A 50,614-nucleotide genomic window follows, 5' to 3' on the forward strand; every position below is an offset into this window, starting at 1 on the left:
GCGTCGTTGATGGCGTCGCGGCGGCGGCGAAGGGTGAGCAAAACGTTGGGGTCTGACATCAGAAAACACTACCCCAACGACTCTCGTTGAGCTAAGTTGATTTAGGTGAGCTTGCTACCTAATGCCGGACATTCGGACGGCGCGAAACGCAGAAAAAGCCCGCCAGCCCGATGAGGGGCCGGCGGGCTAAGTTGGTCTCAGGGGATCGTCCCGAGCGGCTAAAGAGCCACTCACATCCGACGGCAGGTGCCGGCGAAATTCCGTCAGGGCGATGGTGCGCCCGGATTATTGGAAGGCCAGCCCGGAGGAGACGGCGGCGGCGGGCCATCGCGCCAGCGGCGTGCCCAGCGGATCATCGCATCGCAGATCGTCATGCCGACAAGCCCCAGGCAGAACCCGACGCTGCCCTCGATGTCCCCGGTCGGGTAGGACCAGAGGTCGAGCCACTTGCGGATGATCGGCATTGCGGCCGGGGTGGCATAGCCTGCGGTCAGGCCGCCGACGATCGCAGAGGTGACGCGCTGTGTCAGGGTGAAGCCCGGCGCGATCATGCCGCGGACCAAGCCGCCGGCAACGCCAGAGACCACGTTCACGATTTTCACGCCGACGAGGTGGTGAAGCCAATCGGGGGGCGGCATATCGGACATCAACGCTTCACCGCCTTCGTTCCGACCGTGTCGATCGCCTTGCCGATGATCTGTCCTGCGGTCGGCGCCGTCGCATTCGTCACGATCTGCCGCATGGCATCGCCGCTGCGCTTGGAACCCGACGAAGAGCCCAGCCAGAAATTGTTGCTCATGGTGTAGGCGCCGATGCCGAAGCCGACGATGATGCCGTCCTCACGAAGCCAGTCCATGGCGACGCCCAGGATGACACCGACCGCCATCAGCCAGTTGAACACCGTCTGCGCCGTCGGCATCGCTGCGGTCCATGATCCGGCATCGACGGCATGGTTCTGCATCTCGCGCGCATCCTGCACATCGGCAAGGCGCGCGTTCAGGTCGGCGAGATCGTCCGCCGCCTTGGACGATTCCACCGCCTGGATTTTCGCGGCGGCATCGGGATCGGCGGCGATAGCAGCGCTCACGGCTTCCGGCGTCGGGTCGGTGCCAAACTGCTTCGCGAGCTCGCCCAGGATGGTGCCCGCGACCGCGCCGCCCGCCGGTCCGCCCAGCGCCGTGCCAATGACCGTGCCGCCGAACTTCAGCAGCGTGCCGGAGAGTGAGGTGAGGTCCATGTCAGGGCTCCTTATCGGCCGTGCAGCGTGATTTGTGGAGACGGATTTCAACCTCCGTCATCGGCACGATGAGGTCATGGCGCTCAATTGAGCGGACACCATCGTCGGATGGGTGCGGGTCGAAGACCATGACGCCGTTTTTGCAAACGACGGCGTGCCAGAAATCACCGCGCGGGCTCGGGCCGCATCCGCTCGAATAAGCGCCCTTGAGCCGATCATCCCCCGGCTGTGCTTGAACGATCTTGAGGCCCCGGTCAGCCAGCCAGAGGCCGATCGCTTTCCAAAACCCCTGCTTCCGCACTTCGTCACCGGCAGTGTCAATGACCTGATCAAGAGGCAGATCAAGGAGCGAGGCCAGCACAGCGGATTGGCAGTTGCCTCGCCCGTCCGGGTTGTCGGCGACGAATATCGTCTGTCGTGTCGGAGTCACGGTCAGGGCTCCTTGGAGAACAGGCGGGAGAGGACGCCGCCCCACCACGACCGCTCGCTTGCCGGCGCCTCGACCTTGCCGTCATGGCGGGCGGGCTCTGGCGCGGGCACTGGCGGCTTCGCGGAGGTCGGCGCGGCGATGACGGGCGCGGGGGTAGGAACGGGCTTGGCGGGCTCTGTAGGGGCCTTGCCATAGCCGGCGCCGACGAGAGCCGCCTGAAACTCCTTGGCGTAGGTGGCGATCATGCTCGCCTTGTCCGTGCCGTTGATGATGCGCCGGGCGTTGACGTAGTCAGGCGGGCTCTTGGCGAGATAGTCGCGGCAGGATTTCCCCGTGTAAGCGCCGGTCGACATCCCCCAGATCAGCACCTTGGCGGCGATCGTCGGCTCCTCGACCTTGCCAGGCTCTTTCAGCAGATCGAGCCCAAGAGCCTTCCCGGCCTTCACATAGTTGGATCGGCCGGTGAGCTGAACGTAACCGCGCCCGGCAAACTTCACGCCGTCGCCGGCCTCGACATTGCCGAGCGTCGCGGCCACCTTCGGGCGGGCGCCAGCCTTGTCATACATGCGCTTGAAATAGGCTTCGCCGCCGAGCTCTTTCATGTGCGACCAGTTGGCTGTCTCATGGTGCGCCGTCGCGAGGGCATAGGAGGTGAACGCCAGAGGCCAATCAGCGGCTAAGCAGGCGTCAAGCAGCACCTCAACGCGGTAGACCTGCTGCGGGGTCAGCGCGCCATCGAACAGCTCGCGCCGGATCGACCCGAAGAACTTCGGCTTGTCCATGGTGGTGTCTCCGATGTCGGAAGGGTCAGCCGTTCAGGGGCACGAAGAAGCAGCGGAGCACGCCCGCCATGATGCATGCCGCTGCCCTGCCCTGCGGGTCCAAGGACGCCTGCGCTTGGTCAGCCGGGATGCTGTAGATCACGCCGTCCTTGCGGACCTTGTATTCGGCGCCATCGCGCCACCAGTCGGCTTCATCGACGGCCTGACAGTCGCCAGACGGCCCGCCATAGCAGCACGACCACAGCGTCTTTGGGTTCTGCGTCCCGGTGAACCATTCGTGCGCCCATGCCGGATCAGCCCCCGGCCCGAGAATGAGCAGCAGCGACAGCCAGGCGAGGATCTTCATGATGCGCTCCAGCATGAAAAAGCCCGCCGGGATGGCGGGCTCAGATGGGGCGGCAGGACTGACCTGCCTTGTAGATGGGTGGTGAGGGTCAGGCCGCCGCCAGGAAGGCGTCATCGCCCGCATAGACGTTGCCGAACTTGGTGGCGCCGCCGCCATCGACGTTCTGGAAGCCGTGCTCCCAGATCGCGATGTTGCCGACATTCGGAGCCCAGTTGGCATTGGTCACGGCCTGTTCCGTGCCATCGGGCATCAGGACGTAAAGCGTGTTGCCGACGAGCCGCCAGCCGACGAGCTTCTTGACGCCCGCCGTGGTCGCAACCGGATAGGTGTAGCTGAGCACCGTCTGAGACGTGCCACCGGGGTTCGTCGTCCCGTTCCACAGGGCCGGGTCGAAATACTGCACGAAGCACTTCGATCGATAGAACAGGACGTGGACAGATCCCTTGACGATATCGAGCACTTCCGGCGCCGCGCCGCGCTGCGGGCATGAGATCAGCGCCGCGAGCGGAGCGCCAGCAGTGTCATCGGCGCCGACCTCGAACCCGACCTCGGAATAGACCGACGTCACCGGCTGGTTGTGGACGATGGCGTTGTAGCAGACGGTCGATGGCGGCGAGCTGTCCACCTTTGATGTCAGAGACCCGCTCGCGATGACGCCATTCACGCCCGAGCCAGACGAGCCGACGAGGTTTTGCCAGACCTGTCCGCTCTTGGCGGCGCGTCCGGGGAGATCGCCGTCTGCCTGCACCGCAAAGTTGTCATAGATCGGCGGCGCGCGGCGGCGAAGATCCTGCGCCTTTTTCAGCGTCCCGCCCAAGAGGTCATTCGCCCCGAGTGCATAGGTGCCGGATTTGTTGAAGGCGGCCCGATAGGCGCCGTTGGCAAAGGTGAGCATGACATCGATCGGCGTCGCCGGCAGCAGCAGCGAGGCCGCATCCGCCGACTGTGTCTTGGCCGTCCCCGTCGTGATGATCGGGATCGGCGTCGCGGGAGAGCCCTTGACGTGCGACGGCGCGACGAGGTCGAGAGCGAAGTCGACCGCGACACCGCTCGTGAACGAAATCGACAAGCTCGATGTCGTCTTGGTCGAAGTCGCATTCGTCACGACGCGGGCGTTGGACTTGTAGCGGAGGGTGGCGTCCAGCCCGGTGACAGCTGAGTTCGCCCCGGCTCCCTGGTTGGTATTCGAGACGTTGCGTTCGTTGATGTTGAGCGCGATCGTCGGCTGCGTGCCGGAGGCCAGCGCCATCAGCAGCCCGGCCTCCGCGCGGTCGCCAACGCCGGACACCGAAGGCCCATCGGCATTCCCGACGATGTCGATAAACGCGGCCGTGGTGCTCGCTGGGGTTCCGGAAATGGCCACACGCAGAGACGGCAGGCCGTTGACCGTCCCAAGCGAGATTGTGCGGGTCACCCCGCCAGGCAGGGCGCTCATCGGCATCTTGGTCGGCATCGTGCCGGGCGTGCCAGCCACAGCCCCGGCGAAGTCGGCTCCCAGCGCATAGTTCGTGACGTCAGCAGAGCCGAGCGAAACGCCCTTGTCGGTACGCGCCGCGACATTGATGGCGAACTCGGCCCATGTGCCGGCGACGTTGTCGGCCCATTTTGTGCTGGCCCGCGTCAGCGCGAAGACGTCAGTCAGCGCGGCCGTCTGCTGGTCTTTCTGGTACACGTTGGCAGCGAAGTCGGCATAGAACATGCCACGGGCATCCGCGCCAAGGGCCATCCCCAGCCCGAGCGGCCGCAACCCCAGCCGAGGAAGCCGCAGCAGCGCGCTCATGCGAGAATCCAGGCGAAGGACGCGCCCTTCGGGATCAGGAAATCCTCGCGCGGATTGTTGGCCGGGTCGTAATAGGCGCGGGGGCCGTTCGTCGGGTCCGGCGACGTGCCATAGGCGTAGTAGATCGCAGCCGAGGCATTGATCGAGGCCAGGCAGGCGCTGGGCGCCACGACGCTCGAGGTCGTGCCCGTCGCCATGGTCTGAGACGCCAGCAGATCAGCCGGCAGGGAATCCGAGCTCGCCGGCCCGACAGTGCGCAGGGTGTAGTGGACGCCAGAAAGGGCCATGGTCGGCGCTCCTTGTGTGGTTCAGGGCAAAGAAAAAGCCGCCCAGGGTGGCGGCGCAGGGCAATGGTGGATGAGGGCCGCGTCAGGCGGCCGGCGCGAGGCCCTTGAGCACCCTCGTGCGGCGCGCGGAGGTCAGCAGCCCGGCCGCGACCATGGCCTGCAGCCCGTCCGTCAACCTGGCATCGGCAAGGTCGATGAACTGGGCGCCAACCGCGCGATCGTACCAGAGCTTGGTCGCCACATTGGTCATCGCGGCGCCCGCGATGGCCAGTTGCTCGGCCTCGGTGAACAGGTCCATGAACTCGAGGAACGAGAGGCGCGGTGCAGGTGTGGCCGGCGTGGCGCTCGGATCGTGCGCCGCCACGACAGCCTCGATGGCGGCACGCTGGTCGGCGGTCAGCCGGTCGTCATAGGTCACGCCGTCAGCCGACCAGGCGAAGGGCTGGCCGAGCAGTCCCGCGGCCTCGATTTCTGCGCCGAAAGTCGGCCCGATGATGGTGGCAGTCATGATCAACCCCGAATGTTCGCAAACGCCTGAACCGTGAAGGTGCCGGTGCCCGCGTTGCCGACCGCGCCCATGGGCGTGATGGTGTGAGGGCCTTCGCTGAGCGCGCCCCGGAATGTGCCGCCGGTATAAGCCGCGGCGCCTGCCGACACAGATGCCGACGTGCCGCCGATGCCGACCGCAACGACGTCGATCCCGACTGCGGCGCCGGAACTGCTGCCGGCGGTCCCGTGCGCCGACTGCCCGACGACCTGAGCATCAACCGTTTCATCACCCCATGTGATGAATGTGCCGCGGGCGGCCGTGGTCAGCTCGACATAGGTCAGCAGCGACGTGGTCGTTACCCCTGCAGTCGAGGCGCCAACGACCGATAATTGGCGCCGATTGTGCCAAGAGATGACGCCGATATTGCTCGCCGATACCACGAACTGGCTGCTGCCGTTCGTATAGACCATGCCGACCAGCGTCTTGTCTGCATGGCCTGTGATGACCTCGACGCCGACATTGCCAGCCGTCGTATCCGGACCGTGCCCCGTCGCCAGGGTCCAGAACTCGAGCCCGCCCGATGCGTTCAGGGCGACGAGATAGGCGGTAGATGAGGCAAGGTTCCCCGATGCCCCGTTGATCAGAACCGAGGTGTTCGCAGCCGAAATGCCACCACTCGGGATCGCGATGATCTTGCCAGCAACCTTCACGAGGTTCCCGCCATAGGGGAACAGCTTGATCGACGTCGCCGAGACGTATCGAATCTGGCACTGCCCCATCGGCCCGGCTGCTGCCTGCATGGCGGCGGTGAAGTTGGCCTGGAATGTAGCGACGTCGCCGTCGTCTAGGGTGTCTTCCCCGCTCTGGTCGGCGGTGAACTGGCCGATCATAGCGGCAGCGAAGGCCGACTGACGCCAGACCTTATTGACTTCGGCGGGTTCGGCAATGCCATCCACAAAGCCGGCCAGGCGCGCGGCAAGCGCGGCATAGTCCGACTGCGACATGACTCCAGCGCCGCCCGCCGTTGCGAACGGCAGCAGTTCATTGGTCGGCATTGCGATGTCTCCGGGGGGTCAGGAAGTGAAGTATTCGGGCGCCGCGCCCCATGCGCCGCGGCCGAAGCCGCCGATCGTGTCGTTGTCGACGCCGAACCCGAAGATCGGGCCGCTGACGGTCGTGATGCGGTATTTGGCGCGCACGCCCTCTGGCTTCAGCGGGATGTAGCCGCCCGACAGAAGCGCAATGAACAGCGCCGACGGGATCACGCCGGCCACGCCGAAGGTGATGGTCATGTCCTGGTTGTCGATCAGGACCAGCGCCGTCTCGCCATTGGGAAAGATGATGTCGAGCGCGCGCTTGGCGTCGGGCAGCGTGCCGTCCCAGTTGTTGGCCGCGATCTTCGCGCGCAGCAGCGTGCGATAGGTGGTGTCGTCGAGGCGGGTGATGCCGTCGACCGAGTCGTATGGCCGCTTCCACAGGCCGCGCCCGAACCCGCGCGTCGCATCGCCGAAGCGAAACCAGACGTTCGCGATCGGGATATTGATGAACCGGGTCCGCCCAACCCATTTGCCGACCACGTCGAGCTGGGCGCCGATTGCCTCATCGAGATCGAAGTCGACCGGCAGATGCTCGATGAACGACTGCTGCGAAACCACGGGCTCGACCAGCGCGCGGATCATGGCCGAGAATTTCGGCTTGCCGCGATGCGACGGCGTGATCAGCGCCAGGTAATCGTCAGCCGTGGGCATCAGGTCACCGTCGTCGTGATGTCGGCGAGAACCGCCATCGGTGCCTCATTGAAGGCGATGACCAGATCCGAGGAGCCCGGCGTGCCGGCGTTCTTCGCGATCGTCAGGCCGGTGATCTTGTATGTGCGGCGGTCGGGCAGGCCGTTCAGGTTGGCCGGGACGTACATTTCGGCGAACTCGACGTCCTCGCCGATGTCCAGCCCATTGATCCAGTCGACACAGGCCTGCTTGATCGCCGCCTCGATCGCGGTGGTGAACCCGGCCTGAGCCGTGATCGCGATGGCAACCTTGATGGTCGCATTGGTCGGCCGATAGAACTTTATCGCTCGCGTGACGCCGAACTCGTCGGTGATGTCGACCGATGTCGTGCCATAGGTCGCGGCGCCCGGCCCCTTCTTGTCTGCGATGGCCTGCGCGATGGCCGTGGCGTCGCCGCCCAGCACGACGAGCGAGATCGAATGCGCCGGCAGGCCGTTGGCATCGGTCGAGCCCGTGTCGTTCTCGTAGCCTTTCCAGCGCGTGACGCCGGAGATCGAGGCGACGGCGCCGATGGTGCCCTCGAAGACCGTGCGCGAGGGCAGAGCGGTTGAGACGGTCTGCCGGCGGCGCAGCGTGGCGTCGAGCTCCACCGGAGCGCCAGCGGACGCCGCAGAGGGGTTCGTAACGGCTTGCCATCCCCGCGTCGGCGTCCCGATCGCCGTGATGCTGTCGGGGACGGCCTCGATGGCCCCTATATCCTTGGCCGTCGCCGTGACGGTGATGTCGCCATCGTCGGGGATCGTGACCGTCGCAGGCAGCAGCCATTGCTTGCCGTCGGCACCCTGCGCGATGCCGCCGCTGATCGTCGTGCCGGCCTGCCCGGTAATGAGCAGGTCCACCGTCGAATTGCTGGCAACCAGGCGTTTGATGCCGTTGATCTTGACGACAGACGACAGCCCCACGCCTCGGGCGGCCGATGGCGAGAACGAATTGTAGATGGTGACGCACTGCGCGTTGCCGTCATTGATCGCGGACGAAAGGATCGCGATCTGCTGCCCATCCATAGAATCGGGGTCGACGTCGATATCCTCGCCGAAGATCCCCTTGAAAGCCGTCTCGAAATACACCCGCACGGCCTCATAATCCGGCTTGAACACGCCGTTTTCGTCGATCGTGCAAACCGGGAGGGCCATCAGAAGTTCACTCCGGTGACCGTCGCCGGCCCGTATATGGTGTCGATCGTCAGCCCGACGCCGAAGGCTCGGCTATCCCGATCAAGATTGCTGGAATAGGCCGTGATCTTCTTCACGCCTGTCGTCGCCAGCACATGCGCTCGGATCGAAGGGTCACGCGTGTCTGCAGTGCGGTTGCCGAGCACGCGGGTCTGCCACGGCATCCCCTCGCCGCTGTCGAGGTACCACTGCCCCCGCCAAAGCTGAAGCCGCTGCCCGACCTTCTGGGCAACACCGTCGGGCTGGTCTTTCCAAAACTGGGACGCGCCCTGCCCGAAGCGATAATCCGCGTTGTCGTCGAATTTCCTGAGGCGCATCAGTTCGTCGGCCCCGTGCTGGTCCCGCCACCCGGCACGACGCCGGTGTGCTTGTGATCCTTCAGGCTGATGCCGTTGAGGACGATATCGCCGGTGACATTCATCGTCCCTGTGAAGGTCATCCCGCCAGCCCCGCCCGTCATCGAAACCCCGGCCGCCGCGGCGATCGAGACAGCCTTATCGGTTGCGACACTGACGCCCCCGGCCGCTGACATTCCGATCTTGGTGTTCCCATCCTCGGATCGGATCTCAGTCGATGTCGTGCTGGGGTCTGTGACCTTCGCGGCGTTCGGGTTCGACCGGAACCCCAGCATAGCGAAGGCATTGCTGAGATTGTTCATGCCGGAATCGATCGGCGCCTGATCTCCTCCGCTCTGCTGCCACGAGTCCTGAGACCGGGAGCCGAAGCAGAGCATGCACTCGTCCCCGGCCTTGACCGGGAAGGTCATCAGCATGCCGCCCCCGCCTGGGAACTGCACAGGGATATCGGGGATGACGGGGTAGTTTTCGGCCTTCGTCGAACCGTCCTTCTGCAGGACATACGCCTTGACGGTCGGCTGGGCTGTGACGGTCTGCTTGGCAGCATCGTAAGAGATGATGCGAGCCGGCATCGAGGTGAAGTTGCGCGACTGGAAATCGTCGAGCGCAGCCCGGATCGTCTCCTCCCCGCTCTCGGTCCTGTCTCTCAGATCGCTTGTCATCAGACGTCCGTTGGAATGCCTTGCTTGGCGAAATTGGAGAGGACCAAGCCTTGCTCGCTCACGGCGACGCAGGCGCAGTCGGTGTACCAGGCGGTGCCGCGGCTATCCCCAGAATGCTCGACATAGAGCACCTTGTAGAAGCCATCGGCAGCGACACTTGGCAGCTGAAAATTCTGTTGGATCGCTCCGGACGTGAAGCCGGGATCGAGGGCGGCCTGCTGGATCGACTTCTGGTCGATCTTCAAGCGGGTGCCTGGGCGCACCTTCGAATTGAGCAGCATGCGGACCTGGATGCCGCCGATCGTCTGGACCGGCATTCCGACCATGCCGGTCTGCGAGTTGATGACGAAGGCCTGTCCGTCCATGGCCTTGTCGTTCTTGACGATCTCGAGCTTCTGGTCACGAATGGTCCATGCGGAGTTCGTCGACTGCCCCACCGTCCGCAGGAGATCTCGAGTCATCCCGAAAAGCGCGCGGCCGCGTGGCATCTTCTGTGAGCCGAGATCCGCGATAAAGCCTGCGGTCACGCCGTAAGGCTTCAAGGCCGCTAGAGCGACATCGACCTGGTCTCGGAAGGTGTGGCCGGCCGCCAAAGTCTTGTTGACGGTCGAAAACGAATAGGCGGTGTCGCCCGATCGCGATGTGAGCTTCAGATATTTGTCGACTGGTGTCTCGCGGGCGTTGCCCCGCTTCTGGAATATCTCGCCCTTGTGGATCAGCCCGAACCCATCCTCATACCCAGCCTCAAGAGAGACCATCTTGCCTTCGCGGTTGATCGTATTCGCCGTGTCATCGGACAGGTTCGAAATCGTGATGTCTGCGATGGCCAGTCGCTGGCGCTGAAGCTCTTGCTGCACAGTGAAGCGGATGCGGAGTTCGGACACGTCGATCTGCTTCCCCGATCCCTCGATCGTGAGCTTGATCTTGCGCAGCCACTGTCTGGTCATGGGGAAATGAACAGCACCTTGCCGTTGCTTCCGAGGTTGGAATAGCTCGGCTCGACGAGATCGTTTCCGTCCGTCTGGACGCGGATTTCGCCGGGGATGCCCAAATAGTCGAACTGCTGCAGCACGTTCTCGCCGGCCGTCAGCGGCAAGCCTCGCAGGAGCGGAGCGCCGTCATAGGCCGATATATCGATGAACCAGCCGCCATCCGTGGTATCGGCCCAGCCGAACCGAACGACGTATTCCACCGCGCCGAGCTCAACCGTCATCGTCTGCGCCTCGGGGCGCAGTGGAAATTCGCTGGTTGTCGCCATCACGCCCTCTGCGCCGGCGACGCGAAGCCAGTGGTAGGCTTCAACTGTTGTGAACCGACGTTCGTGGTCGATCCCGTTTTCGCCGGGTTGGCCTGGTTGGCCTTCGCCGCGCTCGTCGTCTGAGTGCTGACCACAAGGATCTGGCGAAGGCGAAGGGCGCAGACCAGAACGTTCGACGTCTTCTCGTCGCGGGTCTCTTGGATACCGACTGGCAACATGTTCTCGTAGTTGCGTCGCCCGGTACTGACCGAGATCAATTCGCGCTTCGACTGCAGGTCCAGAAGCTCCTCATAGGCCTCATCGCTGTAACCAACGAAGCCACCGGTAGAGTCCGACCAGCCGATGATCATCTCGATCTCGGCAGGCAGCTTGAACGCGTGATCCGAGATGGCTGCGCCCGTTTCGACCGGGTGATCAGTCGTGATCAACGTGTCGCGTGCGGCCTCGCGCACCAGCACGTCGGGCATCAACGAGCCGATCGTGACGCTGGGGCGCCTGATCAAGGCAAATGCGTCGTCGAGCAAGCTCATGATGCGCCTATGAAAAATCCGCCACCCCGAAGGATGGCGGCTCTGGTGCCGACAATAGTTCTTTGGCCCGAAGGCTCATCTGGATTGGTCGTCACAAGCTCGCGGGCGGCATTTGCCGTTTGGGTTATAAGTGCTCTTTGGCCGCCCGCCTCCATCGCGACCAGAGATCGCGCAGGAACCTCTTCTCGACGTAGCGCTGCGCCCGGTTGTGGGCGTGCATCTTCGTCTCAACCCGATCGGCCTCGTAGACCTTGCGGGCATCGTAGATTTCTTTCAGCGGGCCGCCCGCCTTCACGATGCAGGCGCCGAGATTCCAGACGACCGAGCGCCGCGCCGGGCTGTAGCCGTGGTCTAGCGCTTCGACGCCGGCGATCCTCCGCTGGCGAGTGCCGTCGCCCATCACGGCCAGGCCCATTCGCTTCCACAGCTTGGCGGGGTTCGAATAGGCGGATAGATCGCCCGCCTCCCCGACGATAGCAGCAAGAGATGCCAGTCCGACGCCACGCACGCTCTCGACCCACGCCGCGACCGGCAACTGTTTGGCCAGTTTCGCCAAGCGCTTTTCGACGAGCTTGCGATGGCGCTCGACGCCGTCTCGCGCCTCCGTCAGCGGGAACATCGCTGCGAAAGCGATTTCCGCCATTGGATGTTCTCCGGTGCCGAGCGCCGCCTTGTAGATGACGTCGGCTTCCTTCTTGTCGCCGCCTTCCGCCAGTCGTCGGCAGAGTGCCTTGGACTGCAGGGTCAGCGACTTCTCTGCGCGGTGCCAGGATTGTCGGCGGCGCCACTGCTCCCGAATTTCCGCGATGATAGGTGCGAGGTCGACGGTAGTGGACTGGGTAACACAGCGTTCGTGGTCGACCTCGCATTCGCCGTCTCCGGCGAACTGAATGGGTGCGGCGGGCGGCAGAACTTCATGGGGTTCCACAAGCAGGATGGCCGCCCGGCCGCTTTCGGCATCGCTGCCGATCTCGAAATTGCTATCCACGGCGTGCCTCCTCCTGGAGTTCGCGCAGCCGCTTGTCGGTCATGACATCGCCGACCGTCTTGTCACCCTCGAGATGCTGGCTCACCAAGCGCAGCCACCGGCTCTTGTGCGCCATGTCGGCGGACTGGCTCTCGTAGAATGATGCCGCCGTGGTGATATCCTCCCGCGTGGCCTGGCCTAGCGGCTTGCCGCCGGGTAACGGGAACATCAGGAGCGTGCCGGCCGCCAACTGCACGACCCGGAACGATCCCGTAACTCCCGACTTGCTCGGCACGAGCTTCTCGACCGGCGCCTTCCATGCGGCCCGACGATCAACATGAACTTGGGCTCGCACCGCGTCGTAGCACGCATTGGCGATCAGCGGATCGGTAAGCAGATCCCGCAGCTTCCGGCTCTGCTTCACCGCCTCCTGCATCATCCTCGTCGCTTCGCGGGTATCGCCCTTGGCATCGTCCAATGCTCGGCGAGCGGCCTCGGCCACGAAATCGACTTCCTTCGTCTTCGCTTGCGCTGCCATGATGTATCTCCATCAGCGCCCGGCCTGGCAGGCCCGAGACGCAAGGGTTCGCTTTCGCGAAACCGAGCGCCGATGAAGCTCTCGAATTTCGCGTCTCAACCGCCCTGCCAGGAGCGGATTCAGATGTTCAGTGTTGGTGTCGGTCGGGGACCGCGAGCGCGGCGGCTGTCGCGGCGACCTCGGGGATGTTGTCGGCGTAGATCGCGTTGTGCTGGATCAGGATGCGGGCTCGCTTCTCGATTTCGAATGAGCCGCAGCCTTTGACGCTCCGAAGAGCCTCGACGACAGCCTCTACATTCATCCCGAGATCATCGTGGATATCGTCGAGGAACGCTCCGGCGTCGTTCATCAAATTTGAGCGTCCGATGAAGGTCGGGCGATTGGTCAGCGCCGCCGCCACGTCTTTCAGCGTCACCAGCGTCTCGTAGAGCGCCACCAGATGCGTCACGCTCATCAACCGCATGCGATCAAGCGACGGCTTCATCCTCTGTTCGAAGGTCTGATCAAGCATCGACCAGAACCTTCGCAGCACCACCCTTGACGGGCGCCGGCCTCGGCGCCGGGACTGCGAAGGCCGCGCCATTGTCGCCCTCGCCAGCTTCGAAAAACCGGCGAAGAGCGGGGTCGCGGACGAGAGCGGAGAGCGGTATGCTGTTCGGAGCCATGGGACGATCCTCCAGATCGGTCTCTCGGTTAGGGCTGCCTTGGTGTCTCACCACCTTGGCGGCCCGATTTGTTTGTGGTACCACTGTTTCTATGGCACGTCAATCTCTGGTACCAAAGAAAAAGCGCGGCCCTTCGCCAACTGGGAAGGGGACGCAGATACAGGTTCGACTGCAGCCTGATCTCCTATCCGTGCTCGACCGCTTCATTGCGGAGCAACAACCCGACATGAGCCGGCCCGAAGCGTTGCGTCTCGCGTTCAAGGACTGGGCGACCGGCCAAGGCCTCCTGCCCCACAGCGAAGACCCGGAAGGCGCGAACTAGGCCCTCGACTCAATGCCCCCCAGTGGCGCAAGATTTCGGCATGAGTTGGTGGCGGGCGCTCTTCAAGAAAACGAACCGGAACCCCTTCGCGCTTCCGCCCGAGGGGTTCCCGCCTGAAATGCTTCGGCGGGTGCAGCCGCCATCTCGGTCGAGAAAGCTGACTGAGGAGGAAAAAGCGGCTGATCTTGAACGCTATCGTCGTGAACGGCGACAAAGTAGTTCAGTGGCCTGGGAGCACCACCGAAAGCAGGCTGAGAAGGCCGGATGCGCGCGGTACATTTGGCGGTCGGCCAACGATTCTGATGTGTGCTCCATATGCCGGGGAAACAACGGCAAGCGCTTCGCCTACGCCAAGGCTCCTAAGGGCGGTCACCCTGGCGACGGACACGATTGCGCAACAGAACCATGCCGGTGCTATGCTGAGGCGATCATACCTGACTGAGGCTGATGATGCGGGCGCTACTGGTCGGACTGGCAATACTGACGAGCGGGGTAGTGAACGCGGCCGAGCCGTGGGATGCCGCAGTCCGTCGCTTATGCACCTCGCTTGATCAGCAGGACTGTTGGGTGAAGTCCGGGGCCGCGCTCTGCGACCGTGAACAGATTTCTTGCAAGAACCTCCCCGACCACGCCCCTGCGGTCATCATTGGCCGATCCGGCAAACGCTGGAATGTCCGGACCGAATACGGCTCAGGCTGGGTGAGTGAGCGCCTCATGATGCTCGACAGTACCAGGATGCGCTAGCGCACTGCCCCCCGAACGTCCCGGAGTAGGACGCCGCCCAAATCCTTCTGCGCCGCGCCTACTTGATTGGCAGTCATCGTCGGGTCTCCGCTTCCGACCACCTCGATCTTGTTGTGCTGCGTCAGCGTCACCGTCGTGTCGCCGCGGCTGTTGGTGCTCGGCGTCAGTGTCGTGCCAGGTGCCGCCCCTGATCCCCCGCCCAGCTTGGCCGCATTGTCTACCGCTAAGCCCAGCGCGGCGGGGTTCATTCGAGCCAGAGGCGGCAAGTTGGGGCCGCCCTCTGCCTGTTCGGCAAGACGCAGCACCTTGGCGAGACCGTTTGCGATACCAGCGCGCTTTTCTGCCTCGGCTGCCTTTGCCTGTGGACGCTCGTACTGGAGACTGATGACCGCTGCAGCTTCGCCTGCGGTTTCAGCGCGCTTGAGTGCCTCCCATGCGGCCCGTTCTTTACCCTTTGTCATTTCCCAATGAGCGCCCTCGCGCTGTTGGGCGGCCGTCGCCGTGGACATGTCGATGCCAGCGCCGGCTAGGATATTGGCCCGGCGATCGGGCCAATGCTGGTAAAGGCCGTGGGCTTTTCCGCCATCACCGCGAGCGTTCGGGTTATGGTTCGATTCCGCCTGCTCGTTGGCGACAACCCCTGTCGCCTGTTCGTGTGTGAGGCCCTTGGACCGCCAGAACGCGTACGCCTCCTGTGCCGCGGCCCGCCGTGACCCATTCGACGAGGGCGCCGTCGCCGCGCCGTTTGCCGGATCACCTCCACCGCGCCACCAACGCTTCGCCTTACCCCACAGGGTGTTGTCCTGCCCGCCGCTCGGCGTGCCGCTTCCGTTCTCAGTAGGGGTCTTGCCCCACGAACCATCTGCCTTGCGCCGCGCGATCTCGGCGTCCTCGCCGCCATTGGCTGTGCTAGGCGTCATGCCCAGGAGGAAGGCCCCGGGACCAGCCAGCAGGGCAAAGAACCTGCCCAGCGAGCCGCCGATTAGCGCGCCAGCCGCCGCTGTGCCGACGCCCGTGATGGCTGCCGCTACGCCCAGGAGCCACTGCGCGAGCTTCAGCCCGATCAGCACCTCGATCGCGGTCGTCAATCCGTTCTGCCCCGTCAGCTCCTTGGACAGGTCGTTAAACCCTTCCCATAGGGGCTTGAGGACCGCGATGACCTTGCCGACGAATGTCGCGAGCTCGTCAAGCGTCTGGCCGAGCGACCTGAAAAACTCGACAGTCTCCTTACCGTTTTCGCGGGTCCATTTTTCGAAGGCGTCTACGAACTTTTGGAGCGGCTCGGCGAGCTCCGTCATCAGGCGCTGGCCGACGACCTCGAGCGTCGCATTGAGCGACTTCATCGACTGCATGAATTCGGCGCCTTTTTTGGCCGCCTCCTCCGAGTTCAGGCCCTGCGCTTTGACCTTCTCGTTATATTCCTCCATTCGCTGGGAGAACTTCCCAGATTGAATGGCTTCAAGCGTTGCCAGGTCAGTCCCGGCCACCTCAGCAAGGCCCATCTGCTCGGCCTTCGGCCGGCTCTTGATGGCATTGCCGAAATCAATGAGCAGTTTCGTAGAATCGCGGAGCTTACCGTTCTCGCGTGTGACGACACCGATCTGCTTCAGGAACCCTTCGAAGCCAGGGTTCCACTTCAGCTGCTTGCCGAAGTTCTCGATCGAGGCGCCTGCGTTCTCCGCCGATGACCCGAGCTGGCTTGCGGCATACCCGATCGCGCGGATACCCTGAACGGTGGCTTGCGTCCGCTGCGCCTGCCAGTAGACGTCCTCAAAGGATTTGGAGATCCTCTGTACGCCTTCGAACACCTTCTCCGCTGTGGCAGCGATGGCCCGGCCGAGCAGTTCCGACTGCAGGGTTGCGGACCTGACCGATGACTCGAACCGCTTTTCCGAACTGGCATCGACCTTGTAACCGATGCCGACCAGGAACTCGCGGATCACATCAGCCATTTTCGGCAGCCTTCTGGGCTCGGTAGGCGTTCTCGTCGCGGATATCGATCGCGTCGTTCAGCAAAGCGATGTCCGCAAGAGACAGGGTGCCGTCGATGGTGGATTCGTACCGGCAGAGCCCTTCCATGACCGGGCGAAGCACGAAGTCCTCGCCGTCGTCGAAGGTGACAGCCTCGAAGCTCAGGCCCGGACGGCGGCGGTCAAACTGGACGCCAGGCCTGCGTAAAAAGGGCCGACCTCAGCCATGATGACGTTCGCCGTGATCGAGAGGAGCTCGAACCCCGTGATGTCGTCGAAGAGAGGCTTCTGCGCGGGTCCGTTCCACACCTTGGCCCATCCGGTGTCTCCGGCCTTCTGCCGCTGGATCGATGCCATGCAAGAGTTGATGACGTAGGCGACGACCTCGTCCGGCATCTCACTGAGGGCGTTGACGGCAGGATCGATCGCCAAAGCCGGCTCACCCTTCTCCGCCGCCGCGCGAAGCGCGTTGAGGATGGGGGCCAGCCGGCGCATGAGATGCACCTGGCCCATCGCGTCGATTGGTGACGAGCGGTAGAGATACGGCCCGACGTTGAACTCGACAGGTTCACGCATCACGCGGCCGCCGGGGTGCCCGTGCCAAGGATCGCAGAGATGGCGAGCGAGAAGAACGCCCATTCCATCATCGTCCCATCCTTGCCATAGGCAACGTCTGGCATCTTGCGGAATGCGCAATCGGCGGCCGTGATGGAATCGCCGCTCACCGGATTGCGGATCGAGATCGTGTTCTGCCCCGCATTGGCCGAGGAAGCCGTGTCTGCAGAATACATGTCCTGCAGCAAAGAATTCACCGGCGACGTTTTGAGCAGTCGCACCGTGACTGACCCGTTCGCAGCAGCATGGAGCGAATACATGCCGCTGCCATCGGCGCCCATCAGCACCGACATCTTATCGTCAGCCATGCTGACAGTGATGCCCTCTTCGGACACCCCAGCTCCGTTGCCAAGGGAGAAAGAACCGTTGGGGCCACGGATGGCGGCTTGAACATCCAAAAACGAATACGTCTTGCTTGCCATGATGTTAGCCCTACCTGTTCACATTCAAAATCACGTCGACGAAGTGAATCGCACCCGCCATTTTCACAGCGATCTGGATCACGATGCTCTTGCGGGCTTCGCGATCGGCTTGGCTCTGCGATGCGACGGGCGGCGCGTAGACGTAGAAGCCCTTCGACAGGAAATCGCCCTGCTTGAGCTGGCCGAACCCACCGGCATTCCAGACGCCGGGCGCGACGAGGCCGTTGGTGACCGCCTGCAGCAGAATGCCCTCGATCGTCGTGACGATCAGATGGGTACCGGCATCCGTTTGGGGGATTTTCGTCGAGCTAGTGTACAGGAGGTTCCAGACGGCGGTCTGGACCGCGTTTTCCATCCAGTCGATGCCGTGGCGCTCGTCGAAGAACGTGCCATCGGCCATCACACCCTCTTGGATGATGGCGGTGTCGTTGTCGTAGTTGACGAAGACGTTGCAGTGCTTCGCCTTGAGGGCAGCGGCCTGGTTCGAGGTGATCGTCTCGGCGCGGACGCCCGGCTCCTGCTTAAATTTCATCGTCAGGGTCGTGTTGGACCCTTCGAAGTTCACGGTCGCGGCGCGGCCGAAGAACGAGGCGATGACCTGCGGCTCATACTGCGAATACTGCGCGAAGGTCCGGCCGAGGTTGTTGGCGTCGAGCAGATAGGCCAGATCGGTCGTGCTGGTCGGGTCGATCGCCGTGGTGTCGGTGATGGTGACGCCGAAGACGCGCTTCTTGTCCTGCGCCTCGATGACGTTGGCCGCGGCGATGATGGACGCGCTGTCGACGCCTTCCTCGACGAGTTCGCCTGCATACCAGTCGCCGGATGCCGCGATCAGGGCGGTGACGGCCGCAGCCAGGGTCTCGGCGGCGATGCCGTTGGCCGGCAGGCTGGCCTGCGTCGACTTGCCCTTGATCAGTGACGCGATGGACGTGCCGGAGCCGCCAGCGAGCGTCGAGCCCGACAGGGTCGGGTTCGTGCCGCTCTTCGCCAGCGTGTAGGCGTTGCCGCCCGTGCCGGAGGCCTTGGCGATGACATAGACCACAGCACCGACCACCAGATAGGTCATCAGCGACAGGTTGGCGTCGGCTGAGGTGTTGAGGAAGGCGCCCAGCGCCGTCGCCATCGCCGCATTGGAGCCGGCGATATCGACCTGGTTCCCCGTCGCGCCTGATGTCTTGAAGGTGATCGCGGTTCCCTGAATCGTCAGGGTGTCGTTGTTGGCCGGCAGTCCAGCGAATGTGATCGAGCCGAAGGCCGTGGGGTCAGCCAGGAAGCCGAGCGTCGAGGTCGCGCCCGTGGTCCCAGACTTGATGACGAAATAGCCGTTGTCCGCATCCCAGACAACGGTGGAGCTCGCAACCAGGGCGGCGACGGCCGTCTGGATCACAGATGCGACGCCGTTCAGATTGGTCTCGGCAGAGAAGTTGAGGCCCGACACATAGCGAGGGATTCCGTCGAGCACGAAGTAGAACGCGCCGGCCGTCACCGCGGTGAAGTTCGCCAGCGCCTGTTCGGCCGTGGTCAGCACGCCGCCGCGCAGGGTGGCATGCGTCGCGACGCGCGCCCATCGCCCGATGTACAGGATCGAGGGCTGCGGCACCTGCGCGAAGTGCTTCACGGCGCCCTTGTATTCGACGTCCGTGGTCGAGAAATCCTGTGCGACACCCGAGAGGTTCGAATAGAGGCGAAGGCGTTCGCCGACGTCGATGACATCGGTGGCGCCGATGAGCAGTCCGGCGCCAAAATTACGCGTCGGCGCCGCGACCGGCGAGATAACGACGTCGACATTGACGACGTCTGAAACGGGAAGGCCCTGGGCCATGGTTTAGGTCTCCGTGACGGTGAAGGGCTGGACTGTGCCGCTGTCGAGCACGAAGGCGCCCTGTGCGGAGAGGAGGTTGAGAACCGGGTAGACGCGGACGACCGCGCGCCGGAGCAGGATGTCGAGATCGACGCGGCGGACGAACCGCTCGTTGATCAGATCAGAGGCCGTGCGGATGCGGTCGCACTCCAAAAGCGCGATGCCAGCCATGCGGACGGCTTCGAAGTTCTGAGGCACCCACAGCCCGTCGCGGACCTGGGCGGCGAGGCCATAGGCCGAGGGGCCATAGAAGCTGGCGAGAATGCGCACGGTGTCGTGGCGGACGACCTCGTCGGTGCCCTCCCCGTCCGGGATATGCGTCGTGGCCGCGCTCCAGTCGGCATCGATTTCGGTGATGCCGAAGGCGCACCAGTTCGTGGTGATGGTCGGCATGGCCGGCGGTGTCGGTTGCCAGCGAGGGCGCACCATGCCGCGCGCCAGACCGGAGATGCCGGCGATGAGACCGCCCAGCAGATCCTCGAAAGGGTCATTCTCGGCAGGCGTCGTCGATGACGGCTGGAGATAGCCGCCCGTCGCCGATGTGTTGACCATCGCCGCCTACCGGAGATCGAGCAGGCGGCAGGTCGCGACTGTGAAGCCGGCGCCGTAACGGGAATAGTCATCGACCGTGACGACGGTCCAGTCGCGGCCGTTCCACCGCACGATGTCGGCGTCGAGCCCGGCGTCGGCGTTGCCCTCGACGAATGTGACGGTGGAATGGAACGTGACAGTGCCCTCAGATATGGCAGCCTCGGGGTTACGGCGCAGATTCTGACCCTTGTCCGATGTCTGCACGACCGAGATGGCCGTTTCGACCGGCGCGTTGACGGTGCGGCCCGTTACCGGATCGACGGTCACAGTGGTTCGGATCAGAACCGCGCTGTCGGCGAAGTCGGGGTCGCTCAAAATGTCGGATACGTCGAGCAAGGGCATCAGTTCTGCTCGCCGGTCTGAACTTTTACGACAGGGCGGGTTATGCCCATCGTGCCCCGGCCGCTATCTTGGAAATGGTAAAGAACTACCTGCGTCTGAGCGTCCCGACGCCTCAAGATTTCAGGAAAGGCGTCGTGGAAAATGAGGCTCAGAACGGTCCTTTGTTCGACCTGAGACATCCGACCTTGTTTGACGAGGTCTGATGTCATCTGTAGTGCGTCGCCTGCGGGCGAGCCGTCTTCGACGCACTTCATGGTCAGTCGCCCTTCTTCCGTACGACGTGGGTGATCGCTCGCCGATATTGGCCCGTGTCGATCAAAGGCTTTTCGCCCGTGCGGCCGCGAGCTCGACGCTTGGCGAGCGTCTTCGGCGAAAGCGGCGTGAACGGCCCGTCAGTGATCTTGGCTTTGACGGCGTTCTCTGCCGTGATCCCGACGGCTGTCAGGGTGGCGTCGACATCCGAGGCCTTGCCTGACAACGCAGCTTGAGCGCCGGCTTTCAGGCGTTTTTCGATTTTCTCGCGAGCGCTTTCGACGCCTGGCACGAGATGGGGCCGCTCCGGAATGTTCTGTGCCGGCGACCCGGTCTCCATCAGGTAGCCGATCTCGGCATTGCTGATGGCGCCTTCATCCCGACCGGCGTCGGTATCGGGGATGCCGACCAGGACTTCCTTCGACGTCAGATCCTTGATCGCCCGAAGGATATCCGGCACGCGATCCTTGGTGATCTTAATGGTCATGGCTGATCAGATCGCGGGGGCGTCGGGGATGAAATAGACCGGGCCGGCGCCGCACGCCCGCAGCAGGGTGTAGAGCCGCTGGCCATACGAGGTCGCGTTCCATGCACCTGCTCGCCCGATCGCGGTGGCGCCGGTGTCATAGCTCACCGACACCTTGTCGACGGACTTGGACGATACCGGGCCTTGTGCCTGCCCCGGCACACCAGCTCCCGCGGCAGACGCCACGGAACGCGCCGACAAGACGATGTTGTGCGCGATGAAGAGCATCACGGCGAGGTCGTATGACTTGCCGAGCCGGCTGGCGCTCAACTGGTTCGGCGCTTGGTCGAGCCAGGCATTGATCTGAGCATCGGGGAATTTGGCCGTGTCCGTGAACTCCGGGAACATCGTCCGGAAGGATGCAGAGGTCACGGCCACGGCGTCATCTCCTGGTCAGGTCAGCGCGCAGATCAGGCGACGTCGGCCTTCGTCAACGGCGACAGGTTGGGACTACCGCGCGGGATGCGGGCGTCCTTGTCGGGGTTGATCGGCTGGAGACCGGAGAGGATGCTGGCCCCGTCCTCGGCACGCTTGATCGTGGTTTCAGCCTTCTCGCTGGCGAAGACGAGGCGGTTGCGCACCGCGTCGAGATCGGCGTTCTGCTCAAGCCACTTGTCGAAGAACTCCTTGTCGATGCCAGGGGTCAGCGCGTAGCCGCCCGCATGGTGGAAGTCCGGCACCTTTCCGAAGGGCACGGCCGGGCCGTTGACCTTGATCTGGGCGCCCTTCTGGACGGCGCGCTTCACGGTCTGCGTCCCGCCACCCATCACGGGCTCGGAATGCTCGGCGAAGTCGAACACCCTCAGGAAGAGGCCATTGGGGATCTTGCACGCAACGGTGACGGTGGGACCGGCCATCAGGAATTTCCTTCGGAGAGAACGGAGACGAGGCCGTTTTTCACGACGTCGGAATCGGCGTTCTGGTTGAGCCATGCCGCGATGAACGCAGCGTCGAGATCGGGATTGGAGCCATAGGCGAGCGTCAAGACGCCCGTCGCAATGGCGCGGGGCTCGCCGCCGTCGCCATCGTCATGCATCGTGAAGCTGCGGAGCATGAGGCCGCCTTCGACGCCGCAATGCACCGTCACTGTCTTGGGAACGGCTATCTCAGCCGCAGTGGTCTTCTTGGGCTTGCGGGCCATCGCCGGCCTCCTGTGGTCGCCCAGCCGCTCGACGCGGCCGGGTCAGATGCGGGAAGCTGTGCGGATCAGACGCCGACCATGCTGGCGATAGCCATCGGCATGCGGATGACCGCCCCCCAGGTGCCGGCGGTGATCTTCTGCTTCACAGAGGACGATCCGCGCACGATGGGGTGCGTGCGCATCTTCTCGTTGAAGGCGCAGTAGCCGGTGTCCTGGCCCTCGACCGACTCGGCGATGAGCTGCACGAAGTTGCCGGCAGCGACGCCCTGCGGGTTAGACGCCGAGGTGACGCCGTACTGGACGGCGGTCTCGATGCGCAGGTTCGGGAAGTTCTTCTTGAGCAGGTCGGAGACATTGACGTTGAACGAGTTCGTCGCGGTCAGGGCGACGCTCGACCCCGGCGACATCGCCAGCACCATCTTGGTGTTCTGGTCGACGAGGCCACCTGTCTGCGTGACCAACTGCAGGAAGATCGCCTGGATATCGGCATAGATCTCGTTGGCGGTCGCGACGATCGCGCCGGCATTGATCCACTTCACGCCGCCTGCGGTTTTGGTCGCAGGGGTCAGCGCAGCCGACAGGTTCGGGTCGTTGAGCAGGCCGTAGTTCTGCAACCCGGCCACTCCGAAGAAATAGGTCAGGTTGGAGAACTTGTTGAGCACGGTCGCCGCGGCGACGTCGATCTCGGACACCCAGTTGATCTTGGAGAGGCCGGCGCGCTCGAGCTCGCGGTCGCCGTACTCCTTCATCGTCTGGAAGAGATACGACTGGCGCTGAGGCCAGTTGGTGTTGGCGCCGGCGCGGCCGTTCTCGTTGAAGTCGCCATAGCTGGAGACCTCGCCGGTATGCTCGACCACCGGGAACATGGCGGTCTCGTCGAGCCAGGTGCCCTTGCGGTTCTCGCCGAAGATCACCGCGGCATTGTTCGGCGAGAACAGCACCTTGAAGACCTGCGGGTCGATCATGGTGGTGAGGAACGCCGGAACCGCCGAGTTCGGGTCTGTCACGAGCGTCGGCTGCGCATCCATCGCGAGACCGAAGTCATGCTTGAACTCGTCGGGAACGTAGGACTTCACTCCGGGCAGGATGGCGCCGAGCTGTTCGAACTGCGCGGCATCGGCTTTCCATGCGGAGGCCGCTTCTTGAAGGTTCATGACGTGGTCTCCGCTTGTTGGCGCGATGCCGCCGAGAGATTGAGGGAGGGATCAGCCGAGCAGGTGCGAGGTGATCTTGACGAGTTCGCCGGGGAGGCCTGCCGACATCGCGACGAACTTGGTCTCGACGTTGGTGGTGCCGGAGATGGTCGTCGAGGACGCGGTCTGCGTGGTGTCGACGATGTAGGTGCCGAGGCCGCCGGTGCCGGTGCCCAGAGCGGTGATCGTGGTGCCGGCGGTCACGCCGGAGCCCGACAGGACTGACCCGACCTGGAACAGGCCCGACAGCGCCGACGCTGCGGTGAAGACACCGTAGGTCTGCGTGATCGTGGTGGAGGCCGCAGCCTGGTTCGCGATCGAGACGGTATAGATGCCGATGCCGCCTGCGGTGCCGCTGTCCTGGGCGACGACACGGGTTCCGGTGGCGACGCCCGTACCGGACAGCAGGCCGCCGATGACCAGAGCACCGGAACCCACCGCCGTGACGGTGAGCTTGTTGCCGGAGATCGAGCCGGTGACGGACGTGGACGTGCCCGCCGCGATCGAGCCGGTGGCGGAAGCGGTCAGCGCAGCGCCGGTGGCGGCAAAGCTCGCCTTGCCATCGGAGAAGTTGGCGTAGGCCTTCTGCCCGACGACAGCGTTGGTGAGACCATCGTTCTTCACCCAGAAGCCGCCCGCGCTGTGAAGCGTGATCGGGAAGCCCTTCGGGATCAGCATGCCGGCCCCGGCGAGATAATCCGTGATCAGGCCCTGTTGGGCGCGATGCACGAAGCCGGTGACGGGACCGGCGCCGAAGCTGTCCACGATGGCGGGGGCACCGTTCGGATCGATGGGGTTCGGCTTCCACCATGCGAAGCGGCCGACGGTGACGCCGGCAGCGCCAGCGACAAGGCCGCCGGGGCCAGCCTCAACCGAAACGCGGGGGTTGTGATCGGCGAAATCGCCAGCGACGGCGGGAGCCGGCTGGACGTTCACCGCGGTCTGGAATCCAGCCATGGTCTAGTCTCCTGGGGTGTCGGCAGCGCCGAAGGGTTCGGAAGTGAGATCGGGAGGCTCAGGCGCGGCCGATGGCGGCCGTGCCGGGGAAGCGTTCGTGGAAGGACTTGGTCGCGGCCGAGTCCATGGCGACGCGATTGACGACGGCCGTCTTGGCACCGGGCAGAGGCTGGGCAGCGAGGATGGCCGGCAGCGCGGAGGGGTGGATGCCCTCGACCGGGATACCCAGCGAGGTCAGCGCGGTGGCATAGACCGCCTCGGCGCTGTCATGGGCCATGGCGAGGTCGCCGACATAGGGGCGCACGGCGCGCTCGGCATCGCGGATCGCGACCTGACGCTTGGCCGAACGGTCCTCGGCCGCCTTGACCGCGGCGGCGATTGCGGCATCCATCGCCGGCTTCTTGATCATGTCCTTGATGCCATCATCCCTGTCGTCATCGTCCGCGTCCATGGCGGCAGGCGCATCGATCATCGCGCAGACCTTGGCGATGTCTTCGTCGCTGAGCTTGCCGGCGAGGAACGCCTTGATCGCCTCGACACCGGAGTCCTTGGACAGGTCATCGGGCTTCATCGCCGGGGCCGGCAGACCGGAGCTCGGGTCGATGTCGGCGCCCTCGACGATGTCGATGCCGTCCAGCGTGTCGAGCAGCGCGGCGACGTCCTCGATCGAGGCGTCCTGAGCGAGCTTGCCCTTGGTCGCGCCCTTGATGCCGGCGAGGATGTCGGCGGACTTGGCCTTGAAGTTCTTCGCGGTGATACCGGCGAAGACGGGGGTCAGGTCGATCTTGGCGTCCTGAGCGAGCTTGGGGCCGATCGCGGCGAGCAAAGCGCCCTGTGCGAAGATAGCCTTGCGGGTGAGAACAGTCTTCATTGTGGCGTGCCCTTTCATGGCGTCTGCCGCGAACCGCGGAATGGCTTGGTCTCGCGCTTCCCGATGGCCCTTGGATGTCCCTCGATCGGCGCGGGAATCCAGTTCCTTCTCGATGTACTTCTTGACTTCCGGTTCGACATTCTTGTTGGACAAAGCAGCCGTCAGCTTTTCGTGCGACATGCCTTCAAGCTTCTCTTTGAGGGCAGCGCGCGAAACCTTGCTCTTTTCCGCAGCGGCCCCGCCCCCCCCGCCGCCGCCTGACCCGGTGGACTGACCGTTGCCGGGGTCATGCTGGGCTTCGTCCGAAGCGAGCGTGATCGTGTCGAGGCTCATATTGACGATCTCCATGGAATCGCCGACGACGACATCTGGCCCAGCCCTCCCTTCGGTCACGAGGCTGACGTGGTTCCCGACGATGTCGCGCATGACGCCGTCGTAGGCCGCGCCCTCGTAGGTTCCTGGCGTCATGTCGGCGCGGTACCGGTAGGCGGACGACAGTTCCTGCTTGCTGCGGTCCTCGACGCCTGCGATGGCGTGGCGAGCCCAGATCACCAGGCTGTTGCGCAGATAGGGCGCGTCGAACTCGGCTTCCGACCCGGTCGAGCCGACGACGAGATCGGGCTGATGGTCGTCGGCTGAGACCGGCACATGCCGCGAGAGCAGCGGCAGATTGTTGAAGGTGGACGCTGCCTTCGCCAGTTCCTCCGGATCGCGGAAGAGCCGATACGTCCGGTCGGGGTTCAGCCCGTGCGCCTCGAAATCGGGGATCTCCCGGCCGAGGTAGGGGTTGATCGCCGCCTTGCTGATGTTGGTCGTGGCGACGTGCAGGCGCCCGTCGCGGTCGAAGCTGCGGACGGTGTTGCGATCGAAGGCGAGTGCAGCATCCGAGGCCACAGCGGGGGCGCTGTCCTCGTCGATTTCCTCAAACCGCTCCGGCCCGAGTTCGAGCATGCCCGCATAGGGCTCGACCTTCGTCAGATCGACGTCGCCCGGTTCGTAGGTGATCGTGATGTGAGGCTTGTAGCCCTCGAAATCCCATGACGCCCCAGCATCGCGGAACGCCTGCCACCGGCTTTCCAGATCAGGGGATTCGAAGCGCAGCACCACCGCGCCCTTGTCGCCAAGCGCCTCAACCGAACGCTCGCCGTCCTTCTGGTCAACGGCGGCAGGGATGCGGATGTCGTCGAAATGGTCAGGCGCCGCGAACCAGTCGACCTTGGTCTTGCTGTAGGCGATCGTGACGTGCAGATCGTCGGCCGCCAGCGGCTTGCTGAAGCCCTGCGCCTTCGCCCAGGTGATGATGTCGTCGGCGTTCTTGACTCCCCGGCTCACATAGAGCGAACGAAGGTCCGGCTTCACGCGCGGCGCCATCGCCTTGTCGAGCGCGATCAGCATCATCAGGGCGCATCTCTCGTTTGAAGGTTCGACCGCGCTCCGCTACGGTGCCTGTCGCATGAAACTCACGATCGCCGAAATCCTCAGCGAACTCCGGGACGCCGCCCGCGAGGACGCGTCTGAAATCGACCCCCGCGTCATGACCGAGGTCGACTTCCTCGAATGGGAAGCCGCAGACCTCATCGAGGAACTGATGGCAGCCTTGGGCAGGATCAGGGACGGCGCCGACAACCCAAGCCAGATCGCCCGCGATGTCCTCGACGAGAAGGCGCGCAGGATACGCAGCCTCCAGCGCGTCGTCTGATCAGTCGTCGTCGCCGGGCAGAACCGGCCTGCAAAAGCACCTGCAGTTTGGCAACGCACCGGCGTGTCCCTGCATTCCGTCGAGCGTCGGCGGATCGTTCCAAGCGACGAACTTGCCCGACATCGCCTTGTGAGACGGCCGCACGTCGGAATCGCCTGCCGTCACCCACACATATCCGACCGAGCCGACATGCTCGGCCCGCGCCTGAGTGAGGGCAGCCGATGTCCGGCCGACCTCGGTCCGCGCGATCAGATCGGCGCGGGACTTCGTGACCTCGCCTGTCCGCATGATCTCGGCGGAAATCTCTGAGGCCCGCAGGCCCTTCGTGATCCCTTCCAATGTCAGCTTGTGGACCCGCTCGGCTGCCTCGGTCGGCAGGCTCTTGATGAGCCGGACCTGTTCCTCGAGCAGTTCGCGCATCCGGGCGCCGGTAGGCGCATCAGCGATCTCACTCTTCAGCGACATGCCCATCTGGCGTGCCGCCTGCATCCATGCCTTTTCGTCGCGCGCCGCGACCTCTGCGATCATCCGACCGGAGACGGCGCGTGCCCATGGCTCAAGGATCTGGGCATAGCGGTCCAGAGCATGGCTCAGGGCATCGACATCGATGAACTCCCCAGCGAAGCCGGAGACCAGATCGCCGATGTGCCTGGCGACCTTGCGGAGCTGCGTGACGAACCGCCGTTCGACGCGGCGGGCGGCGCTGAAATCAGCCCGCGGCGTCTTGGCCTTGTCGAATGCGAACTGCACCGCGCCGTTCTTGCTGACGCGGGAGATCATGCGGCTTCCGCCTGTTCCACCTCCAAGGGGGGAGATGTTGGTTCTGGTGCCGGCGGTTCGGCTTCCGCCTCTGCGATGTCGCCAGCGGTGATGGTCGACCACAGGCCGGTGGCAGGCGCGAGTTTGGCGAGCTCGCGCAGCGCGATTGGCTCGGAAACCACACCGTCCGACGCCGCGCCGACAATGGCCGCGGTGAGCGTGGCCGCGATGTTGGCCTTGTCCGCATCCGTGACGCCAGCAACCGGCACTGCGTTCTCGTCGAGCGAGGCGTAAAGCGTATCCGGATCGTTGCCGATCCGCTGGCGCTCCTCGGCAGGCGTGATGACCTTGCTGGCGATCAGCACGGCGCCGGTATCGGCTTCGACCTTACGGACCTCGGCCATGGCCTTTTCGTCGAGCGACCACAGCGGCTCGTATTTGAAGGTGATCGAGGGGTCGACCTCGCCGAACTCGCTCAACTGGACGAAGCCCAGGACGCGGGTCAGGTTTTCGGTGAAGAGCAGTTCCTGATAGGCGGCGATCCAGTCGTAGAAGACGCGGATCTCGCCGTCAGACGATGCATTGAGCCCCGATGGGGTGATGCCAGTGAACTTGACCAGCGGAATGCTGGCGACAGAGCAAATCTGCTCCTGCGCCTGCGCCTGGAGCTTGTCGAGCGTCCCGAGCGGGGTCGAGACGTTGAAGAACTCCTCGGCCGGGTCCGTGCCGCCATCGCCCTTGTCGAGGACCATGACGCCCTTGTTGTCGCGCATGTTCGTGAAGAACTTGACGCGCTTGAAGAGCTCGGCGCCTTCATCGACGTTCATCTGGTCGACGAGATTGACCTTGATCCCGTTGGTCGAGAACGAATGCAGCAGATCGGATACGCTCTGGCGGGTGCGAATCCAATTGTCGACGTAGGGCTTCGCCATCTGCGATAGCGACAGGCCGCCGAACGCATAGGCCGGCTTCAACAGGTCGGGCACAGACCGACCGACGAAGGTCAGCAGGCGGGACGCATGGATCTCCTTGCCCTGCACATACCAGGCGGAGGGCCGATAGAAGTCCGGCGCCAGCGGGTCCATGGCGTTGTAGTTCGATGTCGAGCACCAGACGGCCTCGACATTGCGGAGGCGCTTCAGTCCACCCGTGCCGACCTTGTTCTTGCTGATGGCGTTGTGGCCGTCCCCAATCGGGGTGATCAGTTCTTCGCGCTGGTCGCTTGTGCCGAGGTCGAGATAGACATGCGAGCGGCCGAAGAACCCGTCCTGCAGTGCAGCCTCGCGAAACACCTCCTGCACGTTGAGGCGCTTGAAGGCTTCCGTGATCTTCGCGACCTTGTCGGTCTTGTCCTCATCGCCCGACGCTTGGATGACGATCCACTTCCGGGTCATCTCCGTGGCGATCGTCTCGGAAATCTTGCGATATTCCGGGCGCTGCGCGAGTTGGGCGAGCGCCGGATAGCCGAGGAAGGCCAGCCCCTCCGAATACTGCTCCGCAGCGAGCGCGGCCCACTGCTGCGCCTGCCCTGCGGCATCGTCCATCGCCATCTGCGTACGGCCCGGCACGACGCCCGGCGGATGATGCGGGATGACGAACGGGTTGACATTCTCCTCAGCGGGCGGCTGCGCGGAGCGCGCCATCATCGTGTCACTGATGATCTTCCGGCGCTTTGCCGCGGGCTTGGCCTCAGGCACCGCCGCAACCGTCCCCTGCCCCCAGCCGAACCAGCGAGAGACGGCGGACAGAAGCTTCATGGAGCAGATTACCTCATGCCCGAACGGGCGAGCATTTCATCGGTGATGACCATCGAGCCCCGCGCCTTCATGGGCCAGAAGGCCATGACGATCGCATCCGCCATGTTCGGCGATTTGGTGCCTTCCGGAGACTTGTTGACGATGAGCTTCAGCGATCCGTTCTTACCCACGGTCGCTTGGCTCAGTTCTTTCTCAACCTGCCGCAGCGCCGGCAAATCGACCGGGAGGCTGATCATGTCGTCAGGCTTGAATGCGACGCCTTCGGTGACCGCGCGATGCGTCCGCTCAAATCTGCGCCGAAGTTGCCACCAGGCTTGCGCCTTGACGTTGGCGTAGAAGTCCTTGTTTTTTGGCGAAGCCTTGTCGCCCTCGATCACATGCCCATCCGGGTCCAGAGGCGTCGCCCCTGCGTTCCACGGCACCAATCGAAGCGTCTTCGGCATCAGGTTTTCCGCGACAAGGCGGTTTGTCTCCGCCTTCACGCCTGCGCCGATTCCAACGCTGTCGTATTGCAGATCCATCGCCCCGAGATCGGCGCATGCCGTCACAGCGCGGCGAGCGGTGGCGCCGGTGTCGGCTTCACCCCATTCCTCGACGGACTTCAGAACCGATCCCTTGCGCTTCGCCAGCGCATTTCTGTCCCCGCCACCGTCTGCCACGTCGAGCGCGGCGCCCCATGGCCCGCTATCGGTGAACCCGAGCTTTTCAGCCGCGCCAATCGCCGACTTCACCCATTCGGCCGGGATGATGACGCCATCCACCGACGCAGCGTAGTTGCGGTCCACCTCTTGCGCGAAGACATGCGTCAGGCCGTCCGCTACCGACTTCGCCTTCCTGGCCGCATACCATTCCGGGCTCTTCGCCGGATGATCGCGCCAGTCCATGATGAAGACGTTAGTCGCGTCCGACAGAGCCGGATTGTGCGGCACCCATTCGACGCCGGCCTCACGCCTGCGATGGAAGACGTTGCCGAGCCCGTTGACCGACGAGATGTCGATCTGGACGCGGGTATTGTCGGCAAGCGCTGCCTCAACCTTCTCGGGCCGCTCGTAGTGCGCGCTCTCATCCTTGAAGTAGATCAGCTTCCGGCCGCCGCGGCCGATATTGTCGCCGGCCTCCCCCGTGATCGTCGCTCCGTTGTCCGGGTTGACGAACCGCATGAAGCTCATGTGATCGCGCGGGCTGAACCCGTCCGGCAGAAACTGCCTGGGCAGGCCATAGATGATCAGGCGCATCTTTTCGAAGATGCTGTCCGCGTCGCCAAGCCGATCGACCAACTGCTCCTTACGTGAGCCCCAGCCGATCGAGGCGCCTTCTCGGAAGAGCCAGAGCCAGATCGAGAACGCAGCACAAACCCATGTCGCGCCCATATCGCGGCATTTCTCGACCAGCCCCCCGCTCTCGGCATGCAGGCAGGCGACCAAGAACTCGACGAGTTCGGCCTGCCGTTCGAACAAGACGAATGGCATCCGCGCCGACGACGCCGACCCTGCAAGGCGCGGATCATATGTCGTACACCAGTGGTTGATGAACTCAACCGGGCGGTCTGCATAATAGCTCAAAGCGCTCTTGATCAGCGCCGGGTCGGTTTCGAACTTTGCGATCTGCGTCCGGCGCCATGCCAGCACGCTGATGTAATCGGGCGGCCAGCTACTCTTCGTCGCCGTCGAGGGTGCCCGAATACGCGTCTGCGCTGACCGGGCCATCATCTCGGCCCGCACCGTCGCTATCGCCTCGCTGAAGTCGGCCGAGGGCTTTTTCGAGAGCAGCAAGCTCATCGTCGGTCATTGCCTTCAGGCGTTCGGGGTCGAGCACGACGCCCTGTGTCTGGATAGGCCCGCCCCCTTCGCCCATGTGCTCAATGGACTGGCGCGGCTTGCCATAGGCGCGGTCGAGCAGGGCATTGGCTGCGGAGACGCGGGCGGATTCGCTCTCACCTTTCGTGGCGACGGTGACGAGCGCCTTCAATGCGACCGCTGTATGCGTCCGGGCGAGATCAGAGAGCGTCGCCTTGTGCTCTTTCGTGGCGCGGTTGAGGAGGCCCTTGGTTCGTCCCGCGCCGGGGCGCTTTCCACCGCGTTTCGCTGCCATCGCGTTTGAATTTCCGTTGATTTTTGATTGTTTTTGAATTCTGCGGCGAACAATCAAAACCGCGTTGAATTTCAGAGGCTTGCGGTATGCCCGACTTACCTGCTGAGCGTCCCGCAGAAGACGGGCTCGATCCCGCATTTTTCGAACACCGGCCTCAGAGGGCGAAGCTGCTCTCCCCCGGCTCTGGACGCAATAGCGAGGCGAACCGATTTGAACAGACCGCGCTGGGCGATTTGCAGCCCATAGGACATCACCTGCCCGATCGCCGGCAGCACATCGCGCGCCGATCGAGCGGCCTTGCATTCGATGATCGTGCCGGTCCCGTCTTCATGGAACGCCAGGATATCGATGCGACCGCGCTCGACCTGATATTCTGTCTCAATGCGGATGATGGCAGGCCAGCCATAGGCCTCCAAGATCATCGACGTGTTGAGGCCGAACAGAACCTCATTGACCACGCCACGCTCGCTCGCATCCCTACGGGCGCCGAGCACAAGGTCTGTGCGGTCGAACGCGGCAGGCGCTTTCAGCGCCCGGGCAGTTGGCGGCGCGTACATCCTGGCGCGAGCAGGCCACCCTTCCCGCCTGGCTTTCTTGAGCACGGCGACATGCGAGACGCCGGCCGCCTTGGCGATCTCACGGACCGAGAGGACGCCGGCACGATATTCGCGCTCGACGGATTCCCAGTCAGCGTTGGGCTTCGGTGCGCTGGTCACCTGTGTCTCACGATCCTGATGCTCGGGTCTGACCCGCGCAAGGCGGGGAGCGCTCTCTCGGCAGAGCGCAGCGCAAGGGCTGCGGGCCGGGCGTCTCTCGATGCTGATTTGGGCTGATAGGATGGATTACTGGATCAACTCATTTCGTGCGTCAACGGGTATTTTTCGGCTACGTTGATGCGATACATGAGATTTTTACCGCAGATAATTGCGCGATTTCGGTAATGTGCCGCAGAATTATTTTTTATCCCCTACCCTTCAAGCGCCTTGCAACGTCGCCATCGAGTAGGGTGCCATAGACCCATGCGACGGGTTCCAGTGCTTCGCGGAGGAATGCCGAGGGGCTGTTGACGATGAAGGGGAAGGTGGAGAGGGCGCGGCTTTCGAATACGGCATGGCTGATCATGGCGATGCGGGCGCGCTGGTCGCGGCCGGGGAAGATGAACTGGACGGCCTCGATGCTGTCGCGGACATAGCCGGAGGCGTCGAGAGAGCTATCCGAGCGGCCGGGGGCGGGGCCTCCATCGACGATGGGCTTCTCGTAGTCGATCGAGCCGATGGATGCGCCTGCCGCCATCCAATGTCCGCGAAGACGAACGCCGGCATCGACGGCCCATTGCGGGAGCAGATCCTTCGCTGCGAGCCATGTCAGGTTGCACGATGCCTGGTTGTAGATGATCTGGTCGGCGCCCTTGCCCCTGACCTCGGGGTGGATGCGGGGCTCGGGCACTGCGGCGCGGGCGAGCGCCATATCCTCGCGCAGCCGGCGGCGGGCGATGAGCTCTGGTCGATGCTCAGCATTGGCAGTGAAGTTGAGCAGCACGCTGGTCGCCCTCACCTGCCCCTGGCGCGCGCAGTTGGCGACGAAAACCGCGATGTCCGGCCGTGCGCGCTCGATCTCGACAAGGCGCGCTGGTCGCCCTTCGCTGCGCCGAGCCTGCGCGAGGTTCATGGTGGTGATGATCCGCTTGACCGGGCCGAGACGCGCGGGCTCGCCATCGCGCCGGCCATGGATGATCGCGGCGGTCTCATTCACACTGAACCCGCAGAGGTATGCCACCTCCACCATGAGCGCTTCGGTTTCACGATTCATCCGCATCTGGCCGGCCCTTGATAATTGAGAGCCGGCGGGACGATCCCCGCCGGCAGTGTCGTGGTGCGATTCGCGCTCAGGCGACCGCGTCGGCGAGTTCCTTGGCGACCTTGAACTTGACGACGGTCTTGGCGGGGACGTCGATCATGGCGCCGGTGGATGGGTTGCGGGCGGTTCGCGCGGCGCGGGCATCGGGCTTGAGCTTGCCGACGCCAGGCAGGACGATCTCGTCGCCTGCCTTCAGCCCGCCCTCAATGGCGCGGCCCAGGCTCGCCAGGATGGTGCCGACATCAGCCTTGGTCTTGCCGGTGGAATCGGCGATGGCGCTGATCAGTTCGTTCTTGGTCATCGGGTCTTCTCCGTTTGGGCCTCTATGGGCCGGGAATCCCGCCGGTGGCGGAATAGGGTCAGGCTTGCGGCAATGAGATGGTCCGGACGTTTTTGCCGTTGCGCCGAACATCGAATGTCTTGGCGCTGGTCGAGCGCGGGCGCGGGTTGGCGTTGAGGTGTTTCAGCAGCGCTTCCGCCGCGGCGAGCTTCGCCTGGGCCGCGCTCGGGAACATGAGCGCTACGCGGCGGCACCACGGGGTTGAGACGGTCACGACCCCCTTGTCGGTGAAGTAGATCGCCTTCCACCCCCGACGGTGCTCGTCTTGGATCGCGTCAACGCGGAGCTCGAGCCTGGCTCCGATCATGGTCATGCCACCTCCGCACGTTCGGCCATCAACACGTCGTTCCAGTCCATGCCGGGATCGGCAGGCACTTCGACGCGGGCCTTCAAATGGTGTTTGGCAATCAGCCGGTGAGCGAGCGCATACGCCGCTGCGTGGCCGGCGTAGTTCACATCGCCATCAGCAAAGACGATGACCTCCTCGACCTCGGGAGGCGGCTGCCACTGCATCAGCAGCGTGGTGTTGAGGCAGGACCAGCACCCGACATGCCAGATGATCGAGGCAGATAGGGCGGTCTCGATTCCCTCGGCGACGCCCAGCACTTTCGCGACGGGCGACAGGCGCACCGCGCTACCCTTGGCGATTTGACCTGGCATCATCTTGCGGGGCTCGGCGTGGGCGATTTTCTTGCCGGACCAGTCCAGATAGGTCCGGTGGATCGATGTCGGGATGCCGTCTGGCGCGGTCACCTTGGCGATCATCGCTGGGTGCCAGCCGGATGGATCGCCCTGGTAACGGCATTTTTCGACGTAGCGAAGCGATGGTGGATAGTCCGCTAGCCGGATGTTCCGGTTGCCGAGGTAGCGCGCGACCGGGTCATCAGGGCCAAGCGGCAAGCCATTCGACCACAGGCCGTTCATGGCCGCGCGCAGATCTTTATCGCTGCGCGTGGCCCGTGGCTCTTGCTCGCGCTGCACCGACCCGACGATGCCCTCGATCTCTTGCGCCGCGGTCTTGAAGTCCCATCCTTTGTGCGCCATCGCGAGCGCTATGCCGTCGCCGGCTCCGCACTGCGAACAGATCCACGTTCCGCGACCGTCCTTGTCGTCGAAGCGGAATCGGTCCTTGCCGCCGCACATCGGGCATGGGCCGTGCTTGCCGGTCAGCGAGTGGCGATCGATGCCGAACGACCCGAGGATGCCGCGCCACCGGCCCTGGCAGTTGTCGCGAAGGGTGCCGCTCATGCCGCCGCCCCTTCCGATTTATGCCGCGACTTCGCCCATGCGATCTGACGTGACTTAACCCAACCCAGCGTCTCAGGGCTCGGGTTCTGCGGCGTTACCTCGCGCCGATAGGGCCACTCGTCGAACTTCGCCCGGTAGTTCGCCAGAACCCATTTTGGTGACTTGCCGTGCATCTCGGCATAGCCGGTCAGCTCTGCGTAGAACCGGCGCTTTTGCTCCGCCGCCGCCTTGACCTTCGCGTGGCTGAGAACGTCGATCTGCCCGTCATCGCAGGCGATCGATGACACCTGCACCGGAGCGAACCCACAACTCGGGCATTGATGGACCTTCGCCGGCTTGAGGAATGAGCACTTGCCGCATTCCTTCGGTTCGGGCGTCTTGCGGACCCGGTCTCGCTTCGGTCGAGGCGAGCCGTCATCGAGCTTGGCATGGTGGACGTCCGTCACGAACCCGAGGTTCAGGGTCGTGTCCGAATGGTCGATGATAAGCAGGTCGTCTTTCCCATCCGCCGCACGCAGCCCCCGACCGATGATCTGGAGGTACAGCATTTCCGATTTCGTGGGCCGCGCCAGGACGATGCAGCGGACATCCCAATCGACGCCGGTTGTCATGGTCCCGACATTGCAGACGACTTTGCAGCGCCCATCATGGAACTGCTTCCGGATGTCGTTTCGCTCCTCCATTTCGGTGAAGGCATCGACATAGGCAGCCGCGATTCCGGCCTCCAAAAAGCGTTCCTGCAGATGCTTGGCGTGAGCCCGATCGACGCCGAACACGAAGGTCTGCCGGTCCTCCCCGAGCCGGCGCCACGTCTCGACGACGTCGGCGGTGAGTTTCGGCTTGTCCATGGCTTCCGACAGGTCGCCGTCGTGATAGTCGCCGGCTACCGTGCGAACGCCCGTCAGGTCGGGATGGGACGGCGCAAACACGCGGAACTTCGTGAGGAAGCCCGCTTCCATCAGTTCGGCCATGGTCGTCGGCACGATGAGATCGTCGAAGAACTTGCCCAGCCCCTTGGTCCACGGGGTGGCGCTGAGCCCGATGAACGGCACGCGCGCCCATTCCGGTTTGGCCATCCAGTCACCGTAGAAATCGAACCATCGGTGCGCCTCATCGATCACGACGACGTCGCTGTCGGGGATGTCGCGCCGCATCAGCGTCTGGACGCTGGCGATCTGAACGGGGCGGAACGCTGAGGTCCGCTCGTGCTTGCCCTGGATCACGCCGACGTCGCGGATACCCTCGGCCCAGAACGCTTCGACGGTTTGGTCGACCAGCGACAGCGCCGGCACGCAGAACGTCACAGTTTTGCGCTTGGACAACGCTCCCTCGACGATAGCGGCAGCCAGCAGCGTCTTGCCCGCTCCTGTCGGCATCGCGAGCATGGGGCGACGGTTTCCCGAGCCAAGGGAATGCCTGAGCAGGTCGAGAGCCCTGACCTGATGGGGGCGAAGCGGCCTCATGCCTGGCCTCGCGTGGTGCTCAGTTCTGAAACGTCCCGGAACCTCTCCTCTTGGCTAGGTTCTATCTGGCTTCTGGCTTCTGGCTTCTGGGCTTTATCCCCCCCGTTAACCCCCAAGTGCCCCCTGATGGGGTTAACCCCCCCGTTAACCTGTGCGCGAAGATTTGGGTTGCCGCCCTTCCCGCCGTTGGCCTTATCCCTATCGGACTTCTCTGCGTCGCGAACGATGCGGCGGCTGTAGATGATTCCGCTGTCAGTTCGGCTGAGAACGCCGGCATCGTCGAGCTCTCGAACGAGCGCGGTCACTTCCTTTGCGGACGCGCCGATCAAAGCGGCCATCTGTCGCTCGTTCAACGGAGCGCTTTTCACCAGCAGATACCCTCGTGGGTCCGCCTCGTGCATGATGCACAGCAGCTCAATCCAGAGGCCCCGCGCGGCCAAGCCGCAGAGCCGCAGCGCTGGGTCAGAGCGCCAGTCCGATGGATAGAATTTCATCCATGGTGCCGACATTTACCGGCTCCTTTCGATCTCAATGATGGCATCGGCCAAGGTCTCAGCGGACGCCCTGGTGCATGCGATGAACTTGTCGAAGGCCTCGCGCAGGCCCTCGACGTCGCCCGACGCAACGCAGCCTGCGGCGCTCGTCAGATGCTCGTCAGCCATCGACAGGCTTGCCATCAGGAAGGCCCTAGGGGAGCTCGTGTCCGTCTGTGCGGCGATGGGCCAGCGCTTGCGTTTCATGGCCGCCCTCCGCCCCGGGCTGGCTTCTCGACGCGAGCGAACAAGGCGAGGAACGCCGCCCATGCGTGGCCGGCGGCGATGCCGTCCTCGATGCGGTCGGACGCCTGTGCGACCTTCCGGGCATCAAGCCACGCCTGCCATAAGCGCTCGGCTTCCATGTCGTCGGTGGGATGGCGCGGAGGGATGACGACGTTCATGCCGCAGCGCTCCCGTCCAGAACATCCATCAGCGCGGCGAGGACTTCCGCCGCGAGCGGGGCAACGATGCTATTGCCCGCAAGACGCCAAGCCGGAATTCGGCCGGCCATCCCATCAACCAGAAGGCAAAGTCCGGATTCGGTGCGCCGCGCTTTACCGTCGTGGCAGAGGAGCCATTCGGCGCCGGCCCATGCGGAGCCGTTGCGGCCATCTGGCGCGGAAGCTGATCGAGCCTGACCCGACCATCCTCCGCGACCGTCGCCATGCCCGCGCTGTCCTTCCAGTCGCGCGCACTCGGCGTCACCCAGGGTGACGCCGAGTAGAGCTGAGCCGGCAGTGGCTGCCCGCCCGCGCCGAAGCTCATGTTCGGCCCGCCCTTCTCCCCGTCCGATGCTCGAGGCGTCGACCAGGTCGACGCCTCGATTGATATCGATTGGCCCAGGGTCAGCCCGAAGCCATTGTTCCCGTATTTCGCCGCCAATGCCTCCCGTCGATCCAGTATCCTCTGCGGGTCCGCTGATCCGAACGCCCCCGCCTCCGGCGTTGGCCAAGGCGCACCAGTAGAGCCGCTGGCGGACGTGCGGGGCGTCCACGGAGCAAGCCGGGATATCGACAACCCGGCTGGTGAAATCTTCTCCCGCCAGATCAGCGCGGACTCCGTCGAACCAACCATAGCCAGGCGCTCCCGCAACCTGCTCTCCCACGACGACAGCGGGCCTTCGGGCACGGGTGAGGCGAAAGAGGTCGGGCCACAGATGCCGAGGATCGTCGACACCGCCGCCTTTCCCGGCCGCGCTGAACGGCTGACAGGGGCAGGAGCCGGTCCAGAGGGGCCGGTTGTCAGGCCAGCCAGCAAGTCGAGCTGCAACGGACCAGAGGCCGGCACCGGCGAAGAAATGGCACTGCGTGTAGCCGTCGAGGTCATCGGGCTGGACATCCTTGATGCTGCGTTCATCGACATCGCCGGGCGCGATCAGGCCATCGGAGATCAGGCAGCGCAGGACATGCGCGGCATCACGATCGATCTCGTTGTAGTAAGCGGTCATCGCGCGGCCCGCCCTTCGAGAAACCCGACGATCACGCCCATGACGTGGGAGAAATCCAAAGGGCTGACTGCCCCGACGCGCTCAACGCGGCCGAGCGCGATCTCGAGCGCGACGGCTGGCGTCTTGCGGCCGCACTGGAATTCGGCGTTGAGGTTGGCGGTTTCGGACCAGACCAGCTTGGCCTCCCCGCCGCCGCGCGCGTTCGTGCTCAGAAGCAGGCTGAAGCCCAACGCTCCAATGTCTATGACGATGGGGGCGCTCATGCTGCGGCTCCGTCGAACTTGGTCGACTCGTCGCCCCATGAATCGAAGCCGAGTCGGGTTTGCCGCGAGAACAGGTCCGCCCGGCGCATGCCGTTCGTGTGCTTGTTGACGAGGGCGAAGAACTCCTCTGGCTTGCGGCTATGCTCCCGCGCGATGCCGTCGAAGATCGAGGGGAATGCGGAGAACTTGCCGGGCTTTCCCATGCAGCCGATCAAGACCGGCTCGTGCATTGACCTCGCCCAATATCCGGTGCCCATGCGGACCTTCCCGGACGGCGTGGTCTTCCGCCAGATCATCTGACTCTTGTAGGTGAAGCCCCATGCCTTCATCACGTCGAAGGCCTGCGGCTGCATGGCGCCGGTCGTCCAGAGCAGCAGAATGCAGTCGCGCTGCGCCAGCCGACCGACCGGGAGGGCCATGATGTCTTCGGTGGTCATCAGGTCGTAGTGGCGCGATGCGCTCTTCGCCTGATTGGTCTCAGACCATGTGCGGAATCGCCACGGCGGATCTGCGCAGATCACGTCGTAGGAGAGTGGCGACAGCGGATCGAAGGGCCAGGTCATGCCCGCCCCCGCAGAAGGCTCTCAGCAGCGCGCTGGGGGCGAATGGGGTCTGGGCATCCGAGGTATTTGCGAAGGGCCGCTTCGATGATGGCATGGCGAGGCATCCCGCTCTCGCGGCAGCATCCGGCCAAGGCCGTCTCGATATCGCGGGGAAGATCACGGACGACGCTGATGCTGCGGGCTTGGTTCGGCAGCCGGCGGATGCGCCCGCGCTGCTCTAGCCCTTCCACCAGCCGGTGGACGCCGCTCTTCACCATGCCGAGATGGTCGCCCATCTCCTGCAACGAGGGGCTGTAGCCCTTTTCCGACACGAAGATGTCGATGAAGGACAGCAGATCGGATTCGAGCGAGGTGATGCCGAGCTTGCTCATGGCTGCTGCCACTCGCAATGATCGAACAGGCCTCTGAGGCGAGCCTTGCGGACTGCGGCGTCGATCCGAGCCAGCCGGGCGGCGCGCTTCTCATCTTCAATGCGAGGCTTCGGGACGAACCTGATGACCCTTGGCTCGTCGATCTCGGGAAGGCTGATGCGCGGCAGTGTCAGCGGAGGGGCAGGCTTCGGCTCCGCATACGAGCGGGCTGAAATGCGATCCTCGTTGATGACGATCGGGAGCTTGCGGCCGGTCGAGCGCGGCTTGACGCCGACGCGCTCCGCTTTCTCCCGTGCCCGGCTGGCGCAGACGCGGGCCTTCTGCTTCGTCCTTGCACCACCGATGTTGAGAGCGTGGCGGATGCTGTCTGTGCTCTTGCCGAGATAGGAGGCGACCTCGGCAAGGTCGGCGCCGAACTCAATCAGCGTGCGCGCCTGGGCGATCCACTCTGGCTCTTCGGCGGGGTTGGCGATCGATGGGGATGGCATCAGGCGACACCTCCCATCAGAGCGACGCCAGCGGGACGACGGGCGAAGGGCGGGCGTCGGCGGGCGTTTACCGCATGGGCTTGAGCGATCAAATCCGGAGAAACATCGACGTGCGCCCATGAAGTGCGGGCCAGCACTTTGTTGATGGTGTTGCGGTTCATGCCGAGTTGAGCGGCGATCGTTTTTCCGCTGACGCCGGCAGCTCGCAGTTCGAACAATCGAACGATCAGCGCTTCGTCGAGCTTGGCATTGTGGTGATCCGACCCAAGATGATCGCGGCCATGTTCGCGACGATCCGCAGCGTTATCGACCAAGCTGCCCCATGCTAGGTTTTCAGGGCGGTTGTTATCTCTGGACCCGTCCAGATGGCGGCACTGCCAGCCTTCGTGCGGGCACGGCCCGTGGAAGGCCTCGCAGACGAGGCGATGGACGCCGACGCTGAGCTTCCGACCGTCAAAGGTCGATTGAAGAAAAAGGTATCCAGTATTGAACCGCGAGCCGCTGAGTATCTTCGGCCGCTTGAACGATCCGCGCGGGATGGCGCGCATCACGCGGCCATGGCTAGACGCGAAATAACCAGGCCATGACGAAATCGGCTTCCAAATCTCTTCTGACATTAGATATCTCCTCCAGCGCAGGGATCACGCATCCGCATGCGGGCGACCGCGTCACGGGCGGCAAAATCGGCGTCGATGCGGAAGGCCAGGGCGAACCACAGGCAGACGGCGTCTGAGTGGTTGTCGTCGGCGTATTCGATGCCGCGGATGAAGCATTCTCGCTTCACGGCGAGCTTGGCGTCTTCGCGTTTCAGCCTGCCCTTCCCCTTGCCGAGGAAGGCGATGCGGGCCTGGGCCGGCTGGATCTCGTCACAGCGGACGTCCATGAGCTTGCAGATGCCGAGGATGACCCAGCGCATGCCGGCCTGCATCAGGATGGTGTCGATGTTGGTGAAGCCGGAGCCCTGCTTCCCTGCGATGGTCTGCGTCGAGAATTCGAAGGCGACGCGGTCGGGCTTGTTGAGGGCGATCATGTCGCCGACGAATTGCATCTGCTCTGCCGCGACCTTGGCATGCTCAGAACCGGACGGCGCAAGCCGACGGGTGCCGCCACGCAGGGGCTCTCCGATGGCTGCGGCACACCATCCGGTCTTCACGCCGATGTCGAAGGTCAGGAGGTTCATGGTCTGCCCAGCAGAGGAAAGGTCGCCCCGGCGTCGGTGCCGGGGCGCGTAGCTGTCGGAGGTCAGTGGACGGCGGCGGCCTCGCGCTCTTCGTCCTTGCGGCGGAGGAAGGCGGGCCGGAGGTCGTCTTCATCGCCGGGCGGCGGCGGCGGGGCGGATGCCTCGGTCGTATCAGCCTCGGTGGTCGCCGCCTTCTTGCCGCTGCGCGTGGGCTTGCCGGCGCCGTCGGCCAGAGCGGGGATGTCGAGAGCCTTGCCAGCCTTCTTGCGGTTCGCCGACTGCGTCAGGTTGGCTTCGAAGCGCTTGAGCGATTCATCGTGCGGCAGGCCGCCGGGCGCGGTGTTCAGGTTCGGATCGGGTTCGGCGCCGGCGGGATCGCCCTCGCCTTCGTCGCCTTCCGCCGCAGCGTTCGCCATGTCGGCCAAATTCCCGACATGGCCTTTCTCGCCGACCTCCTCCATGAAGATTTCGAGCGCCTGCTGGCAGTGCGCCGCCGTGTCGAGCGCGCGGATTTCGTTGTTGCCGTGGATCTTCAGCAGCGATTCCAGCAGCGCCATCGCCTTCGGGTTGCCGTTGCCGGCCTCGTAGAACGACTTCTTCCGGTCCTTGACCGGGGCATGGAGCTGCGTGGCCTTGTCCTTGGCTCTCAGGCTTTCTCGCGCGATGGCGAGCATCTGCGCTGGGGATGGGAGCTTCGTCGCGTCACTCATGGCTGTCTCCTGGGGTTGGCTTCGGGGCGGCGGGGTTGAGATCGGACGCGCGCTTGTGGCAGTGCTGCGCCCGCGCGGTGTGGCGCTGGCTACGACGCAGGGCGCGCCGCGCGAGGCGGGCGAACATCGCGCTGGCGAAGGCATAGACAGTGGCGAGAAGGCCCCGCATGGCCTCTCCTTTCGGGGTTCACGCGCCGAGCGCGTCGAGTTGTTCTTGGATGCGTCGTTGCTGGTCGCGGAGTTCGCGCAGGGCCTCATCCCGCGCGGCTTCGTCCAGCCATTTTGGTGCCTTGGGGTACACAGCGGCCAAGAACGCAGGCCCGTACTGTAAAATCATCCGGCCGAAGGTCATGACGTTCGGTGTCGAGCACCGTTCCATCATCTTCTGCACCGTGTCGGCAGAGCATCCGAGATCAGCCGCGACGTTCTCTGCCGTCTTTGTTGGATACCGCTGGCGAAGGAATCCGATGATCCGTTCGGCCTTGGCGATTCTCTCAGCGACATCTGTCTGACCCGAGCCGGACATTTGTCGGCTCAAACGGGAGGACTGTCTCATCTGCATCTCCGATAGTGGGGACACAGACGGAGCGGCCTGAGCGGGGCGCACGTCGGAAGGCTTCCGGGAGACGCGGGCGGCAACCCGACCTCCCCCAGATTGCGAGGATCGAAACGATGGATGGGGATGCGCGAGGGCCACCATGTCAGACACCCTCACGAGGCGAGGACAGGGGCAGACGGTCGATGAGGGGCTGGTCCTGACGATGCTGGAGACCATGCGGCGCAGCGTCATCGCCCTGGCGAGCCGAGGCGCGATCCGACGAGACGACATCACCCTGCTGGTCGGCGGGGCTTTGTCCGTCACGGCACATGGGAGAGGTCGCGCGCTTCATCTCAAGCTCGACCAGATCGAGGAAGACGGCTATCGCGCGGCGCGGGAGTTTCAGGCGACGATGCCGAGCCCGCACGAAGATGACGAGTGACGGCAATCCGCATCACGCCACCACCAGGTTCGCGCCAACGGCCATCGCGGACCAGATCAGCGCGTTGAGGCCGAGGGCGAGGGAAAGCGCGTCGTCCTTCGCGAACGCCGCCGGGGCCACCGCCACAACCGCAATGCAGGTCAGGACCGTCGCCATCATGAGAGCACCGCGAAGGCAATGATCAGCACTGCGAGCGCCAGACCCGCAGCAGCAGCGAACATGCGGAAGGGCGAGCGGCAAGGGGCTTCAAGGAGAACACCGCGTGTCAGATACGTCGGCGTCTCGCCTTCATAGCCCCCATGAACCAGCACAGGACGCCCTGTTTTTGCTTCGTCTGTCGGTTGGGGAAGATCAGCACCTGACGTTGAAGATGAGCCACCGCGAACTGCTGCGCTGGATCGGCCAGATGCAGGCGCAAGCCGCAGAGCACCATCGACGACATGCAAACTGAGGCGGCGGGAAAACTGGCGCATCACGCGGGAACCCGGCTGGCTTCTGCGATGAAGCGCCTGATCTGCACGGCCTTTTCGAGCGTGACGGACCCCTTCCCTCGGATGGAGCCCTCACCTCGCAGGCGCGCCGTCAGCTTGCCGTCGTTCACGGCCTTGCGCCCGAATGTGCTCTCCGCCATCCCGGTTTGTGCCAGGAAGGCTTCGATCTCGATCAACAGCTTCTGAGTTTCGCTCATGGCGATTGGTATAATGGGCAAATGCCCGCCGCGTCAATGGGCATGATGGGCAAAAGTCATATTGACGATGGGCAGGGAAGCGGGCGGTTTCCCAGCATGGCGATCGACTGGCGAAAACGACTGACCGACGAGCTGCAGAGGCAGGGTCGCGACATGAAGGAGGTCTCGCTGAAAGCGGACCTCGGGGAGACCTATATCCGTGACGCCCTGAAGCGCGGGCGCGGTGGCAAGGTCGAGAACCTGCAGAAGATCGCGAAGGCGCTCGGCAAGCCTGAGAATTGGCTGATCGGCGGGCCGTTGGTTGCCAGCTTCGATCCCGACGAACCCGATCCCCTCGCCCAACATGGCGATGACCGGCCTGACGCCGCGCCGCACAAGGCCGATTTCCCGCGTGACGCGATGATTGAGCTTTCGCCGCGCGGCGGAGCGGGGAATGGCGAGATCGCCGCCACAGCTCTGACCCGCGAGATCGATGGGGTTTCCGAAGTCGACGCGATCCGGCCGGATTACTGGCGATTCCCGCAGCGGTTCTTGAACGAAACCCTTCGGCGATCCGCGACCGCGCTCATCGTCATCGAGTGCGAGGGTGACAGCATGAAGCCGACGCTGGCGCCTGGTGAACGGGTTTGGGTGGATACCAGCCACCGCATCCCGTCACCGGACGGCATCTATGCGCTGCGGGACCGCTTCGACAACATCATCGTCAAGCGGGTCCAGCTCGACGAAACCGGCGAAAACCCGATGCTGCTGATCATTTCCGACAACGACATGCACCCGACATCGCGGCGCGGGCTCGACGAGGTCCACATCGTCGGGAAGGTCGTCGGCGGGTTCAGGATGCTCTGACCGGCCTCGCGTGAGGGCTGGGCTGACGGGGCCTAGTTTTCTCCGAAGCGCCGCCAGAAAGGACCGAGCCAGGTTTGCGCCCCGGCTTCGATCAACGTCGATCCTAAAAAAAATCGTGCCGGCATGCGTCAGCATGCCCCGCCGGAGGCAACCCAGCCGCTATAGCCGGGAAGCGTCGAGTGTAGAGGAACTACACTGGTATAAGGTTTCTAGCCGTATCCCACGCGAGCGCATCACGCGCGTCGGATAGACTTGCGCGCGCGGGGGTTATCGCCCTCCCCAGATTTCCAGCATCGGCAAGCCTGAAATGCGATGGGCAAGCTGGGCTCACGAAAATAAAATGGGCAAATGCCCTTGTGCCCATTGACGATGGGCAAATGCCCGTTGTAGTGTTTGCCCATCGAACGGGGCGGCCTTCACCGACCTCCCCGCAGAACGAGGGGATCGAGATGAGCACGACAGAGACCAATCCGACCGCCGCCCTGACGACCGCAGTCCGCGAGATGCACGCGTTGAATGCCGATCTGGCGCAGCATCGTGAAGCCGCCGCCAAGCGCGACGCCGAGCTGACCAAAGCCATTGCCGATCGCCGCCGCGTCCTCGAACTGAGCGCTGACGGCATCGACATGGCCATGGTCGAGATCGCCAAGGGCATCGTCTTCGTCCGGGGCACCTACGCCAAGGCCGGGCAGGACCGGGCCAGCGCGCTGCATGACGCGATCAAGCAGATGGCAACCGGCACGCCGATCCGCGAGCACTACGGCGATCTCTGGCGCGTCGCCTTCGGAACGAAGAGCTACGACGCTTGGCACGGCCAGCGCTGCGATTGCGAATACGGCTATGGCCCCCGCCACGGTAGCATCATCTTTCAGGTCGGGCTCACCTATGCTGTTCGGAAGGACCGCAAGCATGCGGACCTGACGCCGGCTGAGATCGAAGCTGCCGTCTACTATCTCACCAATCTGGAGCGCATCCAGACGGCCGAACAGCGCGCCGCCACCCCAGTCTCGGCGTGATGGCGATGGCGACCTACAGCTACAGCCACTTCATCGAGATCGGCCGGGTCGAGGTCGAGTTGGTCATCAGCTACGGCGTCGAGCCGGGGTTCGCTGGCGACCGGATCGACCCGCCTTACCCCGCATCGGTCGAGGTCCAGAAGGTCGAGGTCAAGCTTCCGAAGGGTGGCGTCGAGGCCGCGCCGGAATGGCTGTTCGACCTGATCGCGGCCGACGACGGGCTTTGCGAGGACATGCTGAACGACGCAGACGACGGGGCTCCCGATTGGGACGCGATCCGCGACATGCGCCGTGACGACGCCATCACCTTCCCTCACGCAGCGGAGTGACCGCCATGCACGCGACCAAGCTCGAAAGCTTCAACATCTGGATCAGCTACGCGCTGTCCGACCTCGCCCGTCTTGCTGATCGCGATGCGCCCATGGCTCGCGGGATCGGCCTCGACATGGTGATGGCCTCGCTTCGCCACGCCCTGCGCCGCGCCAACGAAATGCGCGACGCCGCCCGCAAGGCTCTGTGCTTCCGGCTGATGAACCGGCTCCGCGCTGAACTGCGGAGGGCGTCATGAGCGCGGTCAAAAAACAGTCTTGCCGGCTCTGTGCCGGGTCCGGCCAAATGGTGGTGATGCGCTCTTGGTTCCACGCCGACGGCTACCGGCGCATCCGCTGCGGCATCTGCCACGGCAGCGGAGAGAGCTCGTATCGGCCCGGCGCTGAATGGGTGCGATCGCAATCGGCTTTGCGCGCCAAGGCGGTGCGGTCATGAGCCTCACCAACAAGTTCCAGGCGCTTCGCGTCAAGCTCGCGCACGCCATCGCACCGCCGCTGGCCCCGTCATCTGACAATACCCACCGCTACGTCGCGGTCAGATTCTACCCGCCCGGTGTCCCGCCACAAGTCGTCGTGTTCGACCGGGAGAACGCTGAGCACTGTGCCGCATGGGACGAGAACAGCCGGTTCTACCGCTCTCAGATCATCGCAAGCGGCGGTGACCATGAAGCCATGAAAGGGATGGAAACGCCATGAGCCGCGTCCTCTGGGTTCCCGCTGTCGATCACGCCGAAGCGGAAAGCATTGCCGCCGGCGTCGGATCGGGCCGGCTCGGCCATATCGAGCACTACCTGTCGCCGGAAGCAGCGGGCCGCGTCGCCGACCATCTGAACCGGGTCGCGATCAAGCACCGCATCGACATCAGGCGCTCCGTCTTCCGCGTCGAACAGCGCGCCGGTGATGACGGTTGGATCTGGGTCGCCCGCATCGTGGACGCCATCGGCGCGGCTGCTGCGGCCATCCTGATCGTCTGCGTCGGCCCCTACGCAGTCGGCTTCGCAACCCTGATCTGACCCCACCGAAGGACTTTGCCATGATCAAATTCGACGTGTTCAGCCGGTGGACGGGTAGCGTCCAGTTCACGGCCGAGATCGATTGCGACGAGAGCGAGCCACGAAGCGTCAAGCTTGGGCTCGCCGTGAAGTGGGCTTTCCGAACGGGAGCCAGCCTCGACGGAGCCAGCCTCGTCGGAGCCAGCCTCGTCGGAGCCCGCCTCGACGGAGCCCGCCTCGACGGAGCCAGCCTCGTCGGAGCCCGCCTCGTCGGAGCCCGCCTCGACGGAGCCCGCCTCGACGGAGCCAGCCTCGTCGGAGCCCGCCTCGTCGGAGCCCGCCTCGACGGAGCCAGCCTCGTCGGAGCCAGCCTCGACGGAGCCAGCCTCGACGGAGCCAGCCTCGACGGAGCCAGCCTCGACAAGCGCACGCTGCGCTCCTTCAAGGCCGATATGTGGATGATCATGGCCGGCGCACGAGCCGAAATCCCCGGCCTGATTGCCGCCCTCAAGGAAGGGCGCGTGGACGGCCGGGTCTATGAGGGCGACTGCGCTTGCCTCGTCGGCACGATCGCGAACATCAGGCATGTTTCTGTCGACACGCTAGAGCGCGATAGCACCCGCCCGGCAGAGCAGTGGTTCATGATGATCCGCAAGGGCGACAAGCCTGGCGATAAGTCGGGAGGCGGCTTCGCAGCGTCCATGGCTCTCGAATGGGCCGAGGAATTCGCCGCGCTGATCCCCACGTCTGATGAGCCCGTGCCGGCATGAGCGCGTGGTGGCTGGTCCCGATCTTCGCCATTGCCGCAGGGCTCGCTCTCTACGCCTTCGGCCGCGCGCTCTACCCGCACCCGATCAACTGGGATGTCGAGCCAGATCGGTCGAGCCCCGAAGACCGCGCGCGACGGAGCCAGGTCTGATGATCCGCCGCCTCGCCCGCACCGCGCTCGCTTCCTTCACCGCATGGCGCCACCGCCGCCGCGTCGCGAAGGCTGACCCCGAGATCGCGCGTCTTGCCCGCCTCGCATCAGACCGCGCGGCCAAGCACCGCAAGGCAGAGCCCATCCGCCGTGAACTCCGCGCCCGCGTCATCGCCAACCTCGCCCGTGAGCAGGGCGTCACACTCGCAGATCGGAAATCATCATGAGCCAAGCAGCAATCGCCCCTCGGAAGGATTTCGACTGGTGGCGCGCGGCCGTCAACGGCAATCGCGGCGATCTCACCATCGGCGAATGCGAGTGCGGCTACTATGCGGAGAAGAACCGCATCCCGGTTGCGATCACCCGCGAGGACGATGGATCGCTCAAGGCGTGGATCGGCACGAAGGCGGACCTCCGCACGGTCGTCGCTGATGCCAGCTTCGCGGAGACGCGGTTCTCCTTCTTCTGCACGAAGCCTGTCGCCTATGACCACTACAAGGCGGCGTTCGACGGCAAGGGCTGGCCTTGGGAGGTTCCCGACCCGGCCGCCAACGACACCGACGCGAACCCGCGCGCTGTGGCCGGCAACAATGAGCCGCCCGAGGTGATGGCCCCGGATCAGGAGGTCGCCCGCAACGTCGCCGCCCTCGAAAAGCAGGTGAAGGCTTGGCTCGAGGAAATCGGCGGCAAGCCCACGACGAAAGTGCAGGCCGATCTCGTCGCCAACTATCGCGAGAAGTTCCTGGCATTCGAGAACGAGGCCGAGACCAAGCGCAAGGCGGAGAAGAAGCCGCATTGGGACGCTGGCGTCGCAGTCGATGCGAAGTGGGCCCCCATCGTCGACGGCGCCAAGACGCTCAAGGTCCAGCTTTGGGACATCGGGCAGGCCTACATCAAGGCGGAGAATGCCCGGCTGGCGGCGGAAGCCCGCTCCGAGAATGATCGCCTTGCCGAGGCCGCCAAGGTCGCGAAGGCCCTCAACCCCGAAGCTCCGCCCGTCGAGGTCGCGCCGGTTGTCGCGCAGACCGTCACCATCGGCACCGTGCGGCAGGTTAGCGAGCGCAAGGTCGCCGGCTTGGTCGAGGTCGCAGACGACGCCGCATTTGCGGCCTTCCTCGCTGCCGAGGGCGATCCCGACCTCAAGGCCTGCCTGCTCAAGGTCGCCCGCGCGAAGGTGAAGGCGAACGTCGCCCACCTGCCCGGCGTCACCATCGACGGCAAGCCGCGCGTCGCCGCCACCGCCGCCTGATCACACCCGCCCTCACCCGGAGCCCGCTCGCATGAACGCCCAATCGCCATCGACCGCCCTGACGAATGTCCAGCCCGCTCATCCCAACGTGGCGGCGCTGGCGGCCGGCTCAGTCATGGCGATCGTCCCGCAGACGTTCGATGACGTCTATCGGTTCGCTCAGGTGCTCTCCCGGAGCGGCCTCGTGCCCTATGGCATGGACACGCCGGAGAAGGTGTCCGTCGCCATCCTGACCGGGCTGGAGATCGGCGTGAAGCCAATGCAGGCCGTGCAGGGCATCGCCGTGATCAATGGCGCCCCGCGCATCTGGGGCGACCTCGCCTTGGCCGTCGTGCGCGGATCGGGCCAGCTCGAAAAGTTCAGCGAAAAACTGATCGGTACGCCGCCTGCGGATTGGCCGGTGCCGAAGGCCGATGAGCGTGAATACAAGGCCGTCTGCATCGTCAAGCGCCGCGGCGAAGACGAGGTCGTCAAGGAATACTCGATCGCCGATGCGATGGTGGCAAAGCTCTGGAACAAGTCTGGGCCGAAGGGTCCCACGCCTTGGGTGACGAGCCCGAAGCGGATGCTTGCGATGCGCGCCCGCGCTTTCGCGCTGCGCGACGCCTTCACCGACATATTGAAGGGCATGCCGATCGCCGAGGAGATGATCGGCGACGAAGCCGATGATGCCGAGTTCCGCGCAGTCGCTGATCGCGGCCCTCCGCCGCCCCCGCCCGAAGCTATCGAAGACGCGACGATCATTTCCGAGACCGCTGCCCCGGAAGCCCCCCCGAAGGCAGCGCAGGACGCCGGAGCATTGCCCAGCAATCCCGCTGAGAGTGCTCCGGCGTCCACTGGGGAGCCTGAGATCGATCCCGAGGAAGTGCTGACGAACCTCGCCGACATGCTCGCGCTGGCGCCGACAGAGGACGCGGTGCTTGAGGGCTATCAGCATCTGGACGTCGAGGCCGAGCTGTCCGGTTTCGAGGGCGACTTCATCGCCAGGGCGCGAGCCATCCGCGACAAGCATCTTGCGCGCGTTGCGCCGGCCGCCGATCCGGAGCCGTCCCCATTGGAGGGAGCCGCACCGCCACCACCGCCGTCTGACGATGTGCCGGCCGTCTCCGACCCCGACATCAGCACGCCGGAAAGCTACGAGGCTACGCTGGTCGCGAAGCTCGCCGCCGCCGGCAATGCCGAGCAATACGAGGCCGTCCGGGCATGGTGGGGAACGACGCGCCCGCATCGTCAGGACGTGCTCGGCATCAAGGACCACGGCGACATCGCCCGGCTGCAAGGTCACTTCGGCGACCGCAAGCAAGCGCTGGGGCTCTGACCGATGGCAAAGCGCTGGACGGTCAAGGACGACAAGTTCCTTCACGCCTACTTCGACGCGGTCGGCGACTATGTCGGGACGCATGACCTTGGGCGTCCTGTCGGCGCGGCCAAGCGGCGCGCGGAGTTCTTGAAGCGCTCTGGCGCTTGGGCGGCTCTCGACCGGGCCGAGGCTGCGGAGATCGAGTTCCGCAAGCTTGCCGGCCATCCGGTTGTGGAGGGCTGACCGATGGCATCGCGCGGGCAACTGGTGGCGAAAGTCGTCGACGGTCGACTTGAGCCCGCCGCATGGGCTGATCGTCAGGCGATTGCAGCAGCCGAGGAAGGCTGCCTGTTCACCCTGACGAAGTACCGCCCGCGCTCCGATGCGCAGAACCGCTACCTGCATGCCTTGCTCGGCAAGGCTGCCGAC

General features: G+C 64.5%; 77 protein-coding genes (1 of these 77 cut by a window edge). 18 read left to right on the top strand and 59 right to left on the bottom strand.

The features are described 5' to 3' along the window. Positions 1–263: 263 nt before the first annotated feature. From AE618_RS18455 to AE618_RS28535, 20 genes are all read right to left on the bottom strand, one after another. Positions 264–647 (bottom strand): hypothetical protein, encoded by a 384-nt coding sequence (locus AE618_RS18455; protein WP_054210553.1) that lies wholly within the window; start codon positions 645–647, stop codon positions 264–266. Further along, entirely contained in the window at positions 647–1,237 is a 591-nt protein-coding gene (locus tag AE618_RS18460; RefSeq protein WP_054210554.1) for a hypothetical protein, read from the bottom strand. Before AE618_RS18460 ends, AE618_RS18455 begins: the two co-directional genes overlap by 1 nt. Before the next feature lies 1 nt (position 1,238). After that, entirely contained in the window at positions 1,239–1,667 is a 429-nt protein-coding gene (locus tag AE618_RS18465; protein WP_054210555.1) for a hypothetical protein, read from the bottom strand. 2 nt (positions 1,668–1,669) lie between these two features. Next, complete coding sequence (locus AE618_RS18470) at positions 1,670–2,449, bottom strand: glycoside hydrolase family 19 protein (protein ID WP_054210556.1); 780 nt, start codon at positions 2,447–2,449, stop codon at positions 1,670–1,672. 25 nt (positions 2,450–2,474) lie between these two features. Beyond that, positions 2,475–2,795, bottom strand: coding sequence for a hypothetical protein (locus AE618_RS18475; RefSeq protein WP_156330342.1), 321 nt, complete (start codon positions 2,793–2,795; stop codon positions 2,475–2,477). Positions 2,796–2,883: 88 nt separating this feature from the next. Continuing rightward, the gene (locus AE618_RS18480; protein ID WP_054210558.1) at positions 2,884–4,575 is read right to left on the bottom strand and encodes a hypothetical protein; all 1,692 of its coding nucleotides are present in this window, start codon (positions 4,573–4,575) and stop codon (positions 2,884–2,886) included. Continuing rightward, positions 4,572–4,862: a hypothetical protein gene (locus tag AE618_RS18485; RefSeq protein WP_054210559.1), complete on the bottom strand. Its 291-nt coding sequence runs from the start codon at positions 4,860–4,862 to the stop codon at positions 4,572–4,574. Before AE618_RS18485 ends, AE618_RS18480 begins: the two co-directional genes overlap by 4 nt. Before the next feature lie 82 nt (positions 4,863–4,944). After that, complete coding sequence (locus AE618_RS18490) at positions 4,945–5,370, bottom strand: hypothetical protein (RefSeq protein WP_054210560.1); 426 nt, start codon at positions 5,368–5,370, stop codon at positions 4,945–4,947. Between the two features lie 2 nt (positions 5,371–5,372). After that, the gene (locus tag AE618_RS18495; protein WP_054210561.1) at positions 5,373–6,407 is read right to left on the bottom strand and encodes a hypothetical protein; all 1,035 of its coding nucleotides are present in this window, start codon (positions 6,405–6,407) and stop codon (positions 5,373–5,375) included. An 18-nt stretch (positions 6,408–6,425) separates the two neighbouring features. Next, positions 6,426–7,100, bottom strand: a complete 675-nt coding sequence (locus AE618_RS18500; RefSeq protein ID WP_054210562.1) for a DUF2612 domain-containing protein — start codon at positions 7,098–7,100, stop codon at positions 6,426–6,428. After that, entirely contained in the window at positions 7,100–8,272 is a 1,173-nt protein-coding gene (locus AE618_RS18505; RefSeq protein WP_054210563.1) for a baseplate J/gp47 family protein, read from the bottom strand. The genes AE618_RS18500 and AE618_RS18505 overlap by 1 nt, the downstream gene beginning before the upstream one ends. Further along, positions 8,272–8,628 (bottom strand): hypothetical protein, encoded by a 357-nt coding sequence (locus tag AE618_RS18510; protein ID WP_054210564.1) that lies wholly within the window; start codon positions 8,626–8,628, stop codon positions 8,272–8,274. The genes AE618_RS18505 and AE618_RS18510 overlap by 1 nt, the downstream gene beginning before the upstream one ends. Continuing rightward, on the bottom strand, positions 8,628–9,329 hold the full coding sequence (locus AE618_RS18515) for a Gp138 family membrane-puncturing spike protein (RefSeq protein WP_054210565.1): 702 nt from the start codon (positions 9,327–9,329) through the stop codon (positions 8,628–8,630). Before AE618_RS18515 ends, AE618_RS18510 begins: the two co-directional genes overlap by 1 nt. Beyond that, positions 9,329–10,276, bottom strand: coding sequence for a phage protein (locus AE618_RS18520; protein ID WP_054210566.1), 948 nt, complete (start codon positions 10,274–10,276; stop codon positions 9,329–9,331). The genes AE618_RS18515 and AE618_RS18520 overlap by 1 nt, the downstream gene beginning before the upstream one ends. Continuing rightward, the gene (locus AE618_RS18525) at positions 10,273–10,587 is read right to left on the bottom strand and encodes a phage baseplate plug family protein (RefSeq protein ID WP_054210567.1); all 315 of its coding nucleotides are present in this window, start codon (positions 10,585–10,587) and stop codon (positions 10,273–10,275) included. The genes AE618_RS18520 and AE618_RS18525 overlap by 4 nt, the downstream gene beginning before the upstream one ends. Continuing rightward, on the bottom strand, positions 10,587–11,117 hold the full coding sequence (locus tag AE618_RS18530; RefSeq protein WP_054210568.1) for a phage baseplate protein: 531 nt from the start codon (positions 11,115–11,117) through the stop codon (positions 10,587–10,589). The genes AE618_RS18525 and AE618_RS18530 overlap by 1 nt, the downstream gene beginning before the upstream one ends. Positions 11,118–11,241: 124 nt before the next feature. Then, a complete protein-coding gene (locus tag AE618_RS18535; RefSeq protein WP_054210569.1) occupies positions 11,242–12,105 on the bottom strand; it encodes a hypothetical protein in 864 nt (287 codons plus the stop codon). Then, positions 12,098–12,622: a hypothetical protein gene (locus AE618_RS18540; protein ID WP_054210570.1), complete on the bottom strand. Its 525-nt coding sequence runs from the start codon at positions 12,620–12,622 to the stop codon at positions 12,098–12,100. Before AE618_RS18540 ends, AE618_RS18535 begins: the two co-directional genes overlap by 8 nt. Positions 12,623–12,749: 127 nt before the next feature. Next, entirely contained in the window at positions 12,750–13,133 is a 384-nt protein-coding gene (locus AE618_RS18545; RefSeq protein WP_054210571.1) for a hypothetical protein, read from the bottom strand. Continuing rightward, entirely contained in the window at positions 13,126–13,287 is a 162-nt protein-coding gene (locus tag AE618_RS28535) for a hypothetical protein (protein ID WP_197280825.1), read from the bottom strand. Before AE618_RS28535 ends, AE618_RS18545 begins: the two co-directional genes overlap by 8 nt. A gap of 190 nt (positions 13,288–13,477) precedes the next feature. Between AE618_RS28535 and AE618_RS29065 the strand changes: the two genes are divergently transcribed. Next, on the top strand, positions 13,478–13,609 hold the full coding sequence (locus tag AE618_RS29065; protein ID WP_282568522.1) for a hypothetical protein: 132 nt from the start codon (positions 13,478–13,480) through the stop codon (positions 13,607–13,609). Positions 13,610–14,349: 740 nt separating this feature from the next. Here the strand turns inward: AE618_RS29065 and AE618_RS18555 are convergent. From AE618_RS18555 to AE618_RS28075, 14 genes are all read right to left on the bottom strand, one after another. Beyond that, positions 14,350–16,305: a phage tail tip lysozyme gene (locus AE618_RS18555; protein WP_054210573.1), complete on the bottom strand. Its 1,956-nt coding sequence runs from the start codon at positions 16,303–16,305 to the stop codon at positions 14,350–14,352. Then, complete coding sequence (locus AE618_RS28070) at positions 16,298–16,447, bottom strand: DUF6889 family protein (RefSeq protein ID WP_156330344.1); 150 nt, start codon at positions 16,445–16,447, stop codon at positions 16,298–16,300. The genes AE618_RS18555 and AE618_RS28070 overlap by 8 nt, the downstream gene beginning before the upstream one ends. Before the next feature lie 38 nt (positions 16,448–16,485). Continuing rightward, complete coding sequence (locus tag AE618_RS18560; protein ID WP_054210574.1) at positions 16,486–16,899, bottom strand: phage tail assembly chaperone; 414 nt, start codon at positions 16,897–16,899, stop codon at positions 16,486–16,488. Continuing rightward, the gene (locus AE618_RS18565; protein ID WP_054210575.1) at positions 16,899–17,360 is read right to left on the bottom strand and encodes a phage protein; all 462 of its coding nucleotides are present in this window, start codon (positions 17,358–17,360) and stop codon (positions 16,899–16,901) included. The genes AE618_RS18560 and AE618_RS18565 overlap by 1 nt, the downstream gene beginning before the upstream one ends. Positions 17,361–17,370: 10 nt before the next feature. Further along, positions 17,371–19,182: a DUF3383 domain-containing protein gene (locus AE618_RS18570; protein ID WP_054210576.1), complete on the bottom strand. Its 1,812-nt coding sequence runs from the start codon at positions 19,180–19,182 to the stop codon at positions 17,371–17,373. Positions 19,183–19,185: 3 nt separating this feature from the next. Beyond that, complete coding sequence (locus AE618_RS18575) at positions 19,186–19,773, bottom strand: phage neck terminator protein (RefSeq protein ID WP_054210577.1); 588 nt, start codon at positions 19,771–19,773, stop codon at positions 19,186–19,188. 6 nt (positions 19,774–19,779) lie between these two features. Further along, positions 19,780–20,154 carry a hypothetical protein gene (locus AE618_RS18580; RefSeq protein WP_054210578.1) on the bottom strand — a complete coding sequence of 125 codons (375 nt, stop codon included), beginning with the start codon at positions 20,152–20,154 and terminating at the stop codon, positions 19,780–19,782. A 256-nt stretch (positions 20,155–20,410) separates the two neighbouring features. Continuing rightward, positions 20,411–20,893, bottom strand: coding sequence for a hypothetical protein (locus tag AE618_RS18590; RefSeq protein ID WP_054210580.1), 483 nt, complete (start codon positions 20,891–20,893; stop codon positions 20,411–20,413). Between the two features lie 6 nt (positions 20,894–20,899). Then, complete coding sequence (locus tag AE618_RS18595; protein ID WP_054210581.1) at positions 20,900–21,310, bottom strand: DUF4054 domain-containing protein; 411 nt, start codon at positions 21,308–21,310, stop codon at positions 20,900–20,902. 32 nt (positions 21,311–21,342) lie between these two features. Then, positions 21,343–21,789: a hypothetical protein gene (locus AE618_RS18600; RefSeq protein WP_054210582.1), complete on the bottom strand. Its 447-nt coding sequence runs from the start codon at positions 21,787–21,789 to the stop codon at positions 21,343–21,345. Further along, complete coding sequence (locus AE618_RS18605; RefSeq protein ID WP_054210583.1) at positions 21,789–22,073, bottom strand: hypothetical protein; 285 nt, start codon at positions 22,071–22,073, stop codon at positions 21,789–21,791. Before AE618_RS18605 ends, AE618_RS18600 begins: the two co-directional genes overlap by 1 nt. 65 nt (positions 22,074–22,138) lie before the next feature. After that, entirely contained in the window at positions 22,139–23,227 is a 1,089-nt protein-coding gene (locus AE618_RS18610) for a major capsid family protein (RefSeq protein WP_054210584.1), read from the bottom strand. Between the two features lie 51 nt (positions 23,228–23,278). Further along, positions 23,279–24,223 (bottom strand): phage cement protein, encoded by a 945-nt coding sequence (locus AE618_RS18615; RefSeq protein WP_054210585.1) that lies wholly within the window; start codon positions 24,221–24,223, stop codon positions 23,279–23,281. A gap of 58 nt (positions 24,224–24,281) precedes the next feature. Beyond that, positions 24,282–26,492 (bottom strand): DUF2213 domain-containing protein, encoded by a 2,211-nt coding sequence (locus tag AE618_RS28075; RefSeq protein ID WP_054210586.1) that lies wholly within the window; start codon positions 26,490–26,492, stop codon positions 24,282–24,284. Positions 26,493–26,547: 55 nt separating this feature from the next. Between AE618_RS28075 and AE618_RS18625 the strand changes: the two genes are divergently transcribed. After that, positions 26,548–26,793, top strand: coding sequence for a hypothetical protein (locus AE618_RS18625; RefSeq protein ID WP_054210587.1), 246 nt, complete (start codon positions 26,548–26,550; stop codon positions 26,791–26,793). On the opposite strand, the gene AE618_RS18630 is transcribed toward AE618_RS18625, so the two are convergent. The 23 genes from AE618_RS18630 to AE618_RS18730 all read right to left on the bottom strand — a co-directional run bounded on the left by AE618_RS18630 (position 26,794) and on the right by AE618_RS18730 (position 42,422). Beyond that, positions 26,794–27,573, bottom strand: a complete 780-nt coding sequence (locus tag AE618_RS18630) for a phage head morphogenesis protein (protein WP_082365391.1) — start codon at positions 27,571–27,573, stop codon at positions 26,794–26,796. Then, positions 27,570–29,309: a DUF1073 domain-containing protein gene (locus tag AE618_RS18635; protein ID WP_054210588.1), complete on the bottom strand. Its 1,740-nt coding sequence runs from the start codon at positions 29,307–29,309 to the stop codon at positions 27,570–27,572. Before AE618_RS18635 ends, AE618_RS18630 begins: the two co-directional genes overlap by 4 nt. 8 nt (positions 29,310–29,317) lie before the next feature. Further along, positions 29,318–30,544 (bottom strand): hypothetical protein, encoded by a 1,227-nt coding sequence (locus tag AE618_RS18640; protein WP_197280826.1) that lies wholly within the window; start codon positions 30,542–30,544, stop codon positions 29,318–29,320. 415 nt (positions 30,545–30,959) lie between these two features. Next, entirely contained in the window at positions 30,960–31,400 is a 441-nt protein-coding gene (locus AE618_RS28540) for a hypothetical protein (protein ID WP_197280827.1), read from the bottom strand. Between the two features lie 95 nt (positions 31,401–31,495). After that, entirely contained in the window at positions 31,496–32,116 is a 621-nt protein-coding gene (locus tag AE618_RS18650) for a hypothetical protein (RefSeq protein WP_054210590.1), read from the bottom strand. A 244-nt stretch (positions 32,117–32,360) separates the two neighbouring features. Further along, complete coding sequence (locus AE618_RS18655; protein ID WP_054210591.1) at positions 32,361–33,215, bottom strand: hypothetical protein; 855 nt, start codon at positions 33,213–33,215, stop codon at positions 32,361–32,363. A 70-nt stretch (positions 33,216–33,285) separates the two neighbouring features. After that, positions 33,286–33,558, bottom strand: coding sequence for an HU family DNA-binding protein (locus AE618_RS18660; protein ID WP_054210592.1), 273 nt, complete (start codon positions 33,556–33,558; stop codon positions 33,286–33,288). A gap of 58 nt (positions 33,559–33,616) precedes the next feature. Beyond that, a complete protein-coding gene (locus AE618_RS18665; protein ID WP_054210593.1) occupies positions 33,617–33,910 on the bottom strand; it encodes a hypothetical protein in 294 nt (97 codons plus the stop codon). Next, the gene (locus tag AE618_RS18670) at positions 33,907–34,845 is read right to left on the bottom strand and encodes a DUF7146 domain-containing protein (RefSeq protein ID WP_054210594.1); all 939 of its coding nucleotides are present in this window, start codon (positions 34,843–34,845) and stop codon (positions 33,907–33,909) included. The genes AE618_RS18665 and AE618_RS18670 overlap by 4 nt, the downstream gene beginning before the upstream one ends. Beyond that, positions 34,842–36,308, bottom strand: coding sequence for a DEAD/DEAH box helicase (locus tag AE618_RS18675; protein ID WP_082365392.1), 1,467 nt, complete (start codon positions 36,306–36,308; stop codon positions 34,842–34,844). The genes AE618_RS18670 and AE618_RS18675 overlap by 4 nt, the downstream gene beginning before the upstream one ends. Then, complete coding sequence (locus AE618_RS18680) at positions 36,305–36,817, bottom strand: hypothetical protein (protein ID WP_210166464.1); 513 nt, start codon at positions 36,815–36,817, stop codon at positions 36,305–36,307. The genes AE618_RS18675 and AE618_RS18680 overlap by 4 nt, the downstream gene beginning before the upstream one ends. Then, the gene (locus tag AE618_RS18685; RefSeq protein ID WP_054210597.1) at positions 36,818–37,048 is read right to left on the bottom strand and encodes a hypothetical protein; all 231 of its coding nucleotides are present in this window, start codon (positions 37,046–37,048) and stop codon (positions 36,818–36,820) included. Continuing rightward, the gene (locus AE618_RS18690) at positions 37,045–37,245 is read right to left on the bottom strand and encodes a hypothetical protein (protein WP_054210598.1); all 201 of its coding nucleotides are present in this window, start codon (positions 37,243–37,245) and stop codon (positions 37,045–37,047) included. The genes AE618_RS18685 and AE618_RS18690 overlap by 4 nt, the downstream gene beginning before the upstream one ends. Further along, complete coding sequence (locus AE618_RS27470; protein WP_082365393.1) at positions 37,242–38,291, bottom strand: DNA cytosine methyltransferase; 1,050 nt, start codon at positions 38,289–38,291, stop codon at positions 37,242–37,244. The genes AE618_RS18690 and AE618_RS27470 overlap by 4 nt, the downstream gene beginning before the upstream one ends. Next, positions 38,288–38,554 carry a hypothetical protein gene (locus AE618_RS18700; RefSeq protein ID WP_156330346.1) on the bottom strand — a complete coding sequence of 89 codons (267 nt, stop codon included), beginning with the start codon at positions 38,552–38,554 and terminating at the stop codon, positions 38,288–38,290. Before AE618_RS18700 ends, AE618_RS27470 begins: the two co-directional genes overlap by 4 nt. Next, a complete protein-coding gene (locus AE618_RS18705) occupies positions 38,551–39,117 on the bottom strand; it encodes an MT-A70 family methyltransferase (RefSeq protein ID WP_054210601.1) in 567 nt (188 codons plus the stop codon). Before AE618_RS18705 ends, AE618_RS18700 begins: the two co-directional genes overlap by 4 nt. After that, positions 39,114–39,488, bottom strand: coding sequence for a LexA family protein (locus AE618_RS18710; RefSeq protein WP_054210602.1), 375 nt, complete (start codon positions 39,486–39,488; stop codon positions 39,114–39,116). The genes AE618_RS18705 and AE618_RS18710 overlap by 4 nt, the downstream gene beginning before the upstream one ends. After that, on the bottom strand, positions 39,485–39,976 hold the full coding sequence (locus AE618_RS18715; RefSeq protein WP_054210603.1) for a hypothetical protein: 492 nt from the start codon (positions 39,974–39,976) through the stop codon (positions 39,485–39,487). Before AE618_RS18715 ends, AE618_RS18710 begins: the two co-directional genes overlap by 4 nt. Beyond that, a complete protein-coding gene (locus tag AE618_RS27475) occupies positions 39,976–40,593 on the bottom strand; it encodes an HNH endonuclease (protein WP_082365394.1) in 618 nt (205 codons plus the stop codon). The genes AE618_RS18715 and AE618_RS27475 overlap by 1 nt, the downstream gene beginning before the upstream one ends. Beyond that, on the bottom strand, positions 40,593–41,156 hold the full coding sequence (locus AE618_RS18720; protein WP_054210604.1) for a hypothetical protein: 564 nt from the start codon (positions 41,154–41,156) through the stop codon (positions 40,593–40,595). The genes AE618_RS27475 and AE618_RS18720 overlap by 1 nt, the downstream gene beginning before the upstream one ends. 62 nt (positions 41,157–41,218) lie before the next feature. Further along, positions 41,219–41,866, bottom strand: coding sequence for a hypothetical protein (locus AE618_RS18725; protein WP_156330347.1), 648 nt, complete (start codon positions 41,864–41,866; stop codon positions 41,219–41,221). After that, positions 41,859–42,035 carry a hypothetical protein gene (locus AE618_RS28080; RefSeq protein WP_156330348.1) on the bottom strand — a complete coding sequence of 59 codons (177 nt, stop codon included), beginning with the start codon at positions 42,033–42,035 and terminating at the stop codon, positions 41,859–41,861. Before AE618_RS28080 ends, AE618_RS18725 begins: the two co-directional genes overlap by 8 nt. 18 nt (positions 42,036–42,053) lie before the next feature. Beyond that, positions 42,054–42,422, bottom strand: a complete 369-nt coding sequence (locus AE618_RS18730; RefSeq protein WP_156330349.1) for a hypothetical protein — start codon at positions 42,420–42,422, stop codon at positions 42,054–42,056. Between the two features lie 142 nt (positions 42,423–42,564). Here AE618_RS18730 and AE618_RS18735 point away from each other — a divergent pair, with 142 nt between their 5' ends. Beyond that, positions 42,565–42,846 (top strand): hypothetical protein, encoded by a 282-nt coding sequence (locus tag AE618_RS18735; protein WP_054210607.1) that lies wholly within the window; start codon positions 42,565–42,567, stop codon positions 42,844–42,846. Between the two features lie 12 nt (positions 42,847–42,858). Here the strand turns inward: AE618_RS18735 and AE618_RS28085 are convergent, their stop codons facing one another. Then, positions 42,859–43,005, bottom strand: coding sequence for a hypothetical protein (locus AE618_RS28085; protein ID WP_210166465.1), 147 nt, complete (start codon positions 43,003–43,005; stop codon positions 42,859–42,861). A 103-nt stretch (positions 43,006–43,108) separates the two neighbouring features. On the opposite strand from AE618_RS28085, the gene AE618_RS28090 reads away from it, so the two are divergent. Further along, positions 43,109–43,297: a hypothetical protein gene (locus tag AE618_RS28090; RefSeq protein WP_156330351.1), complete on the top strand. Its 189-nt coding sequence runs from the start codon at positions 43,109–43,111 to the stop codon at positions 43,295–43,297. A gap of 21 nt (positions 43,298–43,318) precedes the next feature. On the opposite strand, the gene AE618_RS18740 is transcribed toward AE618_RS28090, so the two are convergent. After that, the gene (locus tag AE618_RS18740; protein WP_054210608.1) at positions 43,319–43,534 is read right to left on the bottom strand and encodes a hypothetical protein; all 216 of its coding nucleotides are present in this window, start codon (positions 43,532–43,534) and stop codon (positions 43,319–43,321) included. 96 nt (positions 43,535–43,630) lie between these two features. Here AE618_RS18740 and AE618_RS18745 point away from each other — a divergent pair, with 96 nt between their 5' ends. The 14 genes from AE618_RS18745 to AE618_RS18800 all read left to right on the top strand — a co-directional run. After that, entirely contained in the window at positions 43,631–44,380 is a 750-nt protein-coding gene (locus AE618_RS18745) for a LexA family transcriptional regulator (protein WP_054210609.1), read from the top strand. Positions 44,381–44,829: 449 nt separating this feature from the next. Further along, complete coding sequence (locus AE618_RS18750) at positions 44,830–45,396, top strand: hypothetical protein (RefSeq protein WP_054210610.1); 567 nt, start codon at positions 44,830–44,832, stop codon at positions 45,394–45,396. Positions 45,397–45,401: 5 nt separating this feature from the next. After that, positions 45,402–45,725, top strand: coding sequence for a hypothetical protein (locus AE618_RS18755; RefSeq protein WP_156330352.1), 324 nt, complete (start codon positions 45,402–45,404; stop codon positions 45,723–45,725). A 5-nt stretch (positions 45,726–45,730) separates the two neighbouring features. Further along, positions 45,731–45,964: a hypothetical protein gene (locus tag AE618_RS18760; RefSeq protein ID WP_054210612.1), complete on the top strand. Its 234-nt coding sequence runs from the start codon at positions 45,731–45,733 to the stop codon at positions 45,962–45,964. Then, positions 45,961–46,161, top strand: coding sequence for a hypothetical protein (locus AE618_RS28095; protein WP_156330353.1), 201 nt, complete (start codon positions 45,961–45,963; stop codon positions 46,159–46,161). The genes AE618_RS18760 and AE618_RS28095 overlap by 4 nt, the downstream gene beginning before the upstream one ends. Beyond that, entirely contained in the window at positions 46,158–46,421 is a 264-nt protein-coding gene (locus AE618_RS18765) for a hypothetical protein (RefSeq protein WP_156330354.1), read from the top strand. Before AE618_RS28095 ends, AE618_RS18765 begins: the two co-directional genes overlap by 4 nt. Then, positions 46,418–46,738 carry a hypothetical protein gene (locus tag AE618_RS18770; RefSeq protein ID WP_054210614.1) on the top strand — a complete coding sequence of 107 codons (321 nt, stop codon included), beginning with the start codon at positions 46,418–46,420 and terminating at the stop codon, positions 46,736–46,738. Before AE618_RS18765 ends, AE618_RS18770 begins: the two co-directional genes overlap by 4 nt. Positions 46,739–46,758: 20 nt before the next feature. Beyond that, on the top strand, positions 46,759–47,487 hold the full coding sequence (locus tag AE618_RS18775; RefSeq protein ID WP_054210615.1) for a pentapeptide repeat-containing protein: 729 nt from the start codon (positions 46,759–46,761) through the stop codon (positions 47,485–47,487). After that, on the top strand, positions 47,484–47,636 hold the full coding sequence (locus AE618_RS28100; RefSeq protein ID WP_156330355.1) for a hypothetical protein: 153 nt from the start codon (positions 47,484–47,486) through the stop codon (positions 47,634–47,636). The genes AE618_RS18775 and AE618_RS28100 overlap by 4 nt, the downstream gene beginning before the upstream one ends. After that, complete coding sequence (locus AE618_RS18780; RefSeq protein WP_054210616.1) at positions 47,636–47,863, top strand: hypothetical protein; 228 nt, start codon at positions 47,636–47,638, stop codon at positions 47,861–47,863. Before AE618_RS28100 ends, AE618_RS18780 begins: the two co-directional genes overlap by 1 nt. After that, on the top strand, positions 47,860–48,885 hold the full coding sequence (locus tag AE618_RS18785; protein ID WP_054210617.1) for a hypothetical protein: 1,026 nt from the start codon (positions 47,860–47,862) through the stop codon (positions 48,883–48,885). The genes AE618_RS18780 and AE618_RS18785 overlap by 4 nt, the downstream gene beginning before the upstream one ends. Before the next feature lie 31 nt (positions 48,886–48,916). Beyond that, a complete protein-coding gene (locus tag AE618_RS18790; RefSeq protein WP_054210618.1) occupies positions 48,917–50,203 on the top strand; it encodes a recombinase RecT in 1,287 nt (428 codons plus the stop codon). Positions 50,204–50,206: 3 nt separating this feature from the next. Then, the gene (locus tag AE618_RS18795) at positions 50,207–50,428 is read left to right on the top strand and encodes a hypothetical protein (RefSeq protein ID WP_054210619.1); all 222 of its coding nucleotides are present in this window, start codon (positions 50,207–50,209) and stop codon (positions 50,426–50,428) included. A 3-nt stretch (positions 50,429–50,431) separates the two neighbouring features. Further along, on the top strand, positions 50,432–50,614 hold the 5' end (the start) of the coding sequence (locus AE618_RS18800; protein WP_054210620.1) for a hypothetical protein. The gene runs 267 nt beyond the window's last position; 183 of the gene's 450 nt are visible here — the first part of the coding sequence; the start codon lies at positions 50,432–50,434; the stop codon falls past the right edge of the window.

This window comes from Allobosea vaviloviae, assembly GCF_001298265.1.
Taxonomy (GTDB): domain Bacteria; phylum Pseudomonadota; class Alphaproteobacteria; order Rhizobiales; family Beijerinckiaceae; genus Allobosea; species Allobosea vaviloviae_B.

Coding starts and splice junctions, on each gene's coding strand:
- AE618_RS18495 (WP_054210561.1), bottom strand. CDS start 6,407: ATGCCGACCAATGAACTGCTGCCGTTCGCAACGGCGGGCGGCGCTGGA.
- AE618_RS28100 (WP_156330355.1), top strand. CDS start 47,484: ATGAGCGCGTGGTGGCTGGTCCCGATCTTCGCCATTGCCGCAGGGCTC.
- AE618_RS18615 (WP_054210585.1), bottom strand. CDS start 24,223: ATGGCTGGATTCCAGACCGCGGTGAACGTCCAGCCGGCTCCCGCCGTC.
- AE618_RS27475 (WP_082365394.1), bottom strand. CDS start 40,593: ATGTCAGAAGAGATTTGGAAGCCGATTTCGTCATGGCCTGGTTATTTC.
- AE618_RS18605 (WP_054210583.1), bottom strand. CDS start 22,073: ATGGCCCGCAAGCCCAAGAAGACCACTGCGGCTGAGATAGCCGTTCCC.
- AE618_RS18575 (WP_054210577.1), bottom strand. CDS start 19,773: ATGGTCAACACATCGGCGACGGGCGGCTATCTCCAGCCGTCATCGACG.
- AE618_RS18690 (WP_054210598.1), bottom strand. CDS start 37,245: ATGAACGTCGTCATCCCTCCGCGCCATCCCACCGACGACATGGAAGCC.
- AE618_RS18510 (WP_054210564.1), bottom strand. CDS start 8,628: ATGCGCCTCAGGAAATTCGACGACAACGCGGATTATCGCTTCGGGCAG.
- AE618_RS18525 (WP_054210567.1), bottom strand. CDS start 10,587: ATGGCGACAACCAGCGAATTTCCACTGCGCCCCGAGGCGCAGACGATG.
- AE618_RS18515 (WP_054210565.1), bottom strand. CDS start 9,329: ATGACAAGCGATCTGAGAGACAGGACCGAGAGCGGGGAGGAGACGATC.
- AE618_RS18565 (WP_054210575.1), bottom strand. CDS start 17,360: ATGGCAAGCAAGACGTATTCGTTTTTGGATGTTCAAGCCGCCATCCGT.
- AE618_RS18490 (WP_054210560.1), bottom strand. CDS start 5,370: ATGACTGCCACCATCATCGGGCCGACTTTCGGCGCAGAAATCGAGGCC.
- AE618_RS18530 (WP_054210568.1), bottom strand. CDS start 11,117: ATGAGCTTGCTCGACGACGCATTTGCCTTGATCAGGCGCCCCAGCGTC.
- AE618_RS18520 (WP_054210566.1), bottom strand. CDS start 10,276: ATGACCAGACAGTGGCTGCGCAAGATCAAGCTCACGATCGAGGGATCG.
- AE618_RS18560 (WP_054210574.1), bottom strand. CDS start 16,899: ATGCGTGAACCTGTCGAGTTCAACGTCGGGCCGTATCTCTACCGCTCG.
- AE618_RS18635 (WP_054210588.1), bottom strand. CDS start 29,309: ATGAAGCTTCTGTCCGCCGTCTCTCGCTGGTTCGGCTGGGGGCAGGGG.
- AE618_RS18540 (WP_054210570.1), bottom strand. CDS start 12,622: ATGGCAGCGCAAGCGAAGACGAAGGAAGTCGATTTCGTGGCCGAGGCC.
- AE618_RS18765 (WP_156330354.1), top strand. CDS start 46,158: ATGAGCCTCACCAACAAGTTCCAGGCGCTTCGCGTCAAGCTCGCGCAC.
- AE618_RS18760 (WP_054210612.1), top strand. CDS start 45,731: ATGCACGCGACCAAGCTCGAAAGCTTCAACATCTGGATCAGCTACGCG.
- AE618_RS18710 (WP_054210602.1), bottom strand. CDS start 39,488: ATGAGCAAGCTCGGCATCACCTCGCTCGAATCCGATCTGCTGTCCTTC.
- AE618_RS28085 (WP_210166465.1), bottom strand. CDS start 43,005: ATGATGGCGACGGTCCTGACCTGCATTGCGGTTGTGGCGGTGGCCCCG.
- AE618_RS18700 (WP_156330346.1), bottom strand. CDS start 38,554: ATGAGCGCCCCCATCGTCATAGACATTGGAGCGTTGGGCTTCAGCCTG.
- AE618_RS28540 (WP_197280827.1), bottom strand. CDS start 31,400: ATGGCAGCGAAACGCGGTGGAAAGCGCCCCGGCGCGGGACGAACCAAG.
- AE618_RS18505 (WP_054210563.1), bottom strand. CDS start 8,272: ATGGCCCTCCCGGTTTGCACGATCGACGAAAACGGCGTGTTCAAGCCG.
- AE618_RS18785 (WP_054210617.1), top strand. CDS start 47,860: ATGAGCCAAGCAGCAATCGCCCCTCGGAAGGATTTCGACTGGTGGCGC.
- AE618_RS18750 (WP_054210610.1), top strand. CDS start 44,830: ATGAGCACGACAGAGACCAATCCGACCGCCGCCCTGACGACCGCAGTC.
- AE618_RS18730 (WP_156330349.1), bottom strand. CDS start 42,422: ATGAGACAGTCCTCCCGTTTGAGCCGACAAATGTCCGGCTCGGGTCAG.
- AE618_RS18660 (WP_054210592.1), bottom strand. CDS start 33,558: ATGACCAAGAACGAACTGATCAGCGCCATCGCCGATTCCACCGGCAAG.
- AE618_RS18570 (WP_054210576.1), bottom strand. CDS start 19,182: ATGGCCCAGGGCCTTCCCGTTTCAGACGTCGTCAATGTCGACGTCGTT.
- AE618_RS18745 (WP_054210609.1), top strand. CDS start 43,631: ATGGCGATCGACTGGCGAAAACGACTGACCGACGAGCTGCAGAGGCAG.
- AE618_RS18670 (WP_054210594.1), bottom strand. CDS start 34,845: ATGAGCGGCACCCTTCGCGACAACTGCCAGGGCCGGTGGCGCGGCATC.
- AE618_RS18625 (WP_054210587.1), top strand. CDS start 26,548: ATGAAACTCACGATCGCCGAAATCCTCAGCGAACTCCGGGACGCCGCC.
- AE618_RS18770 (WP_054210614.1), top strand. CDS start 46,418: ATGAGCCGCGTCCTCTGGGTTCCCGCTGTCGATCACGCCGAAGCGGAA.
- AE618_RS18455 (WP_054210553.1), bottom strand. CDS start 647: ATGTCCGATATGCCGCCCCCCGATTGGCTTCACCACCTCGTCGGCGTG.
- AE618_RS18715 (WP_054210603.1), bottom strand. CDS start 39,976: ATGCCATCCCCATCGATCGCCAACCCCGCCGAAGAGCCAGAGTGGATC.
- AE618_RS18640 (WP_197280826.1), bottom strand. CDS start 30,544: ATGCGCCTGATCATCTATGGCCTGCCCAGGCAGTTTCTGCCGGACGGG.
- AE618_RS18740 (WP_054210608.1), bottom strand. CDS start 43,534: ATGAGCGAAACTCAGAAGCTGTTGATCGAGATCGAAGCCTTCCTGGCA.
- AE618_RS18790 (WP_054210618.1), top strand. CDS start 48,917: ATGAACGCCCAATCGCCATCGACCGCCCTGACGAATGTCCAGCCCGCT.
- AE618_RS18755 (WP_156330352.1), top strand. CDS start 45,402: ATGGCGACCTACAGCTACAGCCACTTCATCGAGATCGGCCGGGTCGAG.
- AE618_RS18580 (WP_054210578.1), bottom strand. CDS start 20,154: ATGCCCTTGCTCGACGTATCCGACATTTTGAGCGACCCCGACTTCGCC.
- AE618_RS18725 (WP_156330347.1), bottom strand. CDS start 41,866: ATGAGTGACGCGACGAAGCTCCCATCCCCAGCGCAGATGCTCGCCATC.
- AE618_RS28080 (WP_156330348.1), bottom strand. CDS start 42,035: ATGCGGGGCCTTCTCGCCACTGTCTATGCCTTCGCCAGCGCGATGTTC.
- AE618_RS18590 (WP_054210580.1), bottom strand. CDS start 20,893: ATGACCATTAAGATCACCAAGGATCGCGTGCCGGATATCCTTCGGGCG.
- AE618_RS18500 (WP_054210562.1), bottom strand. CDS start 7,100: ATGCCCACGGCTGACGATTACCTGGCGCTGATCACGCCGTCGCATCGC.
- AE618_RS18665 (WP_054210593.1), bottom strand. CDS start 33,910: ATGACCATGATCGGAGCCAGGCTCGAGCTCCGCGTTGACGCGATCCAA.
- AE618_RS18480 (WP_054210558.1), bottom strand. CDS start 4,575: ATGAGCGCGCTGCTGCGGCTTCCTCGGCTGGGGTTGCGGCCGCTCGGG.
- AE618_RS27470 (WP_082365393.1), bottom strand. CDS start 38,291: ATGACCGCTTACTACAACGAGATCGATCGTGATGCCGCGCATGTCCTG.
- AE618_RS28095 (WP_156330353.1), top strand. CDS start 45,961: ATGAGCGCGGTCAAAAAACAGTCTTGCCGGCTCTGTGCCGGGTCCGGC.
- AE618_RS18705 (WP_054210601.1), bottom strand. CDS start 39,117: ATGACCTGGCCCTTCGATCCGCTGTCGCCACTCTCCTACGACGTGATC.
- AE618_RS18775 (WP_054210615.1), top strand. CDS start 46,759: ATGATCAAATTCGACGTGTTCAGCCGGTGGACGGGTAGCGTCCAGTTC.
- AE618_RS18675 (WP_082365392.1), bottom strand. CDS start 36,308: ATGAGGCCGCTTCGCCCCCATCAGGTCAGGGCTCTCGACCTGCTCAGG.
- AE618_RS18655 (WP_054210591.1), bottom strand. CDS start 33,215: ATGCGGATGAATCGTGAAACCGAAGCGCTCATGGTGGAGGTGGCATAC.
- AE618_RS18485 (WP_054210559.1), bottom strand. CDS start 4,862: ATGGCCCTTTCTGGCGTCCACTACACCCTGCGCACTGTCGGGCCGGCG.
- AE618_RS28075 (WP_054210586.1), bottom strand. CDS start 26,492: ATGATGCTGATCGCGCTCGACAAGGCGATGGCGCCGCGCGTGAAGCCG.
- AE618_RS18795 (WP_054210619.1), top strand. CDS start 50,207: ATGGCAAAGCGCTGGACGGTCAAGGACGACAAGTTCCTTCACGCCTAC.
- AE618_RS18600 (WP_054210582.1), bottom strand. CDS start 21,789: ATGGCCGGTCCCACCGTCACCGTTGCGTGCAAGATCCCCAATGGCCTC.
- AE618_RS18720 (WP_054210604.1), bottom strand. CDS start 41,156: ATGAACCTCCTGACCTTCGACATCGGCGTGAAGACCGGATGGTGTGCC.
- AE618_RS18555 (WP_054210573.1), bottom strand. CDS start 16,305: ATGGCTGATGTGATCCGCGAGTTCCTGGTCGGCATCGGTTACAAGGTC.
- AE618_RS18475 (WP_156330342.1), bottom strand. CDS start 2,795: ATGAAGATCCTCGCCTGGCTGTCGCTGCTGCTCATTCTCGGGCCGGGG.
- AE618_RS18630 (WP_082365391.1), bottom strand. CDS start 27,573: ATGATCTCCCGCGTCAGCAAGAACGGCGCGGTGCAGTTCGCATTCGAC.
- AE618_RS18685 (WP_054210597.1), bottom strand. CDS start 37,048: ATGAAACGCAAGCGCTGGCCCATCGCCGCACAGACGGACACGAGCTCC.
- AE618_RS18780 (WP_054210616.1), top strand. CDS start 47,636: ATGATCCGCCGCCTCGCCCGCACCGCGCTCGCTTCCTTCACCGCATGG.
- AE618_RS28535 (WP_197280825.1), bottom strand. CDS start 13,287: ATGGCTCCGAACAGCATACCGCTCTCCGCTCTCGTCCGCGACCCCGCT.
- AE618_RS18680 (WP_210166464.1), bottom strand. CDS start 36,817: ATGTCGGCACCATGGATGAAATTCTATCCATCGGACTGGCGCTCTGAC.
- AE618_RS18460 (WP_054210554.1), bottom strand. CDS start 1,237: ATGGACCTCACCTCACTCTCCGGCACGCTGCTGAAGTTCGGCGGCACG.
- AE618_RS18545 (WP_054210571.1), bottom strand. CDS start 13,133: ATGCTTGATCAGACCTTCGAACAGAGGATGAAGCCGTCGCTTGATCGC.
- AE618_RS18610 (WP_054210584.1), bottom strand. CDS start 23,227: ATGAACCTTCAAGAAGCGGCCTCCGCATGGAAAGCCGATGCCGCGCAG.
- AE618_RS18470 (WP_054210556.1), bottom strand. CDS start 2,449: ATGGACAAGCCGAAGTTCTTCGGGTCGATCCGGCGCGAGCTGTTCGAT.
- AE618_RS18735 (WP_054210607.1), top strand. CDS start 42,565: ATGTCAGACACCCTCACGAGGCGAGGACAGGGGCAGACGGTCGATGAG.